This window comes from Tsukamurella spumae (genome assembly GCF_012396015.1).
GTDB lineage: Bacteria > Actinomycetota > Actinomycetes > Mycobacteriales > Mycobacteriaceae > Tsukamurella > Tsukamurella spumae.
On the sequence record NZ_JAAXOQ010000003.1, the window covers coordinates 167081 to 222477 of the forward strand.

Sequence of the window (55397 nt, forward strand, 5' to 3'; positions counted from 1 at the left end):
CGGTTCCGCCGTCCGCCGCCTGACGAACCCCGTCGTCACCGCCCTCGACGCGACCTTCGGCGCGCTCGGCCGGAGCGCGCCGGCCACCGTCGGGCATCCGGCCCGCAGGCGACTGGGCGACGCGATGTTCGCGCTCGTCGTGGGTGCGATCGTGGCCTACGGGCTGTGGCGCGCAGTCGAGCTGATCCTGCGCGATGCGGGCATCGGCGAGGTCGGCCACGTCCTGCTCCTCGGGCTCGCGACGATGGGACGCGTCGCCGTGGTGATGGCCGTCGCCACCGTGATCTGGGTCCCGATCGGCGTGATCATCGGCCTGAACCCCGCGCTGAGCCGCGCTCTGCAGCCGATCATCCAGATCTGCGCCAGCTTCCCGGCGAACTTCCTGTTCCCACTGGTCACAGCGGTGTTCGTGGCCTGGCACATCCCGCTGAACCTGGGCGGCATCGTGCTCATGGCACTCGGCACGCAGTGGTACATCCTGTTCAACGTCATCGCGGCGGCCAGCGCGATCCCCGGCGACCTGCTCGAGGCCGCCGCCGACATGCGGCTGCCCCGAACGATGAGGTGGCGCCACGTACTCCTGCCCGGGGTCTTCGCCGGCTACGTGACGGGCGGCATCACCGCGGCGGGCGGCGCCTGGAACGCCTCGATCGTGGCCGAGATCGTGTCGTACGACGGCGACACGCAGCACGCCTTCGGTCTCGGCGACTACATCGCCCGCGCCACGGCGGCCACCGGCGCGGAGCACGTCTCGCACCTGCTGCTCGGCATCGTCGTCATGTGCCTGTTCGTCGTCGGCACCAACGCGGCGCTCTGGCGCCGCCTCTACCGCGTCGCCGAACGCCGCTACTCCCTCTAGCCACCCCGTATAACAAGGAGCCCTCCCATGACCGTCACCACCGCCACCGCGCTGATCCGTCTCGCCGGCCTCACCACGAGCTTCGAGGGCGCCCGCGGCGACACCCTGACCGTCCTCGACGACATCGACCTCACCATCGAGCCGGGCGAGATCGTCGCCCTCCTCGGCCGATCGGGTTCGGGCAAGTCGACCCTGCTCCGGATCATCGCCGGGCTCATCCCCGCCACGTCCGGCACCGTCGAGGCCGACGGTGCCGCCCTCTCCGGCCCCAACCCGGGCACGGCCATGATCTTCCAGTCCTTCGCCCTGATGCCCTGGCTGACGGTCCAGGACAACGTCGAGCTCGGGCTCGCCGCCCGGAACGTGCCCCGCGCGGAGCGCCGCGCCCGGGCGCTCGCCGCGATCGACACCATCGGCCTCGACGGTTTCGAGTCGGCGTACCCGCGGGAGCTGTCCGGCGGCATGCGGCAGCGCGTCGGCTTCGCCCGAGCCCTGGTCCTCGAGCCGGACCTACTGCTGATGGACGAGCCCTTCTCCGCCCTGGACGTGCTCACCGCCGAGAACCTGCGGGGCGAGCTCGTCGAACTGTGGGCGCAGGACGACTTCCCAACCCGGAGCGTGTGCATCGTCACCCACAACATCGAGGAGGCCGTGCTGCTCGCCGATCGCGTCGTCGTGCTCGGTTCCAAGCCCGGGCGGATCGTCCACGAGACCCGGATCGATCTACCCCGGCCGCGCACGCGCACCGCGGCCGAGTTCGAGGCGATCGTCGACGAACTGTACGGCGCCCTCACCGGACGCAGCGTCGAGATCGAGCACGCACCCGACCCCGGCGAGGCGACCCCCGTCAGCCGCCCGCTGCCCGACGCCACCGTCGGCGGGATGGCGGGCCTCGTCGAGCTCGTGCACGCGCGCCACGACCACGCCGACCTGCCCGACCTGGCCGCGGACCTCAACTTCGAACTGGACGACATCATGCCGCTCGTCGACGCGGCCGCGATGCTGGGTCTCGTCGAGGTGACCGGCAACGACATCAGCATCACCGAGGAGGGCCGCACCTTCGTGACGGTGCCGCTCATCGAGGCGAAGGAGGTGTTCGCGCAGCAGGCCGCGGCGCGAGCACCCCTGGTCCGGACGATCCTGCGCACCCTGCGCTCCTCGAACGACGGTGCGGTCCGGCTCGGTCTGTTCGTCGACCTCTTGCGGCGCGGGTTCGGCCCGGAGGACGCGGACCGGCAGATGCGGCTGGCCGTCGACTGGGGCAGGTACGCGGAGCTCTACGATTACGACGCGGACGCCGACCGGATCCGGCTCGACCCGGGGGCAACACTGTCGTGATCCGGTACTTTGTTATCGCACTGTGACCAAGCGCACATTCGCGTCGGGCACACCCCTAGAGGTTGTCTCATCGCAATCATTTCGTTATCGTCGACGGGACGCGGGTCACAGAGCGGTCACGGCGAGGACATCGTCAGATCACCGAGTGGCCCGAAGTGCGGTTATACGGTTGGAGTAGGCGAGATATGACACGGAGTCGCGAGGACCACGTGAGCTTCAAGAGCTCCACGCAGGTACTGGACGATGAGTCGATCACCGCGATCATCCCGTTGGACGAGCTCGAGGCCCGCCTCGAAGCCGCCTACGCCGAGACCTGGACCGATGCGTCCGACGGCGAATCGGCGCTGCTCTACCGCCCCTCCCGCTCGGAGGTCACGCAGGACCTCATGATCCCCGAGGTGCTGTTCACCGGCACCCCGCGGTTCGACGGTCCGGCCCTGGACGAGGACGAGGACACCGCACTCCTCGCCGAGCCCGAGCTCGCCCCCGAGCCCCTCGCCGACCCCGTCCGCCGTGGCGGCAAGCACCGCGTTCCCGCTCCCCCGCACGCACTCCGGGGCCGCGCCGCACTGCTGGCCCTGGCCGCCGGCGCGACCGTCGCCGGTGCCGCCGTCGCGACCGCGCCCGACGAGGGCCCGTCGACCTCGCAGCAGCCCATCGCGCCCGCACCGGGCCCCGAGGCCAACGCCGCCCGCCAGGCGCCGCTGCCGCCCGCCCAGGACATGGACCAGTTCACCGCCGGTCTCGCGGGCGGTAAGGCCCGCAAGGACGCCGATGACAAGCGCATCATCGACTCCATGCGCCCCAAGGTGATCGCACCGGTCAACGGCGCCACGCTCACCTCGAACTTCGGCACCCGTTGGGGCGCCATGCACGGCGGCCTCGATCTGGCCGCGCCGCTCGGCACCCCGCTGTTCGCCGCGGCCGACGGCGTCGTGACCGACGCGGGTCCCGCGTCCGGCTTCGGCATCTGGATCAAGATCCGGCTCTCGGACGGCACCGTCCTGGTCTACGGCCACATGTACAACGTGAACGTGCACGCCGGCCAGACCGTCAAGGCGGGCGACCTGATCAGCTGGGTCGGCAGCAACGGCTACTCCACCGGCCCGCACCTGCACTTCGAGGTGCACAGCCCCGCCGGCGCGAAGATGGACCCGCAGGCCTGGCTGGCCGAGCGCGGCGTCAACGTCTAGCAGCTCCTGAACACGCAGAAGGCGCCCCGGAAGGAATCCGAGGCGCCTTTCGCGTTGCGGTGAGGCGGGTGGACCGCTACCGCCCCGTCAGAGCTTCTCCATCGGCAGGCCGAAGTGCGACATCAGCGTCATCGTGCCGGCCGAGCCGAAATCGAAGGTCGTCTGCTCCATCGTGCTGCCCTGCGCGGTGATCCGGGTGACGGTGCCCATGCCGAACGAGTCGTGCAGCACCCTGTCGCCCACGGTGAGCTTGAGCTTGTTCGAGCGCCGCGCCGGTTTGGGCTCCCGCTTGGACTTCCAGCCACCGTCGGCGCCCTGCGACCCGCCCCGACCGCCGTACGTACTCCCGCCCCAGGACTGACGGTCCTGCCCGAACACGCCGCGCGAACCGCCGAACCGAGCGCCCTTGGGCTCGGTGCGGCGCCAGTCGATGAGGTGCTGCGGGATCTCCGCGAGGAACCGCGACTCCGGGTTCTGCATGGGATCGCCCCACGTGGAGCGGATCATCGCGCGGCTGACGTACAGCCGCTCGCGTGCGCGGGTGATGCCGACGTAGGCCAGGCGGCGTTCCTCCGCGAGCTCGGCCTCGTCACCGAGAGCCCGCATGTGCGGGAACTGGCCGTCCTCCCAGCCGGTCACGAAGACGACCGGGAACTCGAGCCCCTTGGCGGTGTGCAGCGTCATCATCGTGACGACGCCCGCCTCGTCGTCCGGGACCTGATCGGCGTCGGCCACCAGCGAGACCCGCTCCAGGAACGCGGCCAGCGAGCCGGGCTCCGGAGCGCCCTCGTCGACCACCACATCGGTGAAGTCCTGCGCGGAGAACTCCCGCGCGACGCTGATCAGCTCCTCGATGTTCTCCAGACGCGCACCGTCCTGCGGGTCGGAGGAGCCCTCGAGCTCGGCCCGGTACCCCGTCTTCTCGACGACGGCGTCGAGCAGGTCGCCGAGGTCCTGATCGTCGTCCGCGGCGGTCCGGCGCAGGTCGGCCATCAGTCCCGAGAACGACGCGATGGCGTTGCGCGAGCGGGGGTTCAGCATGGCGACGGTGCCCTCGACGGCGTCGTCGATGGCGCTGCTGAAGGTGCCCCCGTGGTTCTCCGCGTGCACCGTGAGGCAGGCCTGGGCGCGGTCGCCGATGCCGCGGCGCGGGGTGTTGACGATGCGCTGCAGGCTGACGGTGTCGTTCGGATTGTCGATCGCGCGCAGGTAGGCGACGAGGTCGCGGACCTCCTTGCGCTCGTAGAAGCGGACGCCGCCGACCACCTTGTAGGGCACGCCGTGCCGGATGAACACCTCTTCCAGCACGCGGGCGGCGGTGTTGGTGCGGTAGAAGATCGCCACATCGCTGTACTTGACGCCCTGGTCCGCCAGCGCGTCGACCTCCGAGACCACGAAGCTCGCCTCATCGTGCTCGTTGTCGGCGACATAGCCCGTGATGAGCGTGCCATCGCCCTGATCCGTCCACAGCTTCTTGTCGCGCCGGCCCGCGTTGCGGGAGATCACGGCGTTCGCCGCGGACAGGATGGTCTGAGTGGATCGGTAGTTCTGTTCCAGCAGAATGGTTTCGGCGTTCGGGAAGTCGCGCTCGAACTCCTCGATGTTGCGGATCGTGGCACCGCGGAAGGCGTAGATCGACTGGTCGGCATCACCCACGACGCACAGCTCGCTGGGCTCCACGCCGTCCGCGTCGGTCTCCAGCCCCACGAGCTCACGCACCAGCACGTACTGCGCGTGGTTGGTGTCCTGGTACTCGTCGACCATCACGTGCCGGAACCGGCGGCGGTAGTACTGCGCGACATTCGGGTGCGACTGGAGCAGCGCCACCGTCTCCCCGATGAGATCGTCGAAGTCGAAGGCGTTCGCGCCGCGCAGGCGGGATTGGTAGGTGCCGTACACCTCGGCGACGGTGACCGCGAAGGGCTCCCCCGTCTTCGCCGCGTCCACCGACGCCCGTTCCGGGTCGATCAGCTCGTTCTTGAGGTTACTGATGTGCGTTGCCAACGCGCGCGGCGCGAACTTCTTCGCGTCCAGCCCCATGTCCTTGACGATCATGGTGAGCAGCCGGCGCGAATCGTCCGCGTCGTAGATGGAGAAATTGGAGTTCATCCCCGCCAGCAGCCCGGCCTGGGCGCGCAGGATCCGCACGCAGGTGGAGTGGAACGTGGAGACCCACATGATCTTCGCGCGAGGACCGATGAGCCCGGCGACGCGCTCCCGCATCTCCGCGGCGGCCTTGTTCGTGAACGTGATCGCCAGGACCTGCCCCGGGTGCGTGTTGCGCGCCGCCAGCAGGTAGGCGATGCGACGGGTGAGCACCGCCGTCTTCCCCGAGCCCGCGCCCGCGACGATGAGCAGCGGCGAGCCCTCGTGGAGGACCGCCGCCCGCTGCTGCGGGTTGAGCCCCTCCAGTAGTTCCTGCCCGCGCTCCTGCCGCTCCACCTGCGCATTCGAGCGCGAGAAGGGCTGACGTTGGCGGAGTCCGGACTGCTGCGGTGCTGGGTTACTCATCTCCCGTCCAGCCTAGCCGGGGCGGGTGACAAGTTTCGGATCCGGCTCGGGCCACAGCGGGGTCGAGTACGTCCACGCCGCGACAACCTCCCCGCCGTATCGCCAGCTGAACACCGCAGCCGATCGCACGGTGTTCACGGGCACCGCGAAGTTCACCGCGGTCGAGTAGGTCTGCCCGCGGTCGAGAGTCTTGGGCCCGACCGGAACGGCCATCTTGGTCGCGTCGGCGGCGGGCCCACCGGACTTCACCTCGGCGCCCCCGACCTCGAGCACGAATTCGTCGGGGCGGAAGTCGAAGGCGACTACAGAGGCACCTTCGACCTCGATGTTCATGCCGACGCAGACGAATGCATGATCCGTTTCGCAGGGCGTGATGGCCGACCACCCCGATGACGACACCGTCGCCGCGGAGTAACCGCGAACCGTCCGTAGCGTCTGGCCGGCCACCCCGGTCGTGGGGTAGGTCTTGCCGACGAACAGGTAAACACCCTTGGGAGCACCGAAGATCTCGTTCGTGAGCAGGCCGTTGGCGAGTGCGATGAGCGCCATCCCGAGCATAGTGACCAGCACACGACGCAATACTGCGAACTGGGCGTTCATCATGCGAAAGTAGCACGGCGCGAGTGGTCCGTTGCGATCACGACGTGACGCACTTGGGCCCGTGAACGACGGTGTGTGTCATACGGATGAAGCCCTTGGTGTGAAGTATTCGCAGTTCAGTGCATCATGCAGGTCAGCGCGGTGCAGCAACGGGTGCCACGGCCGGCGCGGACGCCGGGACCAGCAGTCCGACCGGCCCGCTGCCCACGCAGACGACCAGCCCCGGCGTCTCCGCGCGCGCGACGAGACCGTCGCCCGTCCCCGTGACCCGGGCGTAGACGGTGTGCGCGCCCCTGCGGAGCGGCACGCGGACCGGCGTGGCCCCGCGCTGCTGCTGCAGGACGACGACACCGTCGGCCGAGGCGAGGTAGTTGAGCTCCACGACCCAGTCCCAGAACGCCAGCGGTCCCTCGAAGGCGAGGGCGGCGGGGGCACCGTCGTCGACCCGGGTACCGCAGGGGAAGGGCCCGAGCGGCAGGCTGCGGACCCGGGTGACGCGGCCGGGCTGGAATCGTCCCGACCGGTCGATGACGGTGGCCTCCCCCGCGTACTCCGCGAACCGCGGATGCGAGGGCTGGGTCGCGAGGATCCGCGAGAGGCGATTGTTCGGGCCGGACAGCCGGCTCAGGACATCGCCGTAGACCTCCTGATCGAGCACCTCACGCCCGGCGTACTCGACGGAGCCCGCACGCAGTTCGCGCAGGTAGGACCCCGTGGGGTTGTCGGCCCAGACCGGGGCGAAGCGAACGGCGGAGACGGTACCGCTGAGCGCGAACACGATCACGACGGCGATCCACAGGCGGCGATCCCTGGTGAAACCGGCGGATTTCGACAACACGAGGCCGAATCCGGCCTCCCGGGACCGGAATCGGCCGGATTCACGACGCAGTACCAGCGCGCCGGCCAGCGTGAGCACCCAGGCGAAGTCAGCGAAGTAGCGCAGCGACAGCGGCAGCAGTGGCGAGGTGTACTCGGAGCTGCGCAGGAAGAACACCGTCGAGGACACGCCCAGGAAGTACAGCACCGCCGCGCCCCAGGCGGCGAGCCCGCGCGGCGCGCGGAGCCCCGTGGCCAGCACGATCAACGCCGTGACCAGCAGGCCCACCACGGTCAGGGCGATGCCCGTCACCACCAGCGGCGGCCCGGGATTGGTGCGCGTCCACGTCCACGGCCCGCCGACCGCGGCCGGCGCGATCACGGCGTTCACCGACCGCCACAGCGTCCGGGCCGTGAACCCGACGGTGTGCGTGCCCGGCCGCGACGCCGTGACGGTCAGCCACAGCACGATCCACGCCGCGACGACCATCGCGAACGCGCCCCACAGCCACCGGCCGCGCCGCAACACCGTCCGCACGGGCCGACGGTGCCCCCGCAGGTAGGGCAGCAGGCAGGCCGTCGCCAGCGCGACGAACGGGATGACCAGCGCCTTCTCGAAGAACAGCAGCGAGAGCAGTAGCGCGAGCACGGCGTAGCAGCCCGAACGACGGCGGCCGCGCAGGTAGCGCACCGTCTCGGCGACCACGACCGCCGACCCGATCTGCAGCGGCAGCGCGTTGAGACCGGACGCCCACCACGCCATCGCCGTCAGCGTGAGCGGGCTGAACAGGAAGAACACGAACGGGACCAGCACCACCGGCCGCCGCCCGGCGACCACGACCAGGGCCCGCAGCGTGGCCAGCGATGCCAGCAACTGCAGGACCAGGATCGATGCCGCGGCCGCCGGCCAGCTCAGCGGCGCGACCTTGGTCAGGGCCGCGGCGGCGAACAGGGTACCGGGCATGAAGTGTCCGTCGTAGTCGACGAACCAGGCGCTCAGGTCGGTCAGCGGCCGCGACGCCCGCCCGATGAAGGCCACGTCGTCCCAGTAGAAGTTCCCCCGCGCGAGGACGTACGCCCGGACCGCGAGCGACACCGCGATGAGCGCCGCCGCGCCGACCCACAGGAGGCGCTGCGGAGCGGGGAACGAGGACGGACGCACGGTGCTCGATGGTAGATCCCGCGCCTGTGGAAAACTTGAACCCATGAGCACACCGGACGACACCGGCGCCGAGACGCCGCTCGCCGAAGAGGAGATCCAGGCCCTGCGCGAGGAGATCGATCGCCTCGACGCGGAGATCCTGGCCGCGATCAAGCGCCGCAGTGAGGTCTCGCAGATCATCGGCCGCACGCGCATGGCCTCGGGCGGCACGCGCCTGGTGCACTCGCGGGAGATGAAGGTGCTCGAGCGCTTCTCCGAGCTCGGCCGCGAGGGGCACACCCTGGCGATGCTGTTGCTGCGCCTCGGGCGCGGCCCGCTCGGCAGGTAGGGCCCGTCAGGCCCGGCCGACGCCCGCGAAGAATTCCAGCAGGCTGTTCGGGGCGTCCTCGCCGAGCATCATCGTCGCCACCTCGCCCGCGGACACCGCGGACGCCTCCGCGCGGTCGAACATCCCGCTCTCGTAGGCGGTGAGTGCGGCGTCGAGGTCGCCGGGATTCTCGACGATGTGCCGGGCCAGCTCGGCACCGTCGAACAGCGCGATGTTGGCGCCCTCCCCGGCCGGCGGGCTGACGTGCGCGGCATCGCCGACCAGCGTGACGCCGGGGACGTGCTCCCAGCGCAGCCCGACCGGCAGGGTGTAGAGCCGTCGTGGCACGAGCGGCGTGTCCGATTCGCCGATGAGGCGGGTCAGTTCCCCCGACCAGCCCGGGTACTCGGCCAGCACGCGGTCCGCCGCCGCGGCGTCCGCCCAGTCGATCCCGTCGGCCCACTCCTCGGGGACGTGCAGCTGCGCGTACGTGTGGACGATGTCGCCCGCCTCCGCGTGCGTGCTGATCCCCCGGCCCGGCGCGAGCGCGAACATGGCACCCTCCCCCACCAGCTCCGCGATGCCGGGGTGGCGGCTCCGGACGTCGTGCAGGTAGGTCTCGACGTAGGTGGTGCCGTAGTACGACGGTGCCGCATCCGTCACCAGCGCGCGCACCTTCGACCAGACCCCGTCGGCCCCGACCAGCAGTCCGGTCGGGACGACGGTCCCGTCGGCGAGGGTCAGCTCGTGCCGGCCGCCGCCGAGCGCGCGCACGGCGACCACCTTCGCGCCCCAGCGGATGGCGTCGGCCGGTAGGGAATCGATGAGGAGCTGCCGCAGCTCGCCGCGGAGCACCTCGGGCCGGCCGCCGTCGCCGTCGTCCGGGAGGTCGAGGAGGACGGTGCCGTCGCGACCGAGGGCCCGGGTCGCCTCGCCGCCGGTGTGGATCAGCTCGCGGAACTGCGCGGTGAGGCCGGCCGCCTCGATCGCGGCCTGGCCGTCGGCCTCGTGGATGTCGAGCTGGCCGCCCTGCGTGCGCGACATGGGCGTCGGCTCGGCCTCGTAGATCACCGCCTCGATGCCGTGGACGTGCAGGACGCGGGCCAGGGCGAGGCCGCCGAGTCCGGCGCCGATGATCGTGATGGGTGTGTGCATGGCGCTTCCCTTTCATTGGAACAACGTTCCATACGAGTTTGGAACAGCGTTCCATTCGTGTCAAGATGGAACCGTGCCACCCCACAGCCGCCGCACCGACGCCCTGTCCCGCGACCGCATCGTCGACGCCGCGATCGCCCTGCTCGACGTGAGCGGGGCCGACGCCCTGACCTTCCGCGCCCTGGGCAGCGCTCTGAACACGGGCAGCGGGGCGATCTACCACCACGTCGCCGGCAAGGACGAGCTCCTCGCCGCCGCGACCGACGCCGTCCTGCGGCCGATCCTCGCCGTGCCCGCGGGCGACCGCGACCCCCGAGAGGCGATCCGCGAGCTCGCGCTCACCCTGTTCGACACGATCGACGATCACCCGTGGCTGGCAGCCCAGGTGATGGCCGATCCGGGTCGGCCGGCGAACCTGCTGTTCAGCGAACGGATCGGCAGCGCAGTGCTGGCGATGGACCCGCCGGACGCGGCGCTGTTCGACGCCGCCACCGCGATCGTCGGCTATGTCCTGGGCGCGGCGGCCCAGAACGCCGCCAACGCGCGCTCGGAACTCGCCCGCAGCGGCCCCGGCCGCGAGGAGCTGCTGGGCGACGTCGCGGCCCGCATCGAGCAGCTGGACCCGGCCGAATTCCCGTACCTGCGCCGCATCGCCGGGACCATGGCCCGCCACGACGACCGCGCCCAGTTCCTCGCCGGGCTCGACCTGCTCCTGGCCGGCATCGACGCGCTCTAGCGCAGCACCACACCGGCGGTGATCCGTCAAGGATCACGTTCACGGTGCCGTCGAACCCCTGGTCGGAGGGCCCTTCTGCGCCAGACTGTCCGCATGCCCAGCCCTGACGACTACCTCGTGTGCGCCAGCCAGCGCAGCGGGAGCACCCTCCTCGTGGAGTCACTGGCCGCCACCGGCGTCGCCGGGCGGCCCGAGGAGTTCTTCCAGTACTACCCGTCCTCGTCGCTGTCGCCGCAGCCGCGCGAATGGTTCGCCGGCGTCGACGATCCGCCGCTGCTCGACCTGCTCGACCCGATCGACCCCGGCACCGTCGACCCGCGCGGCCCCGCGCAGTGGCGCGACGACGTGCGGCGCGCGGGCCGGACGCCCAACGGCGTCTGGGGCGGCAAGCTCATGTGGAACCAGACACCCGTCCTCGTGGCCCGCACCCGCACCGCGTCGGGCTCGGTCCGGACGGCCATCCGCTCCCTGTTCGACGGTGCCGACCCCCTGTACGTGCACGTCCACCGACCCGACGTGGTCTCCCAGGCGGTCTCGATGTGGCGCGCCGTGCAGACCCGCGTGTGGCGCGACGATCCCGATCACGACCGGGAGCGCGACGAGCGCGCGGTGTACCGCGCCGAGGGGATCGCCCACCTTGCCGGGATCCTGCGCGAACAGGAGCGGTCGTGGCGGGCGTGGTTCGCGTTCGAGGGCATCACGCCGCTCGAGATCGACTTCCACGAGCTCACCGCCGACCCGCAGAAGACGACGGCGCGCGTGCTGGACGCGATCGGGCAGGACCCGCAGCTCGCTCCCCCGCCGCCGCTCAAACCCCAGTCCAACGACCGCTCCAAGGAGTGGGCGGAGCGCTACCGCGCCGATGCCGCCGAGAACGGATACCCCGTATGAGCACTGTGACCGAACCGATCTCCGCCGTCGACGAGCTGCGCGTCCTCGAGGCCGAGGCGGTCCACATCATCCGCGAGGTGGTCGCGGAACTCGAGCGCCCGGTGCTGCTGTTCTCGGGCGGCAAGGACTCCATCGTGCTCCTGCGCCTGGCGGAGAAGGCATTCCGGCCCTCGCCGCTGCCCTTCCCGATCCTGCACGTGGACACGGGCCACAACTTCGCCGAGGTGATCGACTTCCGCGACCGCCGCGTGGCCCCGACCGCCGAGAACCCCGACGGGATCGAGCTCATCGTCGCCTCGGTGCAGGAGTCGATCGACGCCGGCCGGGTGGCCGAGTCCACCGAGTCCTCCGGCTCGCGGAACCGGCTGCAGACGCGCACGCTGCTGGACGCGCTGGAGGCCGGGAGGTTCGACGCGGCGTTCGGCGGCGCCCGCCGCGACGAGGAGCGGGCCCGCGCCAAGGAGCGGGTGTTCAGCTTCCGCAACGAGTTCGGCCAGTGGGACCCGCGGGCGCAGCGTCCCGAGCCCTGGTCGCTGTACAACGGCCGGATCCGCCGCGGCGAGTCCGTCCGCGTCTTCCCGCTGTCGAACTGGACCGAGCTCGACATCTGGCGCTACATCGAGCTCGAGGGCCTGGAACTGCCGCCGATCTACTACGCGAGCGAGCGCGAGGTCTTCGAGCGCGACGGGATCCTGCTGGCCGTCTCGGAGTTCACGCAGCCGCGCGCCGGCGAGACCGTGACCCGGGAGTGGGTCCGGTACCGCACCGTCGGCGACCTGACCATCACCGGCGCGGTCCGCAGCCGCGCCACCGAGATCGGCGATGTGATCGCGGAGATCTCCGCCGCCACCGTCTCGGAGCGGGGCGAGACCCGCGCCGACGACCGCACGTCGGCCGCCGCCATGGAGGACCGGAAGAAAGAGGGCTATTTCTGATGACGGACGTGCTGGCACCACCGACCACGCGGCAGCTGCTGCGCCTGGCGACCGCGGGATCCGTCGACGACGGCAAGTCCACGCTGATCGGCCGCCTGCTGCACGACACCGGCAGCCTGCCCACCGACCACCTCGACGCGGTCACCGACGGCGACGAGGTGGACCTCGCGGCCCTGTCCGACGGCCTGCGCGCCGAGCGTGAGCAGGGCATCACCATCGACGTCGCGTACCGCTTCTTCTCCACCGAGTCGCGCAGCTACGTGCTCGCCGACACCCCGGGCCACGAGCGGTACACCCGCAACATGTTCACCGGCGCGTCGAACGCGCACGTCGCGATCCTGCTGGTGGACGCCCGCAAGGGCGTGCTGCGGCAGACCCGCCGGCACGCCCGCATCGCGACGCTCCTCGGCGTGCCGCACGTCATCGCCGCGGTGAACAAGATCGACCTCGTCGACTTCTCCGCGGACCGGTTCGCGGAGGTCGAGGCGGAGCTCGCCGAGCTCGCGGTGCGGCTCGGCCTGGACGCGATCCCCGCGATCCCGCTGGCCGCCAAGCTCGGTGACAACGTGGTGCACCGCTCGGCGCGCACCCCCTGGTACGACGGGCCCACGCTGCTCGAGCACCTCGAGGGCGTGCCGCTGCGCGCACCGTCGGCCGTGGCCACGGAGCTGCGCCTGCCGGTCCAGTGGGTCTCCCGGCCCACCGCCGAGCGGCGCCGACGGTACGCCGGACGCGTCGCCGCCGGCACGCTGACCGTGGGCGACGAGGTGCTGGTCCTGCCGTCGGGCAGCAGGTCGACGGTGACGGCGCTCGACACCCTCGACGCAGACCGGGCGGTGGCGGTCGCGCCGCTGTCGGTGTCCGTCGAGCTGGCCGACGACATCGACGTGGGCCGCGGCGACGTCCTCGTCTCCGGCGCCGAGGGTGCGCACCTGCCGGTGAACGCCCGCGAGCTCGAGGTCACCGTCTGCTGGCTGGCGGAGAAGCCGCTGCGCGCCGGGGACCGCGTCGCGCTCAAGCACGCCACGGCGACGGTCCGCGCGACCGTCCAGTCGTTGGAACGGCGCCTGGACCCGGAGACGCTGATCGAGCAGGTCGGGCCGAGTGAGCTGGCGCTCAACGACATCGGCACCGTGACGCTGCGGACGTCGTCGGTGGTGGTGGCCGACCCGTACGCGCAGAACCGGGACACCGGCGCGCTGATCCTCATCGACGAGGCGAGCAACGACACCGTCGGCGCCGGCACCATCGCCGTGGCGCGCGAGGTGGTTCCCGGGCAGGCGACCCGCAACGACATCCGCTGGCACCCCAGCTCACTGGGCCGCGCGGAGCGGTGGGCACGGACCGGGCAGCGCGGCGCCACCGTCTGGTTCACTGGCCTACCCGCGTCCGGCAAGTCGACGGTGGCGGTCGCCCTCGAGCGGGCGCTGGTCTCGCGGGGCCGCGTCGCCTACCTCATCGACGGCGACAACATCCGCCACGGCATCTCCGACGACCTGGGCTTCTCCCCCGGCGACCGGGCCGAGAACGTCCGCCGCGTGGGGCACCTGACGCGCCTGTTCGCGGACGCCGGCGTCATCTCGATCGCCTCGCTCGTCTCGCCGCTGCGGTCCGATCGCGACATCGCCCGGGAGTTGAATCTCGCCGCCGAGATCGACTTCCTCGAGGTGCACGTCTCGACGCCGGTCTCCGAGTGCCGCCGGCGCGACCCGAAGGGCCTCTACGCCCGCGCGGACCGCGGCGAGCTGCGGGGCCTCACCGGTGTCGACGGGCCGTACGAGAAGCCGGAGGCGCCGGACCTCACGTTCGACACCACCGGTGCCGACACCGACGAGCTCGCGCAGCGGGTGATCGCGCTGCTCGTTCAGCGGGGAATACTGCAGGAGTGAGCTGCTGCACGCCCGAGGGCCCGGACCTACCGCCGCAGGCCGGCGCGGTGCCGGGCGGCGGCGCGCACCCGATCGAGCAGGCCCGGGTGCCCGCGGGCGCCTTCGCGATGGGCGACGCGCACGGCGAGGGCTACCGCGCCGACGGCGAGCTCCCGGTGCACCGGGTCGTGCTGCCGGGCTTCGCGATCGACGCGACGACGGTGACCGTCGCCGCGTTCGCGGCCTTCGCCGACGCGACGGGGTACGTCACCGACGCCGAGCGGTTCGGTGCCTCCGCGGTCTTCCGGGCCACTGCGGCCGACCCGTCGGCGGGGGTGCCGGTCCCCGGTACGCCCTGGTGGCTGACGGTGCCGGGCGCGACCTTCCGCGCGCCGGGCGGGCCGGGCAGCGTCGGACTGGACGAGCATCCGGTCGTGCACGTCTCGCACGCGGACGCGCTGGCCTACTGCGCCTGGGCCGGGCGGGCCCTGCCGACGGAGGCGCAGTGGGAGTACGCGGCGCGCGGCGGTCTCGACGGCACGCGTTATCCGTGGGGCGACGAGCACCCCGTGCCGGGCCGGGACTGCAATGTCTTCGTCGGCGCCTTTCCGGAGCCCGACGGTGCCGTCGGCACCGTTCCGGCGAGGTCCTACGCGCCCAACGGCTACGGCCTGTATCAGGCGGTGGGGAACGTGTGGGAGTGGTGCGTGGACCGCTATTCGGCTCGCTACTACCGGGTTTCACCGGAGCACTCGCCCGCGGGCCCCGACCGCGGCACCGCCCGGGTGCTGCGCGGCGGCAGCCACCTGTGCCACGACTCCTACTGCTACCGCTACCGCACGGCGGCCCGCAGCCACAACACTCCGACCTCGACGGCGAGCAACATCGGATTCCGCACCGTGTCCGATTCTGATATCGTGATTCCATAGATCCGATATACACCGGAGGTGCGACATGTCCGTATCGCTGCCTGAATTCCGCGACGCTCCACTCAAGTTGACCTCCCTGCGCGCGCCCGAAGGGCTCTTCGACCGGGCGCGGGAAGAGCTGGGCTACGCATCCAATCAAGACATGGTGGTCAGCCTCGTAGAGCTGGCGCTCAAGCAGAAGCTCCAGCGGGACATGATCAAGCGGATCGCTTCGAACCCGGACGGCCCCTACGCCGCGCTGGCGGATCCTGAGTTCCTCAAGGAGGCGCGGCGGTGACACTCCCCTTCGACGAGCGACCGGTTCCCCACATCGTCGACAACTCCGTGTGGTCGAGGATCCAGATCGGCCAGATCCGCGGCACCGCCCTGGAATCGTTCACGGTCGGCGGGAACTTCCTCGCGGCATGCGCGCCGCAGCTCCTCGAAGCGCTCTACTCCACACGTTCTCCTCGCGAGTGGGAGTCCGAATACGCCACGAACTGGGAGTTCCTCGATGTGCTGCACCCCGGCGTCGAAACTCACGCCGTCTCCGTCGAGCTGCAGCGCCGACTCTGGCACTCCGGCAACGTACGCGCGGCCGGCCCCGTCGACACGATGATCGCGGCGATCGCGATCCGCCACGACGCTGTGGTGGTGCATCGCGACAGCGACTACGAGCGGATCGCGGAGGTGGCGCCGGAGTTCCGGCAGGTGCGGGTGTAGGTCAGGCGTTCGCGGCGTCGGTGCGAGCCCGCTCGGCCGACTCGCGGGCGGCCGACTCGCGCGGGACCAGTTCGCGGCGCTCGCCCTGCGGGCGACGCGAGGGCAGCGGCGTCTCGTCGGCGTCGGGCTCCGCCCGGCCGGCGAAGAACGCGGCCATGAAGGCCTCGGCGATCGCGGTGCCCTCGGCCTCGGTCGGCAGCACGTCACCGGTCTCCTCGCGCCAGTCGGCGAGGATGCCGGCGAGGCGCCGCGCCACCCACCGGTAGGACGGCTCATCGACCACGTTGTGCCGCTCGTACGGGTCCACGACCAGGTCGTAGAGCTCACGACGGGGCCGCGGCGCGGCCGTCTCGTACGGGTCGAGCGAGGCGGCGGACGAGCTGTCCGCGATGTCGAGCGGCAGCAGCAGCGCGGGCCGGTCGGCGTAGTTCTCGATGTAGCTGAACTGCTTGGTGCGCACGGCGCGGATCGGGTCGTAGGCGTCGTGGTAGGTCTTCTGCGTGAACAGCCCGGCGCGCACCTGCTCACCGGTGGGCTCGAGGAGCTCCGCGGCGTGGGTCTCGCCGTCCAGGTCCTCGGGCAGGGGCAGGCCGAGGAGGTCGAGGACCGTCGGGGTCAGGTCGACGCCCGAGAACAGGTCGTCGTAGACGCGCGGCGCGAGGCCGAGGGCACGAGGCGGGCGGGCGATGAAGGCGACGCCGGTGCCCTCGCCGTACAGCGTCGACTTGGCGCGCGGGAAGGCGAGGCCGTGGTCGGTGATGAACAGGACCCAGGTGTTCTCAGCCAGGCCCAGCTCGTCGACGGTGTCGAGCAGCCGCCCGACCGCGGCGTCGGCGGCCGTGATACTGCCGTGCAGCCCGGCGAGGTCCTCGCGGACCTGCGCGGTGTCCGGGAGGAAGCCGGGGACGCCGATCGCGTCGGGGTCGGCCGGCGGGTACTCGTCCGCCGGGTACGGCCGATGCGTCTCGAAGAAGCCGGCGGTCAGGAAGAAGGGCTCCTCGTGCGCGGCGGCGTCGGCGAGCCACTCCTGCGAGCGCGCGACCACGTAGTCGCACAGCGAGTCCGAGACGTCGGCGGTGTCGAACCCGAGGCGCGTGGGGTCCGCGCTCTCGTGCTGCATGCCGAACAGCGCGCTGCGGTACCCCGCCTCGCCGAGCAACGACGGCAGCGTGCGCACGTGGTCGCGGTACTCGAAGCCGTGGTGCGCCAGCCCGACGAGGCCGTTGCGGTGCGGGTGCAGGCCCGTGAAGAGCGAGCCGCGCGCGGGTGAGCAGAGTGGCGCCGTCGCGTGCGCGTCGGTGAACCGGATGCCCTCGGCCGCGAGGCGGTCCAGGTTCGGACTGACCACGCCCTGCGCGCCGTAACAGGTGAGGTGCCGGCCCAGGTCGTGCCAGTGCACCAGGATCACGTTCTTCCGAGATCCGTCGCCCGCCGCCATGTCCACCACACCTCGACATTGCCACAGTGCACCGGTGCGCGGCGAGGTTTGCGCTCACAGTGAGCCGAGCCCGCACGTGCCCCGGGGGCTACTGCAGGGCGATGTAGCGCGTCTCCAGGTACTCCTCGATGCCCTCACTGCCGCCCTCGCGACCGAACCCGGAGGCCTTCACGCCGCCGAACGGGCCGGCGGGATCGGAGATGACGCCGCGATTCACGCCGACCATCCCGCTGTCGAGACGGTCCGAGAGCCGGAGCGCGCGGTCGAGGTCGCGGGTGAAGACGTACGAGACCAGGCCGTATTCGGTGGCGTTCGCGGCGGTCACGGCCTCGTCCTCGTCGGAGAACGGGACGATCGGGGCGACCGGCCCGAACACCTCCTCGGAGAGGATCCGCGCGTCGGCCGGGACGTCGGCCAGCACCGTCGGCGGGAAGAAGTGCCCCGGCCCCTCGGGCGCGACCCCGCCGAGCCGCAGCGTCGCACCCTTCGCGACCGCGTCCTGCACCAGCTCGGAGACGATGTTCTGCTGGTCCGCCGAGATGAGCGGGCCGATCGTGACGCCGTCCTGCACGCCGGGGCCGAGGACGTACGCGCCCATCGCCTCGACCAGCTTGTCCGTGAACTCCCCGATCACGGACTCGTGCACGTGGAACCGGTTCGCCGCGGTGCAGGCCTCGCCACCGTTGCGCAGCTTCGCGAGCACGGCCTGCGCGACCGCGTGATCCACATCGGCGTCGTCGAACACGACGAAGGGCGCGTTGCCGCCCAGTTCCATGGAGGTGCGCAGCACGCCGGGCGCGGACTGCTCGATGAGCGTGCGGCCCACCTCCGTGGACCCGGTGAAGGTGAGCTTGCGCAGGCGGGGGTCGCGCAGCAGCGGCCCGGTCAACGCCGAGGACTTCGACGTGGGCAACACCGAGACCACGCCGTCGGGCACGCCCGCGTCCTTGAGCACCTCTGCGAGCAACAGCATCGTGAGCGGGGTGAGCCCGGCGGGCTTGACCAGCATGGTGGCACCCGCGGCGAGCGCGGGGCCGAGCTTGCGCGTACCCATCGCGAGGGGGAAGTTCCAGGGGGTGATCGCCAGGCACGGCCCGACGGGGGCCTTGCTCACCAGGATCCGGCCCGTGCCGGCCGGCGCGGGGGTGTAGCGGCCGGCGATCCGCACGGCCTCCTCGGAGAACCAACGGAAGAACTCCGCGCCGTAGCGCACCTCGTTGGCCGACTCCGGCAGGGCCTTGCCCATTTCGAGGGTCATCAGCAGCGCGAAGTCGTCCGTCCGGGCGACGAGCCCCGCGTAGGCGGCGCGCAGGATCTCGGCACGCTCGCGCGCGGGCGCCGCCGCCCACGCCGGCCCCGCAGCGACCGCGGCGTCCAGTGCGGCCGCACCGTCCTCCGCGGTCGCGTCCGCGACCTCGATCAGCACCTCCTCCGTGGCGGGGTCGTGCACGGGAAAGGTTGCGCCCGAACTCGAATCGCGGAACGCGCCGTTGACGAAGATCCCCGTGGGGACGCTGTCGAGGAGGTCACGGATGCGCTGCTCGGTTGCCATGACAACCACACTAGTCCCGACGGACGGGTCGCGTGTCCGGGTCTGTGCCGCCTCCCACGAGGTCCGCTCGGAACCGCGCGCGGATCCCCTCCCGGACACTAGGCTGGCGCCCATGAGCGACAGCGACATCACCGCGTCCCCCGCTTGGAGCAGCCTCGCCGACCACTTCTCCGAGCTGTCCGGCGTCCACCTGCGCGAGCTCTTCGCCGCCGATCCGGAGCGCGGCGCCGAGTTCGTCTTCCGGGTGGGCGATCTGTACATCGACTACTCCAAGCACCGTGTCACCCGCGAGACGCTGGAGCTCCTGGCCGCGCTCGCGGAGGCCGCGGGGGTCACCGCCCGGCGTGACGCGATGTTCGCGGGTGAGCACATCAACTCCACCGAGGACCGCGCGGTCCTGCACACGGCCCTGCGCGCACCGTCGAGCCTGGACCTGCACGTCGACGGGCAGGACGTGACCGGCGACGTGCACGACGTGCTCGAGAAGATGGGCGCCTTCAGCGACGCGGTCCGGGCCAAGCGCTGGCGCGGCGCGACCGGCGAGCCCATCACCGACGTGGTCAACATCGGCATCGGCGGCAGCGATCTCGGGCCCGCGATGGTCTACGGCGCGCTGCGGGCCTACGTGCAGCGCGGCATCACGTGCCACTTCGTCTCGAACGTGGACCCCGCGGACGTCTCCGCCACCCTCGCGCAGCTCAACCCCGCGACCACGCTCTTCATCGTCGCCTCGAAGACCTTCTCCACCCAGGAGACGCTGACCAACGCGCACGCGGCGAAGGCCTGGCTGCTGGACCGGCTCGGCGTCGGCGAGGAGGCAGTCGCGAAGCACTTCGTCGCCGTCTCGACGAACGCCGAGCGGGTTTCGGCCTTCGGCATCGACACCGCGAACATGTTCGGCTTCTGGGACTGGGTCGGCGGCCGCTACTCCGTGGACTCCGCGATCGGGCTGTCGGTGATGATCGCGGTGGGCCGGGAGCGGTTCGCCGAATTCCTCGCGGGCTTCCACGCCGTGGACGAGCACTTCCGCACGGCGCCGATCGCGCAGAACGCGCCGATCATGTTGGGGCTCATCGGACTCTGGTACTCCGATTTCTTCGGCGCGCAATCGCGCGCGGTGCTCCCCTACGCGCAGGACCTCGCGCGCTTCCCCGCCTACCTGCAGCAGCTGACCATGGAGTCGAACGGCAAGTCGGTGCGCATCGACGGCACGCCCGTGCCCGTGGACACCGGCGAGATCTTCTGGGGCGAACCGGGAACCAACGGCCAGCACGCCTTCTTCCAGCTCCTGCACCAGGGCACCCGGCTGGTGCCGGCGGACTTCGTCGGCTTCGCCGAGTCGACCGACGACCTGCCCAGCATCGACGGCGTCGGCACCATGCAGGACCTGCTCATGAGCAATCTGTTCGCCCAGACCAAGGTGCTGGCGTTCGGCAAGACCGCCGCCGAGATCAGTGCGGAGGGAACGTATCCCGCCGTCGTGCCGCACAAGGTGATGCCCGGGAACCGGCCCACCACCACGATCCTGGCGCCGAAGCTCACCCCGTCCGTCGTGGGCCAGCTCATCGCCCTCTACGAGCACCAGGTGTTCACCGAGGCCGCCGTCTGGGGCATCAACGCCTTCGACCAGTGGGGCGTCGAGCTCGGGAAGGTCCAGGCCAACGCCCTCCTCCCCGTCATCGCGTCCGACGGTGCCCCCACCGCCGAGCTCGACTCGTCGACCGACGCCGAGGTGCGCTGGTACCGCGAGGCGCGGGGCCGGAAGGTCTAGGAGTACTTCGGGATCTGCCAGGCGCCGGAATCCGTGCAGGTGAGGACGATGCCGCTGTACCGGTCGAGGGCGAGCTTGCCCCAGGACTGCCCCGCACAGGACTCGCCGACCGCGCCGGACGCGTAGTCGTAGTCGTCCGACGGCGCGGCGTTCGCCGGAGCCGCCGCGAGAATCAACGCGGCTCCGACCACCGTCGAGATCATTGCGGTCTTGATGAATGTGCGCATTTCGCACCACCTTTCGTCACTCCTCACGCTAGGAGCAACGATGGTGCCGCACATCCGGGCCGGCCCCTGGGTTCTGCGGCCACCGGCTCGGGGCTGAGCCCCTACCTCGAACGGGTGAGGCGGCTCAGCGGCCGAGGTTTCGGCAGCGCGCTGCCGGTTCTCTCCGACGCGGACGGGGTTCGGCAGCGCCCATGAGTTTCAGCAGCGCGCTGCCGAAATCGTGTCCATGGGAGTCCGTGCGGCGCGGGTCAGATGAGGCGGCGGGTCAGCTCGTTCGGGCCGTGGCGCAGCACGGCCCCGAGCGGCGTCCACGGCCACGACGGCACGGCCGCCTCCTTGGGCTCGCGGTCGATGGCCTTGACCAGAGCCTTGACGCCGTCGTCGAGCGAGGACTTCATCGAGGTCTTCACACCCTTGTTGATGTCCGTCTCGATGAAGCCCGGCTTGATCACGGTGACCGAGATGTCGCTGCCCGCGAACTCCGCCTGCAGCCCCTCGCCGATCGCGGTGAGGCCGGCCTTGCTCGCCGAGTACGCGGTCTGCGCCTTGGGCATTCCGCGCTGGCCGGCGATGGAGCTGATGAGCACGAGATGGCCGCGGCCCTGCGCGCGGAAGAGCTCCAGCACCGCCTCGATCTGGGCGAGCGCACCGGTCAGGTTGGTCTGAATCGTCTCCAGGTTGGCGTCCGCCCTGCCCGTCCCGAGCGGCGCACCCTTGCCGATGCCGGCGTTGATGACCGCGCGGTCCAGCCCGCCCAGGCGCGCCACGACATCGGCGATGGCGACGGGCACCGCGTCGAAATCCGTGACATCGAGCCGCCCGATCTCGACGACGCCCGCGCCGGGGCGGGCGCTCAGTTCGGCGCGCAGCGCCTCGAGCCGGTCGAGGCGCCGCGCGAGGAGAGCTACGTTCTCGCCGCGCTCCGCGTACGTCCGCGCCATGCCTTCGCCGAGACCGGAGCTGGCTCCGGTGATGAGGATCCGCATTCCCCCACAGTAGCGAGCGCATCGTCGGCCCCTCCGGGCGTGTGGCCGCCCCGCGCCAATGCCGGGCCGCCGAGGCCGGTGCGCGCGAACAGCTGGATCAGGGGGCCGACGCCCACCGCGTAGAGCAGCGTTCCGACGCCGAGCGTCCCGCCGAGCAGGAAGCCCACGATCACCACGATCACCTCCATCGACGTGCGCACCACCCGCACCGAGCCGCCGGTGCGGGCCACGAGCCCCGTCATCAAGCCGTCCCGCGGGCCGGGTCCCATGCCGGCCCCGATGTAGAGGACGGTCGCGAAGGCGTTGAGGACGATGCCGCCGAGCATCATCGGGATCGCGACGACCAGCGCGGGGTCTTCCGGGAACAGCGGTGCCATGGTGTCGAAGGCGACGCCGATCACGATCACGTTGGCGACGGTGCCGAACCCCGGCTTCTGCCGGATGGGTATCCACAGCAGCAGCACCAGCGCGCCCACGATGATCGAGACCACGCCCACCGACAGGCCCATCTTCTCCGCGAGCCCCTGGTGCAGCACGTCCCACGGCATGTTGCCGAGTCCGGCGCGCAGGATCGCGACCATGGCCGTGCCGTACAGCCACAGGCCCACGAACAGCTTGATCAGTCGAATCGTCATGACACCCACAATGGCGGCAAGTGGCATGGCAATCCATAGCCAGTTCTGAGACACTGGACCGATGTTCCCCTCAACTGGCACCGTCGGTGCGGCCGCCCTCGCCCGCCAGCTCGGCTCCTGGAAGCCCGACGGTGGCACGGGCCCGGCGCGTCGCGCGCCGCGTCCGGCCTACCTGGCCCTCGCCGAGGCCCTGCGCCTGCTCGTGCTCGACGGTCGGGTCCCCGTCGGGACCGCGCTGCCGAGCGAGCGCGCGCTCGCGGCCCACCTCGAGGTCAGCAGGACGACGGTGACCGCGGCCTATGCCGAGCTCCGGGACAGCGGGCATCTGCAGTCCCGGCAGGGCGCGCGGAGCGTGCTCACGCTGCCCCACGCGGTACCGGCCGAGCCCGCCGACACCGGCCCGGAGGCCGACCTGATCCGGCTGAACATCGCGGCGCCGTCGGCGCCCGACCAGATCGTGCACGACGGCTACCGGCACGCCCTCGAATGCGCGCCGCCGTATCTCGCCGGCATCGGCCTGTACCCGGGAGGTGTTCGGGCGCTGCGGGAGTCGATCGCGCAGCGGTACCGCGACCGCGGCCTGCCGACGACCGAGGACCAGGTGCTGGTCACCTCCGGCGCCCAGCACGCACTGCGGATCGTGCTCGACACGCTCGTGCACCCGGGCGACCGCGTGCTCGTCGAACAGCCCACCCACCACGGCACCATCCTGGCCCTGCGCCGGCACAACGCGCGGCCCGTCGCCGTGGGGCTGCACCCCGAACACGGCTGGGACCTCGATCAGGTGGAAGCCGTGGTGAAGCAACAGAATCCGCGGATCATCTTCACCATTCCCGACTTCCACAATCCGACGGGCCTGCTCCTCGACGAGGCCGGGCGGCGGCGACTCGGGGAGATCTCCGCGCGATACCGCGTGCCCGTCGTCGTCGACGAGACGATGGCCGAGCTGGCCCTCGACGCGCCCGCTCCCCCGCCCGTCGCGGCCTTCGCGCCGCGCGGCGCCCGGATCATCACGATCGGCTCCGCGAGCAAGACGATCTGGGCGGGCCTGCGCGTGGGCTGGATCCGCACGGAGAACTCGCCCGACGCGCTCACCGCCGCCCGGCACGACATGGACCTCGCCGGCGCCGTCTTCGAGCAACTCGCCGCCGGCTACGCCCTCGACCACCTCGCCGACTTCCTGCCCGGGCGGCTGGACGCCCTGCGCGCCGGTCGCGCGGTCGCCCTCGATGCGGTCACCGAGCACCTTCCGGGGGCCACCGTCTCGCCCGGAGTCGGCGGCCTGTGCCTGTGGGTGACACTGCCCCGGCCGGTCGGCACCGCCACCGCGGCCGCCGCCGCGGGGCTCGGGGTGCGCATCGCCGCCGGCTCCGCCTTCGGGGTCGACGGTGTCCTCGAGCGCAACATCCGCATCCCCTACTCGCTGCCCCCCGACCAGCTCCGCCGGGCGATCGAGCTGGTGGGCGCGGCGTACCGTCGGGCCACCGGCGGGGCGTCCGTGCCGGACCTCGAGCGCCAGCTCGTAGTGTGACGGTCCGAAAGGCACCTTCGCGAAGTAGAACACCGCGAACCGATACATTGTTCACGTGAACGTCGATCCGTCCGGCTCTGCCGATCCGCCCCTTGACCGGCGCTCGGCCATGCCGTTCATCGCGGCGGCCACACTCGCTTCGAGCGCCCTGATCGGAGCTGCGGGATGGGTCTGGCTCGCCACCCCCGACGGCCGGTGGGTGACGACGACACTTCTCCTTGGCGCGTTCGCCGCATGCGCCGCACTCTGCGTCGTCGAGCACCGGCTTCTCAGCACGACGATCGACGAGATGCCCGTCTACTACGTCCCCGACAACGGATTACAAATCCCGTTCATCGATTCGTACACACCAGCCCGGGCCACGGCGAGCTTCATCGTGGGACTCGTCCTCGACGTGATGATCGTGACCGGCCTCGCGGTTCGCCACGATGGGCCGACCCCGATCGAGTTGGTCGCCTTCGTCGCATACGTCTCGGTGTCCGGCGCCTACGCTTGGCGAACCGTGCGCCTAGTGACGGCACGGGCCTCGGAAGACACCCCTCGCGCGCAGTGACTTCCGCCACAATCCGCATTCCTCGGAATCACCGGGACCGCGGTCCGGTTGAACACCACCGGAACCGATGACCGCCGCTGGAAGGGACACCAGACATGGGACATAACAACACCGCACGTGACCTGGGGCTTCTGGCCCTGCGTACCGCCGTCGGCGGAGCACTCGCCTACCACGGCGCACAGAAGCTGTTCGGCGTGTTCGGTGGACACGGACTGGACGCCACCGGCCAGGGGTTCGAATCGATGGGTTTCGCCCCCGGCAAGCCGAACGCCGCGCTCGCGGGCGCGGGTGAGCTGGCCGGCGCCGCGCTCGCACTGGGCGCCGCGACGCCGCTGGCCGCCGCGGGTGGCGTCGGCGCGATGCTCGTCGCCGCCGAGGCGCACCGTCCCAACGGCTTCGCCGCGCAGGGTGGCGGCAACGAGTACCCGATCACCCTCGGTGTCGCGGCCGCCGCGCTGGCCCTCACCGGCCCCGGCAAGTACTCCGTCGACCACCTGCTGGGCGACCGCCTGAACAAGCCCTGGCTGACGGCGCTCGCGCTCGGCGGCGCCGTCGCGGGCGGCGCGGTCACCATCGCACGCCGCAATGCCGCACTGGCGCAGGCCGAGACCGTGTCCCAGGCCATCGAGGACGAGGCCGCCGAGGGCGACTTCCTGCTCGGCGATTACGACCCGGAGACGGGCGAGAACGACGGCGCGGACAAGCTCATCAAGTAGTCCCCGCCGCCGCGGCACTCACCGGCCGCGAGAAGACGAACGCCGCCGGATCCCTCACCCAGGATCCGGCGGCATCGTTCACTCCGCCGAGCCCGGCACGCGGCTACCGGAACAGGCCGGCTCCCAGGAAGTCGTCGCTACCGCGCACACCCGGCACGGCGAAGAAGTAACCGCCGCCGAAGGGCGTCACGTAGTCGGTGAGCGGCTCGTCGATCAACCGCTTCTGCACCTCCTCGAACTGCGCCTCGACATCCTGCTGGAAGCAGATGAACACGTGGCCGCAGGCCATGTTGCCGTTCATGTCCAGGCCCAGGTCGTAGTTGTACGACCGGCGCACCAGCCGCTGCTTCTCCGTCTTCTCGCCCTCACGCGGGTTCGCCAGGCGGATATGCGAATCCGTCGGAATGACGGTCCCGTCCGGGTCCTTCGAGTAGTCGGGGTCGTCGGTCTCCTGCGCACCGTCGAGCGGCGCTCCGCTGTCGCGACGCCGGCCGAACATCCCCTCCTGCTCCGCGATCGAGACGCGGTCCCAGAACTCGACCAGCATCCGGATGAGCCGCACCACCATGTAGGTGCCGCCCACGGTCCATGACGGCTCGCCGGCCTCGTTCTTCGGGGCGACCCAGATCAGCTCCTCGGCCTGGTTCCCCACAGGATTAGCCGTACCGTCCTTGAAGCCCAACAGATTCCGCGACGAGCCCTCAGGCCGCGGCGGGGCGCCGTAGCCCTGCATCTTCCACCGCAGCTGCATCGCGCCGCGCGTGTGCTTGGCGATGTCGCGCAACGCGTGGTGCACGGTGTCGGGGTTGTTCGCACACAGCTGCAGCACCAGGTCGCCGTGCATCTGCGCGGCGTCCGGCTGGTCGTTCGGGAACACCGTCATCGGCTTGAGCTTGCGCGGCTTGCGCCCGCTCAGCCCGAACCGGTCGTCGAACAGCGAGTCCCCCACGCCGAGCGTGATCGTCAGGCCGTCGGCCGGGACCACGGGCCCGAGCACCGCACTGTCCGACGGCGGCTTCCCCACACCGAGATCGGCGGGGGCGCCGCCCTCGGTGAGGAACCGCGCCCGCTCGGTGATCGTCCGCAGCAGCTGCTCGAGACCCGCACGGTCCGTGGCGATCACGTCGAACGCCGCGACCATGAGCGATGCCTGCTTCGCCGACGGCGGCGGCGTCAGCACGCCGGACTGGTGGCCCCCTTCGAAGGGATACGACTGCGCGGGCGCCGGAGCCCCGTTCTCCCGGGAGCTCGCCGCATCGCTCCGGGCGCCCCCGGCGAGGACGCCGCCGACCGCCGCGACCCCGACCGCACCGACGGCCGTGCCCTGCAGGAACTTCCGGCGACCCGTGCCGGTGGGGTTCTCATCCGTCATGCTTGGGGACCTCCAGGAGGTTGGGCACGGCGGACAGGGTTTCCAGAGCCGCGCCGACAGTGCCGTTGATCTTCTGCCGCTGCACGAGCGTGGGCGCATCGAGCGGCGGGTAGGTGCCGTCGGGCCGCTTCACGGCGTCGAGGGCCTTGATGATGTCGTCGAGCTGGCGGCGCGCGGCCGGCAGCAGATTCGGGTCGCGCGGCGTGAGCAGCGGTTCCACGATCTGCAGCACCCTACGGGTGGCGTCGACGTCCGCAGCGGTCGCCGCGTAACCCGAGTGCGAGCCCTGATCGCTCACGCCCGTGAGGTGATCCCGGAGCGCGTCCTCGAGGATCTCCTGGGCGCGCTTGGTCAGGTTGACGGGGTCGCCTGCGACCTCGTCGGTGCGCAGGTCCTTGCGGACCTTCGCGATCCCGTCGAGGGTCTTGTCGACCTCGGCCACCAGCGCCGCCGACGGTTCGCCGGTGTACAGCCCGAACTCGATCCGCCGGATGCCGGAGAAGTCGGGATCACGGACACCGTCGGCGAACCCGTCCGGCAGGCCTGCGACGGCCTTGCCCGCGTCGCCGAAGCTGTTGTACGAGGCGCCGACGCGCTCCCACGCCGTCATGGCGTCGAGCCAGGCGCGCTTGGCGCCCGCGGTGTCCCCGCCCGTCAGCGCGCTCCGCACCCGGCCCAAGGCCTCCTCGACCGAGGGCAGCACCGTCAGCACGTAGTCCTGGTACTTCGCGTTCACGCCGTCGAGGTCGTCCTTGGTGACGCGGGCGACGGCCCGGGGGGTGTTTCCGGAACCGCCGGTGACCGTGAACTGCGCCGAGCGCGTGGCCTTCTGCCCCGCCAGGTAGCAGACGAACTGGTAGCCGCCGTTGCCGAGCGTCGCCGACAGGTCGGCGGTGGTGGCCGGCCCGAGCGTCTCGATCTCGCCGACCACGGCGTCGCCGCTGTCGACCAGGGTGATCTCGCCGGACTTGCCGGACTTATTGGTCACGGTGATGCGCTGCAGGCCCGGGCCCGCGCCGGAGAAGCCCTTCGCGCAGTCCTCGGCGGTGACGGTGACCGCACCCGCCGCCGGGGGCTTGGCGGGCAGGAGAGCGATGATCAGGCCGGCGACGAGCAGCGGCACGAGCACCACGACGGCCGCGACGGGCAGCGTGCGGCGGCCGGCCAGGCGCGCGGCCCAGGCCTCGAACCGGCCCTTGTCGTGCGCACCGTCGGCGGGCGCCGGCGGCGTGGTGCCGAGGAACAGCCCCAGCACGATCACCAGGTACGCGATCCAGGCGACGACCTGCAGCACCGTCATCTTCGGCGCGAGGTTCGTGACGCCGCTGATCAGCGCCACCCACCACGAGTCGGGGCTGATCGTGCCGCTGAGGTCGAAGGCGAGCCAGGTACGCCCCGGGAGGACGCCGCCGTTCTGCAGGTCGCCGAGGCCGTAGGCGAGCACGCCGGCCGCCACCACGATGAGCAGCACCGCCGTGTAGCGGAAGAACTTCCCCAGGTCGAGCCGGACGGCCTGCCGGTAGAGCAGCACGCAGATCCCGAAGGCGACCAGCAGGCCGATGGCGGCGCCGATCGCCGGGGCGATCGCGTCGCCCGAGGCGCGCGCCGCGGTCCACAGGAACAGCGTGGTCTCCAGGCCCTCGCGCGCGACGGCGAAGAAGGCCGTCAACACCAGCGCGCCCGCGCCGAGCGCGAGCGCGGTCTCGACATCGCCGCGCAGGCTCTTCGACAGCGACGCGGCCGTGCGCCGCATCCAGAAGATCATGATCGTCACGAGGATCACCGCGAGCACGCTCAGCGTGCCCGCGACCACCTCGCGCGCCGTGGCCGACAACTCCGAGGTCGTGAACGTCAGCACCGCGCCGAAGCTCAACGACAACGACGCCGCTCCCAGCGCGCCCAACCACACCGGCACCCGCGAGCCGCCCGACTTCTTCACGGCGGCCAGCAGGATGCTCACAATAAGTCCCGCCTCAAGACCTTCACGAAGGCCGATGAGGAAGTTCGGGACGGCATCACCCCAGATCATGCTTAGAAGGTAAGGCACGCCTACTGCTCTTCACAAAGCGATGCCTACCCTTCGGGTGTTTTCGCCTATTTCAGGAGCTTCGACATCCGACGATCCGCCAGGATCTTCCCACCCGTCTGGCACGTGGGGCAGTACTGGAACGAACGGTCCGCGAACGAGACCTCGCGCACCGTATCGCCGCAGGTGGGACACGGACTGCCGGTGCGGGCGTGCACCTGCATCCCCGAGCGCTTCTCCGCCTTGAGCGTGGCGACGTGCTGCCCGACGGACCGGTCCACGGCGTCCTGCAGCTCGGAGCGCATCGCGGCGTACAGGGCGTCCGCCTGCTGCGCGTCCAGCGACCTCGCCGACGCGAAGGGCGAGAGCTTGGCCGCGTGCAGGATCTCGTCCGAGTACGCGTTGCCGATCCCCGCGATCGTCCGCTGGTCCCGCAGCAGGGTCTTCAGTTGCGCGCGCGAGCCCGCGAGGATCGCGGCGAACTCGTCGCGGGTCACGGCCAGCGCGTCCGGCCCCAGGGTGGCGACCATCTCGATCTCCTGTGGATCGTGCACGATCCACACCGCGAGCCGTTTCTGCGTGCCCGCCTCCGTGAGATCGAAGCCCTCGCCCTCGGGCCCGACGTGGACCCGCAGCGCGATCGGTGACTTACCGCCCGGTTTGAGCGGGGTCGGCGAGAGCTTGTCGGACCAGCGCAACCACCCCGCACGCGAGAGGTGCACCACGAGGGAGAGCCGCTCACCGTCGGGCTTGCGCGCGTCGAGAACGAAATACTTGCCGATCCGGCGGGTGCCGGTGACGGTGGCCCCGACCAGGTCCTGCGGGCCCGGCGCGTAGGTCTTGAGGACGGACAGCGCTGCCACATCGACCCGCCGGACCTGCGTTCCGACGGCCTTGGCGCCCACGTAGTCCGCGATCGCGGCGATCTCGGGAAGCTCCGGCATACCTCCAATCTAGTGTGGGGGTATGACCTACTTCGGCCGTTCCGGCGGCGACCTGTCCGACATCGACCTCGCAGCCGAGATCGCCGACGGTGCCGGGCGCATCCTGCAGGCCATCCGGCACGGGTCGCTGCTGGACGACGGGGTGCTCGGAGACACCGGCGACCGGCTCGCGCAGGCCTGGATCGCGCAGGTGCTGCATCGGTACCGGCCGCACGACGCAGTGCTCTCGGAGGAGGCGCCCGATTCGACGGCGCGACTCTCCGCCGACCGGGTCTGGGTGATCGACCCGCTCGACGGCACCCGCGACTACGCCGCGCATCGCCCCGACTACGCCGTGCACGTGGCGCTGACCCGGGGCGGACAGCCCGTGCAGAGCGCCGTCTCACTGCCCGCGATGGGGCAGGTCTTCCGCTCCGACACCGTGGAGCCGCCCACCGACTCCCTGACCGGCAACCTCGCGCTGTCGCGCAGTCGCGCGACGCCCGGCATGTTCCGGGTGGCGGAATCGCTCGGCCTCACGCCCGTCTCTCTGGGTTCCGCCGGGGTGAAGACGATGGCCGTCGTCACCGGCCAGGTCGACGTGTACCTCCACGCCGGCGGCCAGTACGAGTGGGACTCCTGCGCACCCGTCGGCGTCGCGCGGGCCGCGGGCCTGCACTGCTCGCGCCTCGACGGTTCCGAGCTCATCTACAACAACCCCGACCCCTACCTCCCCGACCTGGTGATCTGCCGGCCGGAGCTGGCGGAGAAGGTGCTCGACGCGCTGAACTGAGCCTCGGGGTCGGCGCCCCGGCGTTCAGGGGCGACGGAGCAGGTAGACGTCCATGATCCAGCCGTGCTTCTCCCGAGCCTCGGCGCGGGTGCGGGCGATGAGATCCCCGACCTCGGACACCGGCCCGTCGAGCAGGATCTCGTCCGGGGTGCCGAGGTAGGCGCCCCAGTAGATGTGATCGTCGGGGTGGGCGGTCTCGCGGAAGGTGCAGTCCGCGTCGAGCATCACGACGGTGTTGCGGCCGTCGTCCTCGTGCAGGCGGCGGCCGGTGGTGATGTGGATCGGCTCACCCACCCGGTTGAGCAGGATCGCGTGCGCTGCGGTGAGCGCCTGCACGCTCGTGATGCCGGGAATCACCTTCGGCACCAACGGGATCGTCGCGGACACGCGGTCGATCACCCGCAGCGTCGAGTCGTACAGCGACGGGTCGCCCCAGACCAGGAAGCCGGCGTTCCCGCCCTCGGGGACGTGCTCGACGAGGGCGTCGGCCAGCGCGGCGGCCCGGGCGTCGTGCCACGCGCCGACGTTGGCGGCGTAGGCACCGTCGGGCCGGGAGGCGCCGCGCTCGGCGGACCGGTCCCGCGGCGGGTCGGGCACGAGCACGACGGGGGTGTCCGGCGCGTGCCGGTCGACGATCTCCTGCCGGATCCCGGTGAGCGTGCCCGCGTTCGGTTTGTCGAGGAGGAACAGGGCGTCGGCGGCGCGCATCGCGTCGATCGCGCCCACGGTGACGTGCCCCGGGTCACCGGCGCCGATGCCGATGACCAGTGCGGTGCGGCTCAAGCGATCGGCTCGCTGTACATGTTCAGCGTCGCGGTGAGCAGGTCGATCCGGTTCTGCTTGAGCGTCTGGTTGTCCGGGTCGATCACGCAGTACGACGCGGTGCCCTCGTGCACGGCGAGCAGCGCGTAGCCGAGCGCCTCGGGCGCGGTGACCCGGCGGCCCGCCGCCTCGAGGACGTGCATCACCGTGGGGATCATGTTGGCGAGCAGCATCTGCTGCGCGTCGCGCACCGTCTGGTTGAGCTCGGGGGTGCGGGTGCACAGGGCGACGAAATCGGCGTTCACGCGCTGCCAGCGCTCGTTGACGGGGATCGCGCGCACGGCCATCTCGATGAGCTTGCCGTAGTCGGCGCCCTGCACCGTGTAGGTCTCGACCACCTTCGCCATGATGTCCATGATCCACTGCACGTGGAACCGCCAGACCTCGATGAACAACTCCTCGAGGCTGGTGAAGTTCGAGTAGAACGCGCCCCTGGTGAACCCGGCCGCCTCGCACACCATCTTCACGGTCGTCGAGCCGTAGCCGTGCTGCGCGAACACCAGGTACGCCGCCCGGATCAGCCGCCGACGGGTCTTCGCGCGCCCCTTCGGGTCGTCCGTCTGCTGCAGCGCCGCGGTCATCCGATAACCCAGATGGGACAGATTGCGCGTGGCTGTGTCATCGGCTCAGTGTACCCGTCGGTAGCCATCGATTCAGCCGGACTTTAAGCGGTCGCCAACCGCAGCGGCCTAGCGTCGTGGACGACCCGCCCGAGGAGGCCCGCCATGCCCGATTCCACGCCCGCTGCACCGCGAACCGGCACCGTGCCGCGCGTCGCCGGGCTCGTTCTCACCGCTGCCGGCGGCGCCGGCCTCGTCGCCTCGGCATTCCTGACCTGGTTCACCGCGACCGCGAAGCTCCCGACGATCCCACAGTGGCCCGGCCTACCGTCGGAGGTCCGCGCGGAGGTGACGGGCGTCGGCGCGGTGACGATGCCGTCCGTCGCCGGGCGCGACGTCTCCTCGATCGTTCCGGTGCACGCCGCGTGGGCGGGCTGGTCCGTGATCGGCCTCGCGGTCGCCGCGCTGCTCCTCGCCGCGGTCGCGGCGTTCGGGCCGGTTCGCCCGTGGCGTCCGCTGGCGGTGGCCGCGGGCGCCTGCGGTCTGGGCGCGCTCGGCGTCGGCGCGTACGCGCTCGTCGCGCCGATCGGCTCGCAGACGGTCACCGTCGAGGGCCTGAGCCTGACGATAACCACCGCCGCGGCCCTCGGGCCGTACGTGGTCGTGGTCGGCGCGGTGCTGGTGCTGCTCGGTGCCCTCGCGCTGTTCCTCGCCCGACGGTCCGCCCCTGCCGCGGCCCCGCTGCCGCCCGTCCCGGCGCCGCCCTTCGCCCCGACCGGGGCGCTGCCGCCGCAGCCGGCCGCGGCACCGTCGTACCGCCAGATCCCGGACCAGAGCTGGGCGCGCCCGGTCACCCCGTCCACGCCGGTCCCCGCGCCTGCACCGGTCCAGGCACCGGCACCGGCCGAGCAGCAGAACACCGCGGTGGCGCCCGTGGCACGGCGCCGGCCCCAGCCGGAGTGGGACCGCAACTGGTCGACCGGGGCGCAGCCCCCGAGGGCCCCCCAGGCGGCACCGTCGGAGCAGCACACGGTCGTGGTCAAGCGCCCGCCGCGCCCCGTGCGAGTGTCCCCGAAGCCCGAGACCGAGGCGATCCCGCGCCGCGACCCACGGTTCGACAGTCCGACCCAGCCGCTCTGACACCGGGCGCCCCTGGCGCCCGGGTCGCCCCGTCAGCCCTCGAGCTCGGCGACGCGGGCGCGCAACCGGTCGATCTCGGCCTGGAGCTCGGCCTCCCGCTCCGCCGCGACCTTCTGGTACGCGGCGCCGAGTTGCTTGAGGTAGTCCCGGTCGAAGCGCGGGATGATGCTGCGCTGGCAGTTCCAGTCGTAGGCCTCGACGGCGATCTCGATGGTGCGCGCCTCGTCGGTCTCGATGATCGTGCCGCGGCCGAAGACCTTGAGCCGGATCCTGCGCGGGTAGTCGACGAAGAACATGGCGAGGCGGTCGTCGGCGTCGAGGTTGCCGAGGGTGACGAACTGCCGGTTGCCCGTGAGGTCGGTGAACCGCAACCGCCCGGTGGCCGGATCGTGCCGCACGAACCCCGGCGGCCCGCTGCGGTACTGCAGGTACGGCCAGCCCGTGGGGGTGACGGTGGCGAGGCAGAACTGGTCGGCGCGGGAGATCACCAGCAGCTCGCGGTCGCCGAGCTCCTGTGGGCCGTCGTCCGGACGCTCCAGCGCATCGGCGTACCCGGGCGGGCCGCCGCCCCGCCGCTGACGGTCCACCGCGCCCGGGCCGAAGGCGATGTGGTGGTAGTGATTGTTCGGCACGGCTTCACGGTAGCGCGCCCCGCTAGGATGGCTCCCCGTGGCGGAAGAGATCGTGATCTACACCGACGGCGCGTGCCTGGGCAATCCCGGACCGGGGGGCTGGGGCGCCGTGCTGCGGTTCGGCGACCATCAGAAGGAGCTCTACGGCGCCGAGAAGGACACGACGAACAACCGCATGGAACTGATGGGCGCGATCTCGGCGCTGGAGGCGATCACCAAGCCCTTCCCGGTGATCCTCTACACCGACAGCTCCTACGTGAAGAACGGCATCACCAAGTGGGTCGCCGGGTGGAAGCGCAACGGCTGGAAGACCGCCAACAAGCAGCCGGTGAAGAACGTCGAGCTGTGGCAGCGCCTGGAGCAGGCCGCCGCACGCTACGAGATCGACTGGCGCTGGGTGAAGGGACACGCCGGCAACGAGGGCAACGAGCTCGCCGACCAGCTGGCATCGCGGGGCGCGCAGGAGGCGCGGGACTCCTAGATCACGCGGCGCGCAGCTCCAGGATCGCGATCTCGGGCGGCGCCGCGACGCGCACCGGCGGCCCCCACGCGCCGGCGCCGCGGCTGGTGTAGACGGGCATCCCGTCGACCTTCTCGAGCCCGGCCACCGCGGGCTGCTGCAGCCTCACGAAGTACCGGAAGGGCCACAACTGGCCACCGTGCGTGTGCCCCGCGACCTGCAGATCCGCCCCGCGCTGCGCGAACTCGCGGCCCTGCTGCGGCTCGTGCGCGACGGCCAGCGCGAAGCCCGCCGGGTCGACGCCGGCGAAGGCGGCGTCGTAGTCCACCGCCAGCGGCGCAGTGCCCTTGCGGTCGTTGACGCCGACCACAGTGATCGCGGCACCGCCGCGTTCGAGCCGCACCGACTCGTTGATCAGCGGACGCACGCCCACATCGCGCCAGCGCTGCACCCAGTTGACGGCGTCGCCGGCGTAGTACTCGTGGTTGCCGGTCACCGCGAACACGCCGAGCGGGGCGCGCAGCCCGCGCAGCGGCGCCAGGTCCGCGCCGATCTGCGCGACCGTGCCGTCGATCAGGTCGCCGCCGAGGATCACCAGGTCGGGATTCTCGGCGTTGGTCCGGTCCACGACGCCCTGCACGAACGTCCGGTTCCGGACCGGGCCGGCGTGGATGTCGGTGATCAGCGCGACCCTGAGCGGCCCGAACGCCGCGGGCATCGTCGCCAGCGGCACCGCGGTGTGGGTGACCCGCGGGGTCGCCGCCTCGACCAGCCCGTAGAGCGTGCCGCCGACGGCGCCCACCACCCCGACCAGCGCGACGACGCGGAGGAAGGGCGCACCGTCGAACCCGGGACGGGCGAGGCGGACCAGGCGGACGAGGACCCACAGCACACCCAGCACGATGAGCGTGAGCAGCAGGTAGAAGACCGTCGCGAGCCAGGTCAGGCCGGCGGCACTGATCCACCGGACGCCGTCGGGCGCGATGCCGCCCGCGCCCGCGAGCAGGCCGACCGCCGCGGCCCCGGTGAGCAGGGCTGCGGCCACCGCGGCGACGGTGCCGGCGATGCGGGCGGGCCGGGCCGACCAGCGCCGCACGACACGCCACTGGACCAGTGCCAACGCCGCCAGAGTGACGATCAGGACCGCGATGACGCCGGTGGGCACGCTCGTCTCCCCCTCATGCTGGCGCGAACTCGGACATCCGAATGTACCCGGCGGGCGACGCGTGGCTAGAATCGTGCCGCACGCCCCCGTAGCTCAGTCGGATAGAGCGGATCTCTCCTAAAGATCAGGTCGCAGGTTCGATTCCTGTCGGGGGCACTCTGAACAGCATAAACACTCGATAACACGCACCCAAGGTAGCGGCTACCCTGCGTTTATTCTGCGGATACACCCGCCGCTCGATCCAGCGCGGCGGCGACCTCTCGGTGCATCGTGTTCCGCTGCATGTACACGTTCTGCGTCATCGAGGGCTTGGCGTGTCCGAGCTGGTCAGCAGCGATCCGAGCGGATAGGCCGGCGCTGTCGACGGCCGTCGCGACGGTCTTCCGCAGCGAGTACAGCGTCACGTCGTCAGCGAGCCCGAGGTAGCGCCTGGTGTCCCGGAACTGCCCCGCGACGTTCGACGGATCGCGGAGAGTCCCGACGGCCGACGGGAACACCCATCCGTACTGCGTGCCCTCGCGCCCCCGCCGGGCCTTGAGCATCGCCACGGCGAACCTCGGCAGCGCGAGCGGCCTCCCCGCGCCGGCCTTCGTCCCGGCCTCCCAGGTGAGTCCCTGCCCCTTCGCGCGGTAGATGTGCCCCTCAACGGTCACGACGGCCTGATCGAGGTCGATGTCGGACCAGCGGAGCGCGAGAAGCTCACCCGTACGCGCGCCGGTCGCGGCAGCGAGGACGATCACGTCGGCGATGTCCCAGCGGCGGCAGCGGTGCGAGGTGCGGACACGCTTGAGCAGCCGCGGAAGGTCCGCGCCGTCGACCGGCCGCGCGCCTCGCGTCTGCTTCGTCTTGCGCCGGGACTTCCGGGCGGCCGGTAGGTCGTTGACCGGGTTCGTGGGGATCGCGCGTGCCAGGACGGCGTCCTGCATGATCGCGCGGAGCTGCATCTTGCATTGCTTCGAGCGGGCGGCGCCGTGGTCCCGCTCGATGCCCTGCAGGAGATCGTGCGCAAGTGCCGCGTCGAGCTCGCCAACCCGGACGCCGGCCGCGACGCGCTTGAGGATCGCGACGCCGTCGCGGTAGGTGTCGATGGTGCGGGGCGCGTAGTCGCCGGAGGTCTGCGCCCGCGTCAGGTAGGCGTCGAGGAGCGTCGGCACGAGGGTGCCGGTCGTGATTGCACTGGCGTTGCGGCTGCCGACCTGCTGCAGGTGATCGAGTAAGGCGTCCTCGGCTGCCTTGCCGTACTCGTCCTCGACACCGTCGGGCGTGCGACGCTCGACGGGCCGCGTGACACCGTCGGTGCCGCGGTATCGGCAGTACGCGCGCCACTTCCCAGGTTCGAGCTGCGTGCGAGTGATCTTGCCGTGCGCGCCGATCCGCAGCGGCGGCCTACCGGCCATCGAGCAGCTCGCCTTCGAGGATCTCGATGAGTTCCTCGCTGTGGCGGATAGAATCGCCGGCCGCCTTCCGAGCCTTGAGGTCGTCTTTTGCCCTCATCAGCTCACGCAGGCCGCGGAGTTTTGCCGATCGAGCGTCGTCTAGGTCGCGCCAGCGTTGTAGCAGGCGCAAGTTCTGCATAGCGTTTTCGAGGCTGGATCCGTCGCCGAGGATGAGTCTGCGCGCCGCTTCAGCAGTCTCCTCGTCTGCGTACAAGTCTCGTGCGTAGGCGATAGTCCTTACCCCTGAAAACCATTGCACTGCATCCAGTTCGGTGACCCTAACCTCCGGGAGAACGTCGACGGGAGCGTCGTACGGACCCGGGTAGAGCAAGGCGACCGGCGCCGTGTCTAGCGCTGCAGCGAGGACGGATAGCTCCGCGACCGTGACATGCTTCCGCCTCCCGGTCTCCAGTTCACTGATCGTCGTCCGCGCGACCCGCATTCCCAGTTGGTCAGTCCGGTCTGACAACCACTGCGCCGACCGCTTCCCTCGGAGATCGTTGATCTTCTTGCCCACCCGTTTGGCCTGTTCGGAGGCCCAGTCTGTCGCCATGCCGTCAACCATAGTTGTAAATCCGTCAGGGTCGTGTAGCGTGACGGATATCCGTCAGAGTCTGACTGGATTCCGATAAGCGTCAGGAGGTCTTATGTCCACCACGTCCCAGGTCGAGGCCCTCGCAGCGAAGTCCGCTGCCGAGCGTGCCGTAGAGGACCGTCAGCCCGAACCACGCGTCGATAACCTGCCGATCTGGCTCACCCGAGCAGAGGTCGCCGAGCGGTTCAACGTCCCCGTACAGACCCTCGCCACGTGGGCCGTACGCGGCTTCGGACCACGTTTCTCGAAGTTCGGGCGCCATTGCCGTTACAAGCTGTCCGACGTGATCGCGTGGGAGAACGCCCAGTCCGTCGGTGGTGACGCCGCGTGACGTTCCCGATGTTGCTCGCGTTCCTCGCCGCGCTGTGGCTCGCCGCAGTCGCCGCCGACATGGACGACCGCAGGCGGGCCCGCTACGACGCGCTCGATGAGGCCGCGGACCTGTGCCGTGGCGCTCAGCCTGACAACACCCCTGAAATGCGGAAGGCCCCGCCGGTTGCACCCGCCGAGGCCCGGATCCGCAATACCGCCAGCCAGCAGCACTAGGAGATCACCATGAAGCCTACCGAACATCCCGCGCCCCTCGGGCGTGAGCTCGACACCATCCTCGACGATTACGGCGTCACCGATCCGGCCCAGCGCGCCGAGATCGCCGCCCTGTTCGTGCCGGCCTCGCCGCTCGACTGCCTCGACGGCAGCGTGTACGCGGTCGCCGTCAACCCGACCTGGAAGACGGTCACCGCCACGATCGCCGGCACCAACCCGGAGAAGCCGACGCACGTCCTGTTCGACGTCGAGGATCTGCGGGCTCTTGCCGGCACGCTCGCCGAGCTCGAGGCGCAGGAGGTGGCCTGGTGATCTCGAACAACGCGCACACGGACTGGCTCAAGCAGCTCGACGCGATACCCGCGCTGCCGACCTCCGGTGAGGGCGAGTGGTACCACTCCGTTCGGTCGGGCTGGCTGCACGGGATCTCCGTCAACGATCGCAGGCAGGATTCGAACACCACGATCACGCTGACGCGCTCCGCGAACAACGAGAGCCGGTTCGGGAAGCCGGCCCTGTCGTACGACGTGTTCTTCCAGTGGGGCGCGGGCCGCGACTACGGGAACATGACGCTGGACCCGGAGGCCGCGATCTACTTCGGGCAGCACCTGATCGAGGCCGGGGCGACTGCTCTGCAGGACCAGGCGCGGCATGCCACGTGGGTGGTCGGCACGCCGAGCACGGTTGCCGTCGAGGTGCCGGACAAGGTGCGCACGCCGGCCGAGTCGCTGCCCCTCGTCGATCCCGGCACCGGTCGGCATGAAGTTCTCGCCACGGTCCGGTCAGGCGATGTGTCTCTCGTCCCGGAGCGGTTCGACTACCGGCCTGACGACGGCACCGCGCCCACCGCTGAGTGGACGTTGCGCGCTCTGACGCCGAGCCTCGAAACCCTCCGCGAGTTCCTCGACGGCGACGACCTGCAGGGGATGCGGCAACAGGCCGCTGACCTCATCGCCGCCTTGACGCGAGCGATGGAGATCTTCGACGACGAGGCCGAGAAGCTCACCGAGGCGGAGGTGTAGCGCATGTCCGAGGACGACGGAGACCTTTCCGCAGGCCGGATCGCCGGGCAGGAGCACGGCGTGTTCGAGGCGTACGGCGCCGGGTGGGTGCTCGTCCCGCTGTGCTCGAAGTGTGGGGCTCCGCTCACCGCCCGCGAGTCGAAGGTGCGCGGCATGGGTCCGGTCTGTGCCCGGAGGTCCGCGTGACCGACAAGATCTCGGTCGAGAGCATCCGGGCGTGGGCAGCAGAGCGAAACCTGCTGCCCGCCCCGGGCTCGGCCCGCACCGGCAGCCGCGAGGTGTCATTCAGCCTGGCGCTGGACTACGTGGCGCCGTTCATCACATCGTGCCCAGCGGCACCGCCCCCAGCCTTCTCGCCCCAGTGGCTCGCCGAACCCGACGAGCAGGTCCGGTTCGTCAGCGTGCTCTCCGCGGCCCTGCTGTGGGCCCTGCACACCGAGGTCCGCCAGGACGCCATGCACGACGCCAGCGCCGCGATCGCGGAAGGCGTGGCGGCCACCAGATCCACATCGACATCGAGCGCCAGGTTCGTCGCAGACGACGGCGCGCAGGTGCCGTTCCACTACCCGCCCGAGAAAGGCGCAGCAGCATGACCAACGACTCCCGCGTATTCACGTGGGTCAGCGGCACGGACGTCAAGCCCGTGCGCGTCGACTGGTGGGAGAACTATCTGATTCCGCGGGGCTGCCTGACGGTCCCGGCTGGGCGCGGCAACGCGGGGAAGTCGACGGCGTGCGCGGCCTGGGCGGCTCAGGCTACGCGGCAGGGGGAGACAGTCGCGTGGTTGCACTCGGAAGAAGACCGAGGCATGCACATCACGCCCAAGCTGCTCGCCGCCGACGCGGACCTTGAGCTGGTCAAGTTCCTCGACGTCGGTATCCGCATGGACGACGGCACCATCTCTGAAGCGGCATTGCAGCTCCCTCGCGACATTGACCGTCTCGAAGAGGGACTGGTCGAGATGGGCTGCCGGTTCGTCGTCTTCGACGCCCTGACGTCGTTCAAGTCGTCGCGGATGAGCGCGAATTCCGGTGACGACGTGCGAGCGTTCCTCGAGCCGATCCAACGGATGGCCGGCCGACTCAACGCCGTGGTGCTCGGCATCGCCCACCTAGGCAAGGACGGTGAACGCAAGGCCCGCGACGCCGTGAAGGGCGCATCGGAATGGACCGATGTGCCCCGGCAGGTCCTCGCATTCCACCGCAACGACGGCGAGACGGACGGGGTGATCTCGGATGTGAAGGGCAACCTGTCGCCGTCCCCTCGGTCCATCGGGTACCGCTTCGAGTCGGTGTCGTTGCCCGAGCACGGCATCGAGGAAGTGGGCCGTGTGGTGTTCACCGGGGATGTCGACACAACTGTTGACGAGGCGCGCCGCTCGTCCGCCTCCGATGAAGGTGACGACGATGACCGCAGCGCCGCTCTTCGTTGGGTGGAGGACTACCTCGAAGAGAACGGCGAGTCCGACGCCGCCGTGGTGAAGCGCCTGTGCTCAAAGGAACTGTGCATCAGCATCCGCACCGTGGAGCGCTCGATCAAGGTGAAGGTCTCGCGGGTTGTCGCGGAGTCGAAGGGGTTCCCGCGTAAGGCGTTCTGGCGGCTCGCGAACATCGTCGAGGGCGAGGTCATCAGTAGCGACACCGACACTGGCGACAGCGGTAGAGACACCCCTAACACCCTGGTGCGTGTCGCTACTGTCGCTACTGGCTCCGAACAGCAGGTATTCGATGTCGCTACTGGTGTCGCAACTGGCGAAATACTCAGTAGCGACACACCTGGGAACAGTGTCGGCACTGGTGTCGAGACCGCTGTCATAGGCCAGTGGAAGGGCTCAGGGAAGGCGGTCACCGCAGCCCTCCAAGTGGTACCCGACCCAGATACTCCACGCACATGCAGGCAGTGGTTCGACACCCGCATCCGCGAGCTGATCGACAGCGGCCAGAGCACCGCGGTCTCACGGGACATCTACAGCGAGGGCACCGCCGCCGGATGGTCCATCGACAATCTCCGCCAGTGCGCCCGCAAGAGCACTCTCGTGGCCGTCGCGGAGAAGCACTCGGACGGCTCCACCACGTGGGCGCTCGGCGAGGGCGTGCAGGCGACGCACGTATCGGCATCGCAGTGGCTCGCGGCATTCCTGGGCGAGCGTGACGACTGGGTGCGCTCCACCGAGGCGTACGCCGCCGGGCAAGCCGCGGGCTACGGCCGCGACGCGATCAAGTCCGCCTCACTCGCAGCGCACGTCCTCAAGCGGGGCCAGTCCACCCTCACCGAGTGGTCCCTCGATCCGACCTACGAGAGGGAGAGCGCGTGAGCCGCCTCGACGCCGCCGGCACCTTCCAGCTCCTCGCGCGGATCCTCGACGGCACTCCCAAGTTCGACGGTGCGGCGTGCGCCGGCCGCGGAGACCTGTTCGACCCCGTCGAGCCCGACGAGCACCCCGACGACGCCGAGTACCGCACCACCGCAGCCGCCCAGCTGTGCCGCACCTGCCCCGCCCTCGTCGACTGCGCCCAGTGGATCGACGGCCTCACCCCCGCCCGGCGACCGGCCGGCACGATCGCCGGCCGCCGCGCACCACGAACCCGCGGCCCCGGCCGCCCGAAGAAGGAGAACACCGCAGCATGACCGACAACCACCCCGACCGTCCGCTCCCCGTCGTGCGCCGCGAGCTCCGCATCGAGCGCGCCATCATCGCGCTCACCGCGCACGGCTACGTCGGCGACTCCTACGCCGCCGGGCAGGCCTTCGCCGACCTCGCGGCCGAGGAACCCTCACTGCTCGAGGTGTTCCCGACGCTCCTGTGGGCCCTGCAGCGCCTCCCGCGGGGCGTGGGCGAGCCGACCGAACTCCGCGACCGGCTCACCACCCTCTACGCGATCCCCGATGAAGGAGCCGACGATGCCTGAACGTCTCGACGCGATCGTCCTCAGCGACAGCGAGGTCCGGTACCTCCTCGACGTCCTCGCTGAGACCCAGACCGCTCTGCAGCGGCACGGCATACGCCGATCTGCCCGCGCAGACGCCTTCGTCGACCGCCTCCGTCGCGTTTCCGCCCCCTCACCGCGACAAGAACATTCGGGCGGCGCGACAGACCCCGCCGGGCGCGCCGAATCTGCGGATCCTCGACGGTATGACCTCCTCGACACCGCCGAAGCCGGCCGGATCCTCGGTATCAGCTCCGATGGTGTCCGCGCGCGCATCCGCCGCGGCCGCCTCCCCGCATACCGTGCGGGCGGCCGATGGCTCGTCCTCGCCGAAGAAGTCGTCGCCCTCGCCGAACGGCACGCCGCCTAAGCGCGTCACCATCCCCGGCGTCGAGATCGGGCGCGTCGGCACCTTCGACGCCAGTACCGGCCGCGCCACCCTCACCGCCGACGACTTCACCGAAGCGGTACGCGCCTTCCAGGCCGGCGTGCACCCCAAGCCCGTCCTCAAGGTCGGCCACGTCGACCCCCGATTCGACGGCTCACCCTCGATCGGCTGGGTCGACAACCTCCGCGTCGGCGACGCCGGCCGCGTCCTCATCGGCGACCTCGCCGGCGTCCCGCAGTGGGTCGCCGACAGCGCGCCGACGCACTTCCCGAACCGCAGCCTCGAGGCCACCTACGACTACGAGGACGCCGACGGCACCATCTGGCCGTTCGTCCTCACCGGCCTCGCGCTGCTCGGCGCCACCAGCCCCGCGATCGGCAACCTCGCCGAGCTCCGGGACTTCGTCGCCGCGTCCCGCCCCACCACGAACGTCACCCACCACCGGGTACGACTGGCCGCCGCCCGCCGGGCCCGGCTCAACCGCTGGAACTGAAAGGTGCACCCGCACATGTCCACTCCCATCCGCCAGCCCCGCGTCTACGCGCCCGGCGCCGACGTCACCGCCCAGGCCACCGCCGCGATCACCGCCCGCCGCCTGGTCTTCATCTCCGCCAACCGGGCATCCGGCGGCAACCTGTCCGTCGCGCACGCCCCCGCCGGCGGCCGCGTCTTCGGAGTCGCCGTCGATGACGCCACGGTCGGGGACCTCGTCGGCGTCGCCCGCGACGGTGTCCTCCGCGTCACCGCCGGCGCCGCGATCACCGCGGGCGCCGAGGTCGAGGTCGGCGCCGCCGGCAAGGCCATCACCAAGAACACCGGCACCGCCATCGGATACGCCGTCACCAATGCCGTGACCGACGGCATCGCCGAAATCGCCCTCTACTGACAGGAACCCACGATCATGCCTACCCTTCTCCCCACGCTGACCGGCCGCACGCTCACCGTCGACGCCGCGCTCAAGCACCCCACCGCCATCCGCGACCAGATCGCGAAGATCGCCGACGCCCAGCTCGTCGCCCCGAACTTCTTCCACCCCGTCGGCAACCCCGTCGAGGGTGGCGGCGTCCTGTACCAGGTCCTGCGCGCCTCCGACCAGTACAGCTCCGACGTCGAGCAGCGCGCCCCCGGTCAGGAGTACAAGGTCGTCGAGGGCGTCGACCCCGAGCAGCGTCTCGCCCGCGTCGAGGACTGGGGCGGCAAGTTCAAGATCACCGACGAGCAGATCGAACGCAACGACGTGTCCTACCTGGACATGCAGACCACGCAGCTCGCGAACCGGATCGCCCGCAAGCTCGACACCCGCGCACTCGCAGTGCTCCTCGACGCCCTCGACGACGACCCCGCGTCGACCATCAGCGGCCACAACTGGAGCAGCCTCATCCTCGACGGCCCGCTCGACCAGATCACCCCGAGCGCGTCCCGCCCCACCGCGGACTTCGCGGCCGCGCAGCTCGCCGCCGACCTCGAGGAACTCGGCGTCATCCACGACGTGCTCGTCGTGCACCCCGAGCAGGCCGCGGCCCTGCGCACCGCCTACGCCGAGAACACCGGCCAGATGCTCGAAGCCGCAGGCCTCGAGCTCGTCTCCAACACCCTCGTGCCCGTCGGCTCCGCGTTCGTCGCCCAGACCGGCGAGGCCGGCGTCATCGCCTTCGAGAAGCCCGTCACCGTCACCACCTGGCGCGACGAGGCCACCCGCTCCACGTGGGTGCAGAGCTACGCCGTCCCCGCCTTCGCCGTCAACAAGCCCGCCGCCGTCAAGATCATCGACGGCCTCGCGTAAAGGAGACCCCCATGCCCACCAAGGACACCGCCCCCGCGGACCCCACCGTCGACCCGGCCGCCACGCCCGAGCCCGTCGAGCCCCCGGAGATCACCCCCGAGCAGTGGGGCGCGCTCCTCGCCGCCCTCGGCCTGCCCCCCGAAGCCACCCCGGACGAGGTCATCGCCGCCGTCACCGACCTCGCGACCAACGAAGCCGCGACCGTCGGCAAGCCGTCCGCGATCGCCGCGGCCGCCGGCCGCATCGGCATGCAGGTCATCGACCGCGACAGCCTCACCGCCCTCAAGGCCCAGGCAGCCGAAGGCGCACAGATCAAGGCATCCGCGGCCAAGGCCGAGGTCGAAGCGGCCGTCGACGACGCCGTACGACAGGGCAAGATCACCCGCGGCCGCCGCGGCCACTGGATCACCCTCTGCACCGCCGACCCGGCCATGAAGCAGGTCCTCGCGAGCATCCCCCGCGAGACCGCAGTGCCCATGAGCGAGATCGGCCACAGCGTCGACACCGACAACGAGGACGGCACCCCCGGCTGGGTCCGATAGCCCCCCAGGGGGCACCTACCCCCGGGCCCTGAACCTCACGGGCGTCAACGCCACCGCGAGAGTCTGCGACCTACTGGTCGTCGGCAGACACCCAGCGGACCGATGGTAGAGCGAGACACGGGCACTCCCCGGAGTTCGCTAGGCAGCTCACCAGCGCCCGTGACCCGAAGCCCCCGACAGCTGCCGAGGCCAGCCGTCGGGGGCTTCCCCATGCCCGCACACCGACCAGCCCAGAACGGCCGCCCACAGCCCAGCCCCACCACAGGGCAAGCCACCCCCACCCCCTCGGAAATATCGAAGGGGGCCCATCGCCTGACTGGCCGGTAATCAGGCGATTTTTACAGGGGGTCTCAGAGATATGGCGATTCCAGCCCTGACCTGCCACTTTGGCGACTCCGACAACATGATCCAGGCCCCTCTTTCCCGCCGCCGGGAAAGCTGTCCGCCGGCATGGTCCTGTCGCGTCCACGCGGCGGTGGTGTCGCTCCCTCCGCGACAGTGGCGTGGTGTGGCTACAGGGTGAGGCTCAGCACCGACGCTGCTGCAGCGAGTACGACACCTCCGCCGAGTACCGCGATAGTCATGCGCGCGCTGTGTGACGGCTCCTGGTTGGCCTCGTCGTACAGGTAGAAGCTGTGCACCTTCCCTTCGAGGCCGACGACGCGTGCTTGGAGGGATTGGAGGTGCGCCGAGAGGCCTCCGAACACCTCGTCCTTGGAGTAGCCGGCGATGATGTCACGGTGCGTCTCGTAGTTCGCGGCGTCTATCGTCTTCCAGCCTTGCGTGAGCGTCTCGCGGTTCCGGGTGAGGGTCTGCAGGTCACGCACGACCCAGACGACACCGGTGATCTGCAGGCCTGCCGCAGCGAGGTACAGCACCACCACGAATCCCATCATCATGGCGGCGACTGTAGTGCGAAGCCCGGCGCTTATTCAGCGTTATTGCCCGGAATCTACCGCAATCTTCCGCAATTTCGTCACACCCATCTAGCATCGAATTTCGTTGTCTACCAACATCGAACGACATGTTTCGACACTCTCCTGCACACGTCATCGCAGAAAGATCAGGTCGCAGGTTCGATTCCTGTCGGGGGCACCAGCTATTTCGCGCGTTTGGCGATCGCCGTCACGAAATCGGTGAGCATCTGCTCCTCCGTGTCCGCCGACTGGGCGGTACCGCCCGTGACGTCCGCGATCCTGCGCAGCGCCGGCAGATCCGCGTCCTTGCTGATGCCGACGGTGTGGATGTTCACCGGGCGCGCCGGGTCCACGAGCTTGCGCAGCTCGGCGATCAGCTGGTCCAGCGTGGTGCCGCCGTTCTTCTCGTTGCCACCGTCGGTGAGCAGGATCAGCGAGTTCGAGTACGCGGGGTCGAAGTCCTTGACGGCCTGCCGGTACGCGGCGAGCGTGGTGTCGTAGAGCCCGGTGCCGCCGCGCACGCGACCGGGCAGCGAGTTCACGCCGTCCAACAGCGCCTGCCGCTGGGTCACCGCGCCCCGCTTGTCCGACAGTCGGGCGGTGGGCACGACCTCGGTCCAGTCCTTGCCGCCGTTCGTCGCGAGCGAGAAGGTCCACAGTCCGACGGCGTTCGCCTCCGGGATCTGGTTGACCACCTTCGTGAAGCCCGACGCCAGCATCCCGATCCGGGTGGTGGCGCCGATCTTCTCCTCCATCGAGCCGGACGTGTCGACGACGACCAGCGCCTTGAGGGGCACCGCGAGCGTGCTGTAGGCCTGCGCGGCACGGGCCAGCTGCGCGCGGTCCGGCTCGGGGAGCTTCGTCACCGCCCCGACACCGCCCGACGGTGCCTGGGCCAGGTCCGTGCCCCGCAAGCCCTCGCTCGCGAGGGCCGCCAGGCCGTCCGCCGAGGTGAAGGCACCCGCGAGCCGCTGGCCCGCCGCCGTGGCCGCACCCTGCCGGTCACCGGTCGCGGTGACCGCGAGCAGCAGCTCATCGCCGGGCGCGCCGGTCTTCGGCACGACGGCCGCGACCTCACCCCGGGTCCGCTTCGCCGCGAGATAGGCGTACTCGGGGACGACCACGACGCCGCCCTCGGCGGCCGCGGTCGGCACCGGGTCACCGCTGACCCGCTTGGCCGCCTGCGCGTACTGCGCCAGCGCCGCGGTGAGCGCCTCCGGGTTCCCACCGGGCCGCGAGGCCTCGGACACCCCGGCCACCACGGGCGCCTCCGCGTACGACGAGTCCGCCGGGACCGCACGGATACTGGCCTGCGTCAGCGCCTCCAGCCAGCTCGCCGGCTGCGGGATCGAGGCCCCGGCCAGCACGAGCGGCGATCCGGCCACAGCGGTCGTCGGCAGCTCACGTCCGAGCTGCGCCGAGACGGCGTCCGATCTGCTGCGCGACGGCGCCAGCCACAGGTCGGGGCTCTGCCCGCCGCCGGTCAGCCGGCCGGCCGCCTCCTGATCGGGCGCCTCGGACACGGCGAAGGTCGTGCACCTGTCCGAGGCGAGCGCCGCCTGCGAGCGCACCGCCGCGGCCAGCGCGGGATCGGCCATCACCGTGAAGGTCTGCTCCGTGCCGCAGCGCTCGAACCGCCCGCTGACGATGGCGACGAGGCCTGCCACGAGCACCGCGACGAGGCCGACGCCGAGCAGGATCCGAGAGAGGTTCCGCCGACGCGGCGGCTCCGCGGCCGAGTCACCCGGCGCGTCATGACGACCCATGGTTGCAGTGACGCTTCTCTAGTCGTGTCCTACTTCTGCTCGTCGCCGCCGACGAACTTCTTCGCGGCGTCCTGCGCCTTGTCGACCTGCGCGGCGAACTTGCCATCGGTCTTGCCGTCGACCAGGTCGCCCGCCTTGTCGATCAGGCCCGGGTTCTTCCCGAGCGCGTCCTTGGCCTTGTTCGCGAGATCCTTGATACCCATGCCGCTCAGGCTAGCGGACCCGCTCCCACCAGTCGCGCGTACCAGGCGCGATCGCGGGATCCCCGGCGCCCGCCCGGCCCGGGGACGGCGCACCGTCGACCCTGCCGCCGGGCATGGGGATCACGGTGGTGACCCCGGCCTCGTCGGCGGCGGCGCGCAGCCGCTCGACGGGCTCGGACCAGTCGTGGAAGGCCAGGTTGAAGGTGGCCCAGTGCACGGGCACGAGCGGGGCCCCCGGCTTGGCGATCAGCTGATGGATCGCGACGGCCTCCTCGGGGTTCGTGTGCACGTCGGGCCACAGCGGGTCGTACGCCCCGATCGGCAGCAGCGTCAGGTCGAACGGGCCGAAATGGTCACCGATCAGCTTGAACCGCTCGGTGAAGCCGGTATCGCCGCCGAAGAAGGCCGAGTGCTCGGGGCCGACCAGCGACCACGAGGCCCACTGGGTCGAGTTGCGGGTCAGACCGCGGCCGGAGAAGTGCCGAGCCTCGGTGCACACCACCTTGAGGCTGCGCCCGCCCCGCGTGATCACGTGCGCCTGATCCCAGTCGAGCTCGATGATCCGGTTCTCGGGGACGCCCCACGCGCGCAGGTGCCCACCGACGCCGATCGGCACACAGAAGGGCACGTCCCGGTCGCGGGTGAGCTCGTCGATCGTGGGCAGGTCGAGGTGGTCGTAGTGGTCGTGGCTGATGATCACCGCGTCGATCTCCGGCAGGGAGCTCAGCGCCACGGGTACCGGGTGCAGCCGCGCCGGCCCGATGGTGGGCGACGGCGAGACCCGCTCGCCCCACACCGGATCCGCCAGGATGCGGAAGCCGTCGACCTCGATCAGCACGGAGGAGTGCCCGTACCAGGTGACGGCCAGGTCGGAGGCCTGTTCCGGGCTCGGGTCGGCGGCCAACGGGATCGAGCCCGACGGTGCGCCCAGCCCGTGCCGCGCGCGCCCCACCACCCCGCGCGCGATCTTCGCCGCGTCGAACCGCTGGTGCGGGCTGTCCGGGTCGGTATTGGTGTAGACGGTGTCGACCTGCGCGCCCATCGACCGCTTCAGGCCGCTCGCGGCGCGCAGCCCCGCGGCGCCCGCGATCCCGGCGGCCGCGCCGGTGGCGAAGGTGACGACGGCGCCCAGCCTCACGTCAACGCCCCTGAAAGCGCGGCTCGCGCTTCTCGATCCGGGCCATGATGGCCTCCTTGAGGTCCTCGGAGTCCCATACCGCGTGCAGTCGTTCGATCTCCGCCTCCGTGGGCGGCTCCAGCGCGGCATCCGCCTTGAACAGCGCCTTGTAGTTCTGCAGCGACAGCGGGGCGAGCTTGGCGATGCCACGGGCGAACTCGAGCGCGGCCTCGCGGTCGCCGATCGCGTTGGCGAACCCCAGGTCCAGCAGCTTCTCGGCACCGATCTTCTGCGTGGCCATCAGCACGCCGCGGGCGTGGCCACCGCCGACGAGATCCTCGAGACGGCGCAGCGTCCACTTGTCGATGGTGACGCCCAGCTTCGCGGCGGGGATCGCGATCGTCGCGCGCGGGTCGAGCACGCGCAGATCGGCGAGCATCGCCATCTGCACGCCCGCCCCCACGGCCGGGCCGTTCACCGCGGCGACCAGGATCTGCTTCATCGCCTCGACCCGGCGGTAGAACCGGATCACCCGCTCCATGAAGCCCTTGTCCAGCACCGCGCCCGACCGCAGATCCGCCCCCGCGGAGAACGCGGTGCCCTGCCCGGTGAGCACGATGACGAAGACCCCGTCGGCCTCGGCGCGGTCGAACGCCGCCTCCAGTCCGTCCATGATCTCGGGGTTCAGTGCGTTCCGTGCCTCGGGGCGCTGGAACTCGATGACGGCGACCTTCTCCTCCAGCGTGTAACCAATCATGGCCCGCAATCTACCCTGGGAGGATGACACGCGTCGTGGTGGTCGGTGCTGGCCAGGCCGGACTTTCGGCGGCCTACTACCTCCCCCGGTTCGGCATCGACGACGCCGTCGTCCTCGACCACAACTCGGGTCCGGGCGGCGCCTGGCGCCAGCGCTGGCCGTCGCTGACACTGCGGTCGGCCAATCGGGTCCACGACCTGCCGGGCTGGGGCCTGCAGGACGCGCTCGGCAGCCACTGCGACGACATCCCCGCCTCCACCGGCGTCGCGGAGTACTTCGGCGAGTACGAGGAACGCTTCGACATCGACGTGCACCGCCCGGCCCACGTCGCCTCGGTCTCGCGCACGGATTCCGGGTACCTCGTCGCCGGACACGGGATCGCCGGCCCCTTCGAGTACCGCCCCGAGGCCGTCATCAACTGCACCGGCACCTGGGACAGTCCGTTCTGGCCGACGGTGCGCGGGGCCTCGTCGTTCCGCGGCGTCCAGCTGCACGCGCACGACTACCGCACCGCCGAACCCTTCGCCGGGAAGACGGTGGCCGTGGTCGGCGCCGGCATCACCGCGGTGCAGCTGCTGCTGGAGATCTCCGCCGTCGCCGACACGATGTGGTTCACCCGCCGCGAGGTGCAGTGGGACGCCACGCCCTTCGACCCGGACAAGGGCCGTCGGGCGGTGGCCCGCGTCGAGGAGCGGGTGCGGGCCGGCCTGCCGCCGGGCTCCGTGGTCTCGGTGACCGGGCTGCCGCTCACGCCCGCGCTGCGCGCCGGCATCGAGTCGGGGGTGTTGGTCCGGCAGCCCATGTTCCGCGAGCTCACGCCCGACGGTCCGCTGCTCGCCGACGGTTCCGTCGCTGCGGCCGACGTGATCCTGTGGTGCACCGGCTTCCGCTACTCGATGGATCACCTGGCGCCGCTGGGACTGCGGTCGCCGGGCGGCGGCATCGTCATGACCGGACGGCTGGCGACCGAGGTCGCCGGCGAGCCCCGGTTGCACCTGTTGGGCTACGGCCCGTCGGCGTCGACCATCGGCGCGAACCGCGCGGGGCGGGAGGCGGCGCGGGCGGTGGCCGAGGCGATCGGCTGAGCCGTGCGCGCCGGGATCTCCGGGCCGGGTCCCTCGTTCGGTGCGCGCCCTTCCGGCTCGCCCATGAAACCGGTCGCGCGGGCAGCTCTCGGATGGTGTCCGATCCGGACATTGCGGTGAGTGTGGTCTTCGCGTTGCGGTGTTTCGCTTCGCCTGCGGCCGCAAAGTGCTTCGAAGATGTGCGGGCCGGCGGATCAGGTGTCGTCCCCCGCGCGGCACCGATCCGCGGCTGATACGTTCGCTCCCACATGAGGCGCCGATCGTGAGATAGGGGGTCGGCCGTCCCGCACGCGGCGCCGATTCCCCCACGAAAAGCCATACCTCCCCCGCCCGAAGCCGTCTCCGCCCACGCACGACAGAACCGGCGGGAGGCTGCGGGACGCGGCGGACTGTCCGAATCGGACAGAATCCGAGAGTCGAACGGAGGGGAGGCATCGTCGAACCCCGGGGACCGCGCGGCGGCGCCCCGGGGCCGGGTGATCAGCGGAGGTTGAACTCCGCCGGGTCGGGGCCGATGCGGGAACCGGAGATCGCGCTGATCCGCGCGACCTCGTCGTCCGACAGCGCGAACCCGAAGACATCGAAGTTCTCGGCGATGCGCGAGGGCGTCACGGACTTGGGGATCACGACGTTGCCGAGCTGCAGGTGCCAGCGCAGGATCGCCTGGGCGGGGGTCACGCCGTGGGCCGCGGCGATCGCGGTCACCGTCGGATCGGCGAGCGACTCGCCCTGGCCCAGCGGCGACCAGGCCTCGGTGGCGATGCCGTGCTCGGCGTGGAAGGCCCGCAGCTCGTCCTGCGGCAGGCCCGGGTGCAGCTCGATCTGGTTCACGGCCGGGGTCTCGCCGGTCTCGTCGATGACGCGGCGCAGCGCGTCGACGGTGAAGTTGCTGACGCCGATCGCCTTCGCCCGCCCGGAGGCGCGGATCTGCTGGAAGGCCTTGAAGGTGTCGACGTACCGGTCGTACTCGAGGACGGGCCAGTGGATGAGGTAGAGGTCCACGTAGTCCGTGCCGAGCCGGCCGAGGGAGGCGTCGAAGGCGCGCAGGGTCTCGTCGAAACCCTGGTCCGAGTTCCACAGCTTGGTGGTCAGGAAGACCTCGTCGCGGGCGAGCCCGCTCTCGGCGATCGCCCGGCCCGTGCCGGCCTCGTTCTCGTAGACGCGAGCCGTGTCGATCGACCGGTATCCGACGCGCAGGGCCTCCGCGACGGCATCGCGGGCACCGTCGTCCGACACCTGCCAGACGCCGAAGCCGAGCTGGGGGATGGAGGTTCCATTGTTGAGCTTCACGTTGGGTACGGTCATGACCTCGGCAACGCGTCCGCCGGCCGCAGTGTTCCCAGTAACCTGAAATCCATGGCGATCACGGTGCAGGACCTCATCGATGCAGTCCTCGACCGCGGTACCTTCACCAGCTGGGACGGCCCGCTGCTCGACGTGCATCCCGACGCCGCGTACGCCGCGGACCTGCAGCGCGCCCGGGAGACCTCGCACCACGACGAGGCCGTCATCACCGGCGAGGGTCGCATCCGGGGGCAGCGGGTGGCGCTCATCGCGTGCGACTTCGCCTTCCTCGGCGGATCGATCGGCGTGGCGGCCGCGGAGCGGATCGTCTCCGCCGTCGAACGCGCGACCGCCCTGCGCCTGCCGCTCCTCGCGACCCCGACCTCCGGCGGCACCCGCATGCAGGAGGGCACCGTCGCCTTCCTGCAGATGGTGAAGATCTCGGCCGCGATCACGCTGCACAAGCAGTCCGGCCTCGTCTACCTGGTGTACCTGCGCGACCCCACGATGGGCGGCGTCTTCGCCTCGTGGGGCTCACTGGGGCACGTCACCATCGCCGAGCCCGGCGCGCGGATCGGTTTCCTCGGCCCACGGGTGTACGAGGCGCTGCACGGCGAGCCCTATCCCGACGGCGTCCAGACCGCGGAGCACCTCTTCGAGCGCGGACTGATCGACGGTGTCGTGCCGCTGCGGTTCGTCCGGCTGCTCGCCCACCGCACCCTGCGGGTGCTGGCGGGCGCGCAGGACGCCGACCCGTTGGCGCCACAGCTGGGCATGCGCGAGGAACTCGCGGCCGGCGATGACGGCGCGTCCGCCTGGGACTCGGTGCGGATCAGTCGCGAGGTCGGGCGGCCCGGGGTACGGGCCTTCCTGCGGCACTCCGCCACGGATCGGTTGCCGCTGTCGGGCACCGGGGAGGGCGAGACCGACCACTCGCTGCTGTTGTCGCTGGCGCGGGTGCAGGGCTATCCGTGTGTGGTCGTCGGGCAGGACACGACGCGCGCCGAGGGCCAGGCCCCGCCGCTGCTCGGCCCCGCGGCACTGCGGGCCGCACGGCGCGGCATGCGGCTGGCGGCCGAGTTGAACCTCCCCCTCGTGCTGGTCATCGACACGTGGGGCGCGGCGCTGTCCCCCGAGGCCGAGGAGGGCGGCCTCGCCGGGCAGGTGGCGCGCAGCCTGTCCGATCTGGTCACCCTCAGGGTCCCGACGGTGTCCGTCCTCCTCGGGCAGGGGACGGGCGGCGGGGCGCTGGCGATGCTGCCCGCCGACCGGGTGCTGTGCGCGCAGCACGCATGGCTCGCGCCGCTCCCGCCGGAGGGCGCGAGCGCGGTGGTGTTCCGGGACATCGAGCACGCCGCCGAGATGGCGCGCAAGCAGCGGATCCGCGCCGCGGACCTACTCGCCGACGGCATCGTCGACCGGGTGATCCCCGAGCGCCCGAACGCGGCCGATGAACCCACGGAGTTCTCCCGCCGCGTCGGACTTGCGGTCAGTGAATCGCTCGCGGAGCTCTCGCTCATCCCGGATTCGATCCGGATCAGCCGGCGCCTGGACCGCTACCGGTTCCTCGGCACCCCCTGAACGGAGCGCGTCCGGGGGCGCGTCACCAATCCCGCAGGTCGGTGTAGCCGTCCTCGAGCATGCGGGCGAACAGCGCCGTCTTGGACCGGGCGTCGCGGTGCGCGGCCGTGTACTTGGCGCGAACCCGCGCGATGTGCGTGGCGACGGTGGCCGGGCTGATGAAGAGCCGGCTCGCAGCGCCCTCCTTGGAATCACTGGCGAACCACGCGAGCAACACCTCGACCTCCCGCGCGGAGAGCGGAGGCCTCATCGGCGGCGTGCGCTGCGCGGTCGGCCGATCGATCAAGCGGTCCGAGTTCTCGACCGTTTCCATGACCACCATAAACACCCCACTTCGATTGTTTCCCCTATCCGCCCCGGCGGATCTTCTCGGTCAACCCTCGCATCGACGCCCCCGAATTCCCCGATCGCACGCATTCTTCGTACGATCTCCGTACGACGACCAGGCTCAATGGCGACATTCAGAGGGGAAGTCAGGAAATGGCATCCGAGGAGAATCAGCCTTCGCGGCCCGATCCAGGTGTGGTCGACTCCCGCGCCGAGCTCGGTGCCGCGCTCCGGGATCTGCGTGACGCCGCAGGTCTGACGGTGCGCGAGCTCGTCGAGCAGGCCGACGGATACCTGGGCACCGTCTCGGGCTGGCTCTCCGGCGCCCACGCCCCGACGGCGGCGAACCGGGATCTGTTCGACCGTGTATTGGCCGTGTGCGGAGTTCCGGAATCGGAATTCGGAATGTGGTGGGACGCGGTGACCCGCGCCCGAGTTCGTTCGCGCACGAAAGCGCCGACTCCATTGAATTCTTCCCCATACCGAGGTTTCGAGGCATTCGAGATAGCGGACGCGAAATACTTCTTCGGGCGGGACGAGGACTCCGATGTACTGCGCCGGAGAATCGACGCCATCGCGGCCGGCCGGGCGCCGCGCCATCCCGTCGTCGTGGTCGGCGGCAGCGGCATCGGCAAGTCCTCGGTGGTGCGGGCGGGCCTCGCCCGGGCGTTCGACGATGCCGACGGTGCGGCGGGCTGGGATCACGTCGTGATCACGCCCGGCATCGATCCGATGGCCTCCATCGACGAGGCGCTCGCCGCGCTGCGCGAGCGATCGGCGACGCATCCCGTCCTCGTGATCGATCAGTTCGAGGAGATCTGGACGCAGGGAGCGGGCGGCGACGCCCACGCCGTCCTGACCCGCGTCCTCGACCTCGCCGCCGCCCCGCCCGTCGTGGTGCTCGTGCTGCGCTCGGACTTCCTCGACCGGCTCGTCGCCCAGCCCGGCTACGCCACGACGGTGGAGGCGGGCCCCGTCGTCGTCGGACCACTGGACCGGGCGGGCCTGCGCGCGGCGATCACCGGGCCCGCGGACCGGGCATCGCTCACCGTCGAGCCCGGGCTGGTGGAGCTCCTACTCGACGACGCCGAGGCCACCGGCGACGCCGCGGGCGTGCTCCCGCTGCTCTCCCACTCCCTGCTGACCACGTGGGAACGGTCCGGGCGGTCGCGGCTCACCGTCGACGGGTACCTCGAGACGGGCCGCCTGACGGGGGCCGTGGAGAAGAGCGCGGAGGCGGTCCACGACGGGCTCGACGAGGCCGGGCGCGCGACCATGCACGACCTGCTGCTGAGCCTGATCAACGTCGGCGCCGACAGCGTGACCCGGCGCATCACGCCGGCCGCCGAGCTCGAGCTGGATCCCGACGCCGAGGCGGTGCTGGACCGTTTGGTCGAGGCGCGGCTGGTCACCGTCGGCGACGACGGTGTGCAACTCGCCCACGAGGCGCTCGTGCGAGCCTGGCCCCGGCTGTCGCAGTGGGTCGATGAGAACCGTGCCCGCCTGCGCCTCGAGCACCGGATCCGGGTCGCGGCGGCGCACTGGACGCAGGCCGGCGAGCCCTCGACGCTCCTGCTCTCGTCCGGGATGCTGGACCTCGTCGAGTCACTGTCCGCGGAGCGCCCGAGCAGGTGGGGCGACGCGGAGCGCCGAATGATCGCTCGCAGCGCGGAACGCCGCGAGCAGCGGCTGGCGGGCGAGCGGCGACAGGTCCGCAAGCTCCGTGCGGTCGCGATCACGGCGGCCGCATTCGCGGTGATCGCGGCACTGGCGGCGACGATGGCCTGGATCGGGCTGGCCAACACCGCCCGCGCCCG

60 protein-coding genes and 1 tRNA gene (2 of these 61 running past the window's edge) are annotated in these 55397 nt (G+C 71.0%); 36 read left to right on the forward strand and 25 right to left on the reverse strand.

Features of this window, described 5'->3' with window-relative positions; genetic code table 11:
- The 3 genes from HF999_RS03715 to HF999_RS03725 form a co-directional block, all read left to right on the forward strand.
- Positions 1-859, forward strand: the 3' portion of a protein-coding gene (locus tag HF999_RS03715; protein ID WP_246207154.1) for an ABC transporter permease. 488 nt of this gene lie to the left of the window's left edge; the window shows 859 of its 1347 coding nt (coding positions 489-1347); the start codon falls outside the window, past its left edge; its stop codon occupies positions 857-859.
- Positions 860-886: 27 nt separating this feature from the next.
- The gene (locus HF999_RS03720) at positions 887-2197 is read left to right on the forward strand and encodes an ABC transporter ATP-binding protein (RefSeq protein ID WP_168544571.1); all 1311 of its coding nucleotides are present in this window, start codon (positions 887-889) and stop codon (positions 2195-2197) included.
- 185 nt (positions 2198-2382) lie between these two features.
- Complete coding sequence (locus tag HF999_RS03725; RefSeq protein WP_168544572.1) at positions 2383-3390, forward strand: M23 family metallopeptidase; 1008 nt, start codon at positions 2383-2385, stop codon at positions 3388-3390.
- An 87-nt stretch (positions 3391-3477) separates the two neighbouring features.
- On the opposite strand, the gene HF999_RS03730 is transcribed toward HF999_RS03725, so the two are convergent.
- The 3 genes from HF999_RS03730 to HF999_RS03740 form a co-directional block, all read right to left on the reverse strand.
- Entirely contained in the window at positions 3478-5901 is a 2424-nt protein-coding gene (locus HF999_RS03730; RefSeq protein WP_168544573.1) for a UvrD-helicase domain-containing protein, read from the reverse strand.
- Positions 5902-5913: 12 nt separating this feature from the next.
- A complete protein-coding gene (locus tag HF999_RS03735; protein ID WP_168544574.1) occupies positions 5914-6450 on the reverse strand; it encodes a hypothetical protein in 537 nt (178 codons plus the stop codon).
- Between the two features lie 184 nt (positions 6451-6634).
- Positions 6635-8479 (reverse strand): hypothetical protein, encoded by a 1845-nt coding sequence (locus tag HF999_RS03740; protein ID WP_168544575.1) that lies wholly within the window; start codon positions 8477-8479, stop codon positions 6635-6637.
- Positions 8480-8522: 43 nt separating this feature from the next.
- Here HF999_RS03740 and HF999_RS03745 point away from each other — a divergent pair, with 43 nt between their 5' ends.
- Positions 8523-8807, forward strand: coding sequence for a chorismate mutase (locus HF999_RS03745; protein ID WP_168544576.1), 285 nt, complete (start codon positions 8523-8525; stop codon positions 8805-8807).
- Positions 8808-8813: 6 nt separating this feature from the next.
- On the opposite strand, the gene HF999_RS03750 is transcribed toward HF999_RS03745, so the two are convergent.
- Positions 8814-9941 (reverse strand): FAD-dependent oxidoreductase, encoded by a 1128-nt coding sequence (locus tag HF999_RS03750; protein WP_168544577.1) that lies wholly within the window; start codon positions 9939-9941, stop codon positions 8814-8816.
- 73 nt (positions 9942-10014) lie between these two features.
- Between HF999_RS03750 and HF999_RS03755 the strand changes: the two genes are divergently transcribed.
- The 7 genes from HF999_RS03755 to HF999_RS03785 all read left to right on the forward strand — a co-directional run bounded on the left by HF999_RS03755 (position 10015) and on the right by HF999_RS03785 (position 16002).
- On the forward strand, positions 10015-10677 hold the full coding sequence (locus HF999_RS03755; RefSeq protein WP_312854001.1) for a TetR/AcrR family transcriptional regulator: 663 nt from the start codon (positions 10015-10017) through the stop codon (positions 10675-10677).
- A 93-nt stretch (positions 10678-10770) separates the two neighbouring features.
- Positions 10771-11568 (forward strand): trehalose 2-sulfotransferase, encoded by a 798-nt coding sequence (gene stf0 / locus HF999_RS03760; RefSeq protein ID WP_168544579.1) that lies wholly within the window; start codon positions 10771-10773, stop codon positions 11566-11568.
- Complete coding sequence (gene cysD, locus HF999_RS03765; RefSeq protein WP_168544580.1) at positions 11565-12503, forward strand: sulfate adenylyltransferase subunit CysD; 939 nt, start codon at positions 11565-11567, stop codon at positions 12501-12503. Before stf0 ends, cysD begins: the two co-directional genes overlap by 4 nt.
- Positions 12503-14392, forward strand: a complete 1890-nt coding sequence (gene cysC, locus HF999_RS03770) for an adenylyl-sulfate kinase (RefSeq protein ID WP_168544581.1) — start codon at positions 12503-12505, stop codon at positions 14390-14392. The genes cysD and cysC overlap by 1 nt, the downstream gene beginning before the upstream one ends.
- Positions 14393-14439: 47 nt before the next feature.
- The gene (locus HF999_RS03775; protein WP_446697298.1) at positions 14440-15300 is read left to right on the forward strand and encodes a formylglycine-generating enzyme family protein; all 861 of its coding nucleotides are present in this window, start codon (positions 14440-14442) and stop codon (positions 15298-15300) included.
- A gap of 25 nt (positions 15301-15325) precedes the next feature.
- Positions 15326-15577: a hypothetical protein gene (locus HF999_RS03780; RefSeq protein ID WP_168544583.1), complete on the forward strand. Its 252-nt coding sequence runs from the start codon at positions 15326-15328 to the stop codon at positions 15575-15577.
- Positions 15574-16002 carry a PIN domain-containing protein gene (locus HF999_RS03785; protein ID WP_168544584.1) on the forward strand — a complete coding sequence of 143 codons (429 nt, stop codon included), beginning with the start codon at positions 15574-15576 and terminating at the stop codon, positions 16000-16002. Before HF999_RS03780 ends, HF999_RS03785 begins: the two co-directional genes overlap by 4 nt.
- A 1-nt stretch (position 16003) precedes the next feature.
- Here HF999_RS03785 and HF999_RS03790 read toward each other — a convergent pair whose 3' ends face one another.
- Together HF999_RS03790 and HF999_RS03795 are read right to left on the reverse strand one after the other, a co-directional pair.
- Complete coding sequence (locus HF999_RS03790) at positions 16004-17440, reverse strand: sulfatase family protein (RefSeq protein WP_168544585.1); 1437 nt, start codon at positions 17438-17440, stop codon at positions 16004-16006.
- 88 nt (positions 17441-17528) lie between these two features.
- On the reverse strand, positions 17529-18992 hold the full coding sequence (locus HF999_RS03795) for an NAD-dependent succinate-semialdehyde dehydrogenase (RefSeq protein ID WP_168544586.1): 1464 nt from the start codon (positions 18990-18992) through the stop codon (positions 17529-17531).
- 112 nt (positions 18993-19104) lie between these two features.
- Here HF999_RS03795 and pgi point away from each other — a divergent pair, with 112 nt between their 5' ends.
- Complete coding sequence (gene pgi / locus HF999_RS03800; RefSeq protein WP_210733423.1) at positions 19105-20763, forward strand: glucose-6-phosphate isomerase; 1659 nt, start codon at positions 19105-19107, stop codon at positions 20761-20763.
- Here the strand turns inward: pgi and HF999_RS03805 are convergent.
- The 3 genes from HF999_RS03805 to yczE all read right to left on the reverse strand — a co-directional run bounded on the left by HF999_RS03805 (position 20760) and on the right by yczE (position 22611).
- The gene (locus tag HF999_RS03805; protein WP_168544588.1) at positions 20760-20990 is read right to left on the reverse strand and encodes a hypothetical protein; all 231 of its coding nucleotides are present in this window, start codon (positions 20988-20990) and stop codon (positions 20760-20762) included. The genes pgi and HF999_RS03805 overlap by 4 nt on opposite strands.
- 248 nt (positions 20991-21238) lie before the next feature.
- Positions 21239-21976 carry an SDR family oxidoreductase gene (locus HF999_RS03810; protein ID WP_168544589.1) on the reverse strand — a complete coding sequence of 246 codons (738 nt, stop codon included), beginning with the start codon at positions 21974-21976 and terminating at the stop codon, positions 21239-21241.
- Positions 21895-22611, reverse strand: a complete 717-nt coding sequence (gene yczE, locus HF999_RS03815; protein WP_210733424.1) for a membrane protein YczE — start codon at positions 22609-22611, stop codon at positions 21895-21897. The genes HF999_RS03810 and yczE overlap by 82 nt, the downstream gene beginning before the upstream one ends.
- A 61-nt stretch (positions 22612-22672) precedes the next feature.
- On the opposite strand from yczE, the gene yczR reads away from it, so the two are divergent.
- From yczR to HF999_RS03830, 3 genes are all read left to right on the forward strand, one after another.
- A complete protein-coding gene (gene yczR, locus HF999_RS03820) occupies positions 22673-24142 on the forward strand; it encodes a MocR-like transcription factor YczR (RefSeq protein WP_168544590.1) in 1470 nt (489 codons plus the stop codon).
- Positions 24143-24197: 55 nt separating this feature from the next.
- A complete protein-coding gene (locus HF999_RS03825) occupies positions 24198-24695 on the forward strand; it encodes a hypothetical protein (protein WP_168544591.1) in 498 nt (165 codons plus the stop codon).
- Between the two features lie 95 nt (positions 24696-24790).
- The gene (locus HF999_RS03830) at positions 24791-25411 is read left to right on the forward strand and encodes a DoxX family protein (RefSeq protein WP_168544592.1); all 621 of its coding nucleotides are present in this window, start codon (positions 24791-24793) and stop codon (positions 25409-25411) included.
- Positions 25412-25514: 103 nt separating this feature from the next.
- Here the strand turns inward: HF999_RS03830 and efeB are convergent, their stop codons facing one another.
- The 3 genes from efeB to HF999_RS03845 all read right to left on the reverse strand — a co-directional run bounded on the left by efeB (position 25515) and on the right by HF999_RS03845 (position 29753).
- Positions 25515-26783 (reverse strand): iron uptake transporter deferrochelatase/peroxidase subunit, encoded by a 1269-nt coding sequence (gene efeB / locus HF999_RS03835; RefSeq protein WP_168544593.1) that lies wholly within the window; start codon positions 26781-26783, stop codon positions 25515-25517.
- The gene (gene efeU / locus HF999_RS03840) at positions 26773-28812 is read right to left on the reverse strand and encodes an iron uptake transporter permease EfeU (protein ID WP_168544594.1); all 2040 of its coding nucleotides are present in this window, start codon (positions 28810-28812) and stop codon (positions 26773-26775) included. Before efeU ends, efeB begins: the two co-directional genes overlap by 11 nt.
- 65 nt (positions 28813-28877) lie before the next feature.
- Positions 28878-29753: a DNA-formamidopyrimidine glycosylase family protein gene (locus tag HF999_RS03845; protein WP_168544595.1), complete on the reverse strand. Its 876-nt coding sequence runs from the start codon at positions 29751-29753 to the stop codon at positions 28878-28880.
- Positions 29754-29775: 22 nt separating this feature from the next.
- Here HF999_RS03845 and HF999_RS03850 point away from each other — a divergent pair, with 22 nt between their 5' ends.
- Entirely contained in the window at positions 29776-30525 is a 750-nt protein-coding gene (locus tag HF999_RS03850; RefSeq protein WP_168544596.1) for a 3'(2'),5'-bisphosphate nucleotidase CysQ, read from the forward strand.
- A gap of 24 nt (positions 30526-30549) precedes the next feature.
- Here HF999_RS03850 and cobF read toward each other — a convergent pair whose 3' ends face one another.
- Positions 30550-31308 (reverse strand): precorrin-6A synthase (deacetylating), encoded by a 759-nt coding sequence (gene cobF / locus HF999_RS03855; RefSeq protein ID WP_168544597.1) that lies wholly within the window; start codon positions 31306-31308, stop codon positions 30550-30552.
- A complete protein-coding gene (locus HF999_RS03860) occupies positions 31305-31928 on the reverse strand; it encodes a TetR/AcrR family transcriptional regulator (RefSeq protein WP_168544598.1) in 624 nt (207 codons plus the stop codon). The genes cobF and HF999_RS03860 overlap by 4 nt, the downstream gene beginning before the upstream one ends.
- Positions 31929-32072: 144 nt before the next feature.
- On the opposite strand from HF999_RS03860, the gene HF999_RS03865 reads away from it, so the two are divergent.
- Positions 32073-33047, forward strand: a complete 975-nt coding sequence (locus HF999_RS03865) for a hypothetical protein (protein ID WP_168544431.1) — start codon at positions 32073-32075, stop codon at positions 33045-33047.
- 32 nt (positions 33048-33079) lie between these two features.
- On the opposite strand, the gene HF999_RS03870 is transcribed toward HF999_RS03865, so the two are convergent.
- Entirely contained in the window at positions 33080-33679 is a 600-nt protein-coding gene (locus HF999_RS03870; RefSeq protein WP_168544599.1) for a pyridoxamine 5'-phosphate oxidase family protein, read from the reverse strand.
- A gap of 37 nt (positions 33680-33716) precedes the next feature.
- Here HF999_RS03870 and rnhA point away from each other — a divergent pair, with 37 nt between their 5' ends.
- On the forward strand, positions 33717-34160 hold the full coding sequence (gene rnhA, locus HF999_RS03875) for a ribonuclease HI (protein ID WP_168544600.1): 444 nt from the start codon (positions 33717-33719) through the stop codon (positions 34158-34160).
- A gap of 1 nt (position 34161) precedes the next feature.
- Here the strand turns inward: rnhA and HF999_RS03880 are convergent, their stop codons facing one another.
- Complete coding sequence (locus HF999_RS03880; protein WP_312854002.1) at positions 34162-35304, reverse strand: metallophosphoesterase; 1143 nt, start codon at positions 35302-35304, stop codon at positions 34162-34164.
- Between the two features lie 82 nt (positions 35305-35386).
- On the opposite strand from HF999_RS03880, the gene HF999_RS03885 reads away from it, so the two are divergent.
- Positions 35387-35460 (forward strand) — tRNA-Arg (locus HF999_RS03885).
- Positions 35461-35516: 56 nt separating this feature from the next.
- On the opposite strand, the gene HF999_RS03890 is transcribed toward HF999_RS03885, so the two are convergent.
- Together HF999_RS03890 and HF999_RS03895 are read right to left on the reverse strand one after the other, a co-directional pair.
- Positions 35517-36701, reverse strand: coding sequence for a site-specific integrase (locus HF999_RS03890; RefSeq protein ID WP_168544601.1), 1185 nt, complete (start codon positions 36699-36701; stop codon positions 35517-35519).
- Positions 36691-37293: a DNA-binding protein gene (locus tag HF999_RS03895; protein WP_168544602.1), complete on the reverse strand. Its 603-nt coding sequence runs from the start codon at positions 37291-37293 to the stop codon at positions 36691-36693. Before HF999_RS03895 ends, HF999_RS03890 begins: the two co-directional genes overlap by 11 nt.
- A 94-nt stretch (positions 37294-37387) precedes the next feature.
- On the opposite strand from HF999_RS03895, the gene HF999_RS03900 reads away from it, so the two are divergent.
- From HF999_RS03900 to HF999_RS03965, 14 genes are read left to right on the forward strand one after another with little or no spacing between them, the layout of a single operon-like run.
- Positions 37388-37666: a helix-turn-helix transcriptional regulator gene (locus HF999_RS03900; RefSeq protein WP_168544603.1), complete on the forward strand. Its 279-nt coding sequence runs from the start codon at positions 37388-37390 to the stop codon at positions 37664-37666.
- Positions 37663-37881, forward strand: a complete 219-nt coding sequence (locus tag HF999_RS03905; RefSeq protein ID WP_168544604.1) for a hypothetical protein — start codon at positions 37663-37665, stop codon at positions 37879-37881. Before HF999_RS03900 ends, HF999_RS03905 begins: the two co-directional genes overlap by 4 nt.
- A 9-nt stretch (positions 37882-37890) precedes the next feature.
- Positions 37891-38193, forward strand: coding sequence for a hypothetical protein (locus HF999_RS03910; RefSeq protein WP_168544605.1), 303 nt, complete (start codon positions 37891-37893; stop codon positions 38191-38193).
- On the forward strand, positions 38190-38903 hold the full coding sequence (locus HF999_RS03915) for a hypothetical protein (protein ID WP_168544606.1): 714 nt from the start codon (positions 38190-38192) through the stop codon (positions 38901-38903). The genes HF999_RS03910 and HF999_RS03915 overlap by 4 nt, the downstream gene beginning before the upstream one ends.
- A gap of 3 nt (positions 38904-38906) precedes the next feature.
- Complete coding sequence (locus HF999_RS03920; protein WP_168544607.1) at positions 38907-39089, forward strand: DUF6011 domain-containing protein; 183 nt, start codon at positions 38907-38909, stop codon at positions 39087-39089.
- Complete coding sequence (locus HF999_RS03925; RefSeq protein WP_168544608.1) at positions 39086-39496, forward strand: DUF2742 domain-containing protein; 411 nt, start codon at positions 39086-39088, stop codon at positions 39494-39496. Before HF999_RS03920 ends, HF999_RS03925 begins: the two co-directional genes overlap by 4 nt.
- A complete protein-coding gene (locus HF999_RS03930) occupies positions 39493-41217 on the forward strand; it encodes an AAA family ATPase (protein WP_168544609.1) in 1725 nt (574 codons plus the stop codon). Before HF999_RS03925 ends, HF999_RS03930 begins: the two co-directional genes overlap by 4 nt.
- Positions 41214-41531, forward strand: a complete 318-nt coding sequence (locus tag HF999_RS03935) for a WhiB family transcriptional regulator (protein WP_168544610.1) — start codon at positions 41214-41216, stop codon at positions 41529-41531. The genes HF999_RS03930 and HF999_RS03935 overlap by 4 nt, the downstream gene beginning before the upstream one ends.
- The gene (locus HF999_RS03940) at positions 41528-41812 is read left to right on the forward strand and encodes a hypothetical protein (RefSeq protein WP_168544611.1); all 285 of its coding nucleotides are present in this window, start codon (positions 41528-41530) and stop codon (positions 41810-41812) included. Before HF999_RS03935 ends, HF999_RS03940 begins: the two co-directional genes overlap by 4 nt.
- The gene (locus HF999_RS23150) at positions 41805-42200 is read left to right on the forward strand and encodes a helix-turn-helix domain-containing protein (protein WP_376766471.1); all 396 of its coding nucleotides are present in this window, start codon (positions 41805-41807) and stop codon (positions 42198-42200) included. Before HF999_RS03940 ends, HF999_RS23150 begins: the two co-directional genes overlap by 8 nt.
- Positions 42133-42711, forward strand: a complete 579-nt coding sequence (locus tag HF999_RS03950; protein ID WP_210733425.1) for a hypothetical protein — start codon at positions 42133-42135, stop codon at positions 42709-42711. The genes HF999_RS23150 and HF999_RS03950 overlap by 68 nt, the downstream gene beginning before the upstream one ends.
- A 15-nt stretch (positions 42712-42726) precedes the next feature.
- Positions 42727-43104, forward strand: coding sequence for a capsid cement protein (locus tag HF999_RS03955; RefSeq protein WP_168544613.1), 378 nt, complete (start codon positions 42727-42729; stop codon positions 43102-43104).
- Positions 43105-43119: 15 nt separating this feature from the next.
- On the forward strand, positions 43120-44001 hold the full coding sequence (locus tag HF999_RS03960; protein WP_168544614.1) for a major capsid protein: 882 nt from the start codon (positions 43120-43122) through the stop codon (positions 43999-44001).
- Between the two features lie 11 nt (positions 44002-44012).
- Positions 44013-44543 (forward strand): phage protease, encoded by a 531-nt coding sequence (locus HF999_RS03965; protein ID WP_168544615.1) that lies wholly within the window; start codon positions 44013-44015, stop codon positions 44541-44543.
- 512 nt (positions 44544-45055) lie between these two features.
- Here the strand turns inward: HF999_RS03965 and HF999_RS03970 are convergent.
- The 5 genes from HF999_RS03970 to HF999_RS03990 all read right to left on the reverse strand — a co-directional run bounded on the left by HF999_RS03970 (position 45056) and on the right by HF999_RS03990 (position 49303).
- On the reverse strand, positions 45056-45442 hold the full coding sequence (locus HF999_RS03970; protein WP_168544616.1) for a hypothetical protein: 387 nt from the start codon (positions 45440-45442) through the stop codon (positions 45056-45058).
- 200 nt (positions 45443-45642) lie between these two features.
- Positions 45643-47226 (reverse strand): VWA domain-containing protein, encoded by a 1584-nt coding sequence (locus HF999_RS03975; RefSeq protein WP_168544617.1) that lies wholly within the window; start codon positions 47224-47226, stop codon positions 45643-45645.
- A gap of 29 nt (positions 47227-47255) precedes the next feature.
- A complete protein-coding gene (locus tag HF999_RS03980) occupies positions 47256-47429 on the reverse strand; it encodes an antitoxin (RefSeq protein ID WP_168544618.1) in 174 nt (57 codons plus the stop codon).
- A 10-nt stretch (positions 47430-47439) separates the two neighbouring features.
- Positions 47440-48567, reverse strand: a complete 1128-nt coding sequence (locus HF999_RS03985) for an MBL fold metallo-hydrolase (RefSeq protein ID WP_312854003.1) — start codon at positions 48565-48567, stop codon at positions 47440-47442.
- Between the two features lies 1 nt (position 48568).
- The gene (locus HF999_RS03990; RefSeq protein WP_168544619.1) at positions 48569-49303 is read right to left on the reverse strand and encodes an enoyl-CoA hydratase; all 735 of its coding nucleotides are present in this window, start codon (positions 49301-49303) and stop codon (positions 48569-48571) included.
- 23 nt (positions 49304-49326) lie between these two features.
- Here HF999_RS03990 and HF999_RS03995 point away from each other — a divergent pair, with 23 nt between their 5' ends.
- On the forward strand, positions 49327-50388 hold the full coding sequence (locus HF999_RS03995; RefSeq protein ID WP_168544620.1) for an NAD(P)-binding domain-containing protein: 1062 nt from the start codon (positions 49327-49329) through the stop codon (positions 50386-50388).
- A gap of 480 nt (positions 50389-50868) precedes the next feature.
- Here HF999_RS03995 and HF999_RS04000 read toward each other — a convergent pair whose 3' ends face one another.
- Positions 50869-51678, reverse strand: a complete 810-nt coding sequence (locus HF999_RS04000; RefSeq protein WP_312854004.1) for an aldo/keto reductase — start codon at positions 51676-51678, stop codon at positions 50869-50871.
- A 66-nt stretch (positions 51679-51744) separates the two neighbouring features.
- Here HF999_RS04000 and HF999_RS04005 point away from each other — a divergent pair, with 66 nt between their 5' ends.
- On the forward strand, positions 51745-53253 hold the full coding sequence (locus tag HF999_RS04005; RefSeq protein ID WP_168544622.1) for a carboxyl transferase domain-containing protein: 1509 nt from the start codon (positions 51745-51747) through the stop codon (positions 53251-53253).
- Positions 53254-53275: 22 nt separating this feature from the next.
- Here HF999_RS04005 and HF999_RS04010 read toward each other — a convergent pair whose 3' ends face one another.
- Positions 53276-53566, reverse strand: a complete 291-nt coding sequence (locus tag HF999_RS04010) for a LuxR C-terminal-related transcriptional regulator (RefSeq protein ID WP_246207159.1) — start codon at positions 53564-53566, stop codon at positions 53276-53278.
- A gap of 209 nt (positions 53567-53775) precedes the next feature.
- Here HF999_RS04010 and HF999_RS04015 point away from each other — a divergent pair, with 209 nt between their 5' ends.
- A protein-coding gene (locus HF999_RS04015; protein ID WP_168544624.1) for an nSTAND1 domain-containing NTPase crosses the window boundary here: on the forward strand, positions 53776-55397 show its start. Its footprint extends 2098 nt past the window's final position; 1622 of the gene's 3720 nt are visible here — the first part of the coding sequence; the start codon lies at positions 53776-53778; its stop codon lies beyond the right edge, outside the window.

What these genes read in the sequence shown, in the direction of transcription:
- HF999_RS03720 (WP_168544571.1), top strand. Translation starts at nt 887, where the DNA reads ATGACCGTCACCACCGCCACCGCGCTGATCCGTCTCGCCGGCCTCACC.
- HF999_RS03725 (WP_168544572.1), top strand. Translation starts at nt 2,383, where the DNA reads ATGACACGGAGTCGCGAGGACCACGTGAGCTTCAAGAGCTCCACGCAG.
- HF999_RS03730 (WP_168544573.1), bottom strand. Translation starts at nt 5,901, where the DNA reads ATGAGTAACCCAGCACCGCAGCAGTCCGGACTCCGCCAACGTCAGCCC.
- HF999_RS03735 (WP_168544574.1), bottom strand. Translation starts at nt 6,450, where the DNA reads ATGGCGCTCATCGCACTCGCCAACGGCCTGCTCACGAACGAGATCTTC.
- HF999_RS03745 (WP_168544576.1), top strand. Translation starts at nt 8,523, where the DNA reads ATGAGCACACCGGACGACACCGGCGCCGAGACGCCGCTCGCCGAAGAG.
- HF999_RS03750 (WP_168544577.1), bottom strand. Translation starts at nt 9,941, where the DNA reads ATGCACACACCCATCACGATCATCGGCGCCGGACTCGGCGGCCTCGCC.
- stf0 (WP_168544579.1), top strand. Translation starts at nt 10,771, where the DNA reads ATGCCCAGCCCTGACGACTACCTCGTGTGCGCCAGCCAGCGCAGCGGG.
- cysD (WP_168544580.1), top strand. Translation starts at nt 11,565, where the DNA reads ATGAGCACTGTGACCGAACCGATCTCCGCCGTCGACGAGCTGCGCGTC.
- cysC (WP_168544581.1), top strand. Translation starts at nt 12,503, where the DNA reads ATGACGGACGTGCTGGCACCACCGACCACGCGGCAGCTGCTGCGCCTG.
- HF999_RS03780 (WP_168544583.1), top strand. Translation starts at nt 15,326, where the DNA reads ATGTCCGTATCGCTGCCTGAATTCCGCGACGCTCCACTCAAGTTGACC.
- HF999_RS03790 (WP_168544585.1), bottom strand. Translation starts at nt 17,440, where the DNA reads ATGGCGGCGGGCGACGGATCTCGGAAGAACGTGATCCTGGTGCACTGG.
- HF999_RS03795 (WP_168544586.1), bottom strand. Translation starts at nt 18,992, where the DNA reads ATGGCAACCGAGCAGCGCATCCGTGACCTCCTCGACAGCGTCCCCACG.
- pgi (WP_210733423.1), top strand. Translation starts at nt 19,105, where the DNA reads ATGAGCGACAGCGACATCACCGCGTCCCCCGCTTGGAGCAGCCTCGCC.
- HF999_RS03805 (WP_168544588.1), bottom strand. Translation starts at nt 20,990, where the DNA reads ATGCGCACATTCATCAAGACCGCAATGATCTCGACGGTGGTCGGAGCC.
- HF999_RS03810 (WP_168544589.1), bottom strand. Translation starts at nt 21,976, where the DNA reads ATGCGGATCCTCATCACCGGAGCCAGCTCCGGTCTCGGCGAAGGCATG.
- yczE (WP_210733424.1), bottom strand. Translation starts at nt 22,611, where the DNA reads ATGACGATTCGACTGATCAAGCTGTTCGTGGGCCTGTGGCTGTACGGC.
- yczR (WP_168544590.1), top strand. Translation starts at nt 22,673, where the DNA reads ATGTTCCCCTCAACTGGCACCGTCGGTGCGGCCGCCCTCGCCCGCCAG.
- HF999_RS03830 (WP_168544592.1), top strand. Translation starts at nt 24,791, where the DNA reads ATGGGACATAACAACACCGCACGTGACCTGGGGCTTCTGGCCCTGCGT.
- efeB (WP_168544593.1), bottom strand. Translation starts at nt 26,783, where the DNA reads ATGACGGATGAGAACCCCACCGGCACGGGTCGCCGGAAGTTCCTGCAG.
- efeU (WP_168544594.1), bottom strand. Translation starts at nt 28,812, where the DNA reads ATGATCTGGGGTGATGCCGTCCCGAACTTCCTCATCGGCCTTCGTGAA.
- HF999_RS03845 (WP_168544595.1), bottom strand. Translation starts at nt 29,753, where the DNA reads ATGCCGGAGCTTCCCGAGATCGCCGCGATCGCGGACTACGTGGGCGCC.
- HF999_RS03850 (WP_168544596.1), top strand. Translation starts at nt 29,776, where the DNA reads ATGACCTACTTCGGCCGTTCCGGCGGCGACCTGTCCGACATCGACCTC.
- HF999_RS03860 (WP_168544598.1), bottom strand. Translation starts at nt 31,928, where the DNA reads ATGACCGCGGCGCTGCAGCAGACGGACGACCCGAAGGGGCGCGCGAAG.
- HF999_RS03865 (WP_168544431.1), top strand. Translation starts at nt 32,073, where the DNA reads ATGCCCGATTCCACGCCCGCTGCACCGCGAACCGGCACCGTGCCGCGC.
- HF999_RS03890 (WP_168544601.1), bottom strand. Translation starts at nt 36,701, where the DNA reads ATGGCCGGTAGGCCGCCGCTGCGGATCGGCGCGCACGGCAAGATCACT.
- HF999_RS03895 (WP_168544602.1), bottom strand. Translation starts at nt 37,293, where the DNA reads ATGGCGACAGACTGGGCCTCCGAACAGGCCAAACGGGTGGGCAAGAAG.
- HF999_RS03900 (WP_168544603.1), top strand. Translation starts at nt 37,388, where the DNA reads ATGTCCACCACGTCCCAGGTCGAGGCCCTCGCAGCGAAGTCCGCTGCC.
- HF999_RS03910 (WP_168544605.1), top strand. Translation starts at nt 37,891, where the DNA reads ATGAAGCCTACCGAACATCCCGCGCCCCTCGGGCGTGAGCTCGACACC.
- HF999_RS03920 (WP_168544607.1), top strand. Translation starts at nt 38,907, where the DNA reads ATGTCCGAGGACGACGGAGACCTTTCCGCAGGCCGGATCGCCGGGCAG.
- HF999_RS03930 (WP_168544609.1), top strand. Translation starts at nt 39,493, where the DNA reads ATGACCAACGACTCCCGCGTATTCACGTGGGTCAGCGGCACGGACGTC.
- HF999_RS03940 (WP_168544611.1), top strand. Translation starts at nt 41,528, where the DNA reads ATGACCGACAACCACCCCGACCGTCCGCTCCCCGTCGTGCGCCGCGAG.
- HF999_RS23150 (WP_376766471.1), top strand. Translation starts at nt 41,805, where the DNA reads ATGCCTGAACGTCTCGACGCGATCGTCCTCAGCGACAGCGAGGTCCGG.
- HF999_RS03955 (WP_168544613.1), top strand. Translation starts at nt 42,727, where the DNA reads ATGTCCACTCCCATCCGCCAGCCCCGCGTCTACGCGCCCGGCGCCGAC.
- HF999_RS03960 (WP_168544614.1), top strand. Translation starts at nt 43,120, where the DNA reads ATGCCTACCCTTCTCCCCACGCTGACCGGCCGCACGCTCACCGTCGAC.
- HF999_RS03965 (WP_168544615.1), top strand. Translation starts at nt 44,013, where the DNA reads ATGCCCACCAAGGACACCGCCCCCGCGGACCCCACCGTCGACCCGGCC.
- HF999_RS03970 (WP_168544616.1), bottom strand. Translation starts at nt 45,442, where the DNA reads ATGATGATGGGATTCGTGGTGGTGCTGTACCTCGCTGCGGCAGGCCTG.
- HF999_RS03975 (WP_168544617.1), bottom strand. Translation starts at nt 47,226, where the DNA reads ATGGGTCGTCATGACGCGCCGGGTGACTCGGCCGCGGAGCCGCCGCGT.
- HF999_RS03980 (WP_168544618.1), bottom strand. Translation starts at nt 47,429, where the DNA reads ATGGGTATCAAGGATCTCGCGAACAAGGCCAAGGACGCGCTCGGGAAG.
- HF999_RS03990 (WP_168544619.1), bottom strand. Translation starts at nt 49,303, where the DNA reads ATGATTGGTTACACGCTGGAGGAGAAGGTCGCCGTCATCGAGTTCCAG.
- HF999_RS03995 (WP_168544620.1), top strand. Translation starts at nt 49,327, where the DNA reads ATGACACGCGTCGTGGTGGTCGGTGCTGGCCAGGCCGGACTTTCGGCG.
- HF999_RS04005 (WP_168544622.1), top strand. Translation starts at nt 51,745, where the DNA reads ATGGCGATCACGGTGCAGGACCTCATCGATGCAGTCCTCGACCGCGGT.
- HF999_RS04010 (WP_246207159.1), bottom strand. Translation starts at nt 53,566, where the DNA reads ATGGAAACGGTCGAGAACTCGGACCGCTTGATCGATCGGCCGACCGCG.